General features: G+C 70.7%; 49 protein-coding genes and 1 tRNA gene (2 of these 50 only partly in view). 25 read left to right on the forward strand and 25 right to left on the reverse strand.

Features of this window, described 5'->3' with window-relative positions; translation table 11 throughout:
• Positions 1-512: the 5' portion of a cob(I)yrinic acid a,c-diamide adenosyltransferase gene (locus ACFVV1_RS03440; RefSeq protein ID WP_389983696.1), read on the reverse strand. It extends 61 nt beyond the left edge of the window; only the first 512 of its 573 coding nucleotides appear in the window; it begins with the start codon at positions 510-512; the stop codon falls past the left edge of the window.
• A 290-nt stretch (positions 513-802) separates the two neighbouring features.
• Here ACFVV1_RS03440 and ACFVV1_RS03445 point away from each other — a divergent pair, with 290 nt between their 5' ends.
• From ACFVV1_RS03445 to ACFVV1_RS03455, 3 genes are all read left to right on the forward strand, one after another.
• Positions 803-1,651 carry a 3-hydroxyacyl-CoA dehydrogenase family protein gene (locus ACFVV1_RS03445; protein ID WP_389983698.1) on the forward strand — a complete coding sequence of 283 codons (849 nt, stop codon included), beginning with the start codon at positions 803-805 and terminating at the stop codon, positions 1,649-1,651.
• A 234-nt stretch (positions 1,652-1,885) separates the two neighbouring features.
• The gene (locus ACFVV1_RS03450) at positions 1,886-2,209 is read left to right on the forward strand and encodes an STAS domain-containing protein (RefSeq protein WP_389983700.1); all 324 of its coding nucleotides are present in this window, start codon (positions 1,886-1,888) and stop codon (positions 2,207-2,209) included.
• A gap of 231 nt (positions 2,210-2,440) precedes the next feature.
• A complete protein-coding gene (locus tag ACFVV1_RS03455) occupies positions 2,441-4,969 on the forward strand; it encodes an ATP-binding protein (protein WP_389983702.1) in 2,529 nt (842 codons plus the stop codon).
• A 142-nt stretch (positions 4,970-5,111) separates the two neighbouring features.
• Here the strand turns inward: ACFVV1_RS03455 and nucS are convergent, their stop codons facing one another.
• Complete coding sequence (gene nucS, locus ACFVV1_RS03460) at positions 5,112-5,783, reverse strand: endonuclease NucS (RefSeq protein WP_389983705.1); 672 nt, start codon at positions 5,781-5,783, stop codon at positions 5,112-5,114.
• A 261-nt stretch (positions 5,784-6,044) separates the two neighbouring features.
• Between nucS and ACFVV1_RS03465 the strand changes: the two genes are divergently transcribed.
• Positions 6,045-6,437 carry an SCO5389 family protein gene (locus ACFVV1_RS03465; protein WP_030971516.1) on the forward strand — a complete coding sequence of 131 codons (393 nt, stop codon included), beginning with the start codon at positions 6,045-6,047 and terminating at the stop codon, positions 6,435-6,437.
• A gap of 280 nt (positions 6,438-6,717) precedes the next feature.
• Here ACFVV1_RS03465 and ACFVV1_RS03470 read toward each other — a convergent pair whose 3' ends face one another.
• On the reverse strand, positions 6,718-7,761 hold the full coding sequence (locus ACFVV1_RS03470; protein ID WP_389983708.1) for an LLM class flavin-dependent oxidoreductase: 1,044 nt from the start codon (positions 7,759-7,761) through the stop codon (positions 6,718-6,720).
• Positions 7,762-7,971: 210 nt separating this feature from the next.
• Here ACFVV1_RS03470 and ACFVV1_RS03475 point away from each other — a divergent pair, with 210 nt between their 5' ends.
• Positions 7,972-8,301 carry an ATP/GTP-binding protein gene (locus ACFVV1_RS03475; RefSeq protein ID WP_389983710.1) on the forward strand — a complete coding sequence of 110 codons (330 nt, stop codon included), beginning with the start codon at positions 7,972-7,974 and terminating at the stop codon, positions 8,299-8,301.
• A 29-nt stretch (positions 8,302-8,330) separates the two neighbouring features.
• Here ACFVV1_RS03475 and ACFVV1_RS03480 read toward each other — a convergent pair whose 3' ends face one another.
• From ACFVV1_RS03480 to mce, 7 genes are all read right to left on the reverse strand, one after another.
• Positions 8,331-9,209: an ABC transporter permease subunit gene (locus tag ACFVV1_RS03480; RefSeq protein WP_389983713.1), complete on the reverse strand. Its 879-nt coding sequence runs from the start codon at positions 9,207-9,209 to the stop codon at positions 8,331-8,333.
• Positions 9,206-10,369, reverse strand: coding sequence for an ABC transporter ATP-binding protein (locus ACFVV1_RS03485; RefSeq protein ID WP_389983716.1), 1,164 nt, complete (start codon positions 10,367-10,369; stop codon positions 9,206-9,208). The genes ACFVV1_RS03480 and ACFVV1_RS03485 overlap by 4 nt, the downstream gene beginning before the upstream one ends.
• A gap of 204 nt (positions 10,370-10,573) precedes the next feature.
• Entirely contained in the window at positions 10,574-11,353 is a 780-nt protein-coding gene (locus ACFVV1_RS03490) for an ABC transporter permease subunit (protein ID WP_389983719.1), read from the reverse strand.
• 5 nt (positions 11,354-11,358) lie between these two features.
• Positions 11,359-12,351 (reverse strand): ATP-binding cassette domain-containing protein, encoded by a 993-nt coding sequence (locus ACFVV1_RS03495; protein WP_389983722.1) that lies wholly within the window; start codon positions 12,349-12,351, stop codon positions 11,359-11,361.
• A 97-nt stretch (positions 12,352-12,448) separates the two neighbouring features.
• Positions 12,449-13,387 carry a cellulose-binding protein gene (locus ACFVV1_RS03500; RefSeq protein ID WP_389983725.1) on the reverse strand — a complete coding sequence of 313 codons (939 nt, stop codon included), beginning with the start codon at positions 13,385-13,387 and terminating at the stop codon, positions 12,449-12,451.
• Between the two features lie 185 nt (positions 13,388-13,572).
• The gene (scy, locus tag ACFVV1_RS03505; RefSeq protein ID WP_389983728.1) at positions 13,573-17,430 is read right to left on the reverse strand and encodes a polarized growth protein Scy; all 3,858 of its coding nucleotides are present in this window, start codon (positions 17,428-17,430) and stop codon (positions 13,573-13,575) included.
• Between the two features lie 164 nt (positions 17,431-17,594).
• Positions 17,595-18,023 carry a methylmalonyl-CoA epimerase gene (gene mce, locus ACFVV1_RS03510; protein WP_266748626.1) on the reverse strand — a complete coding sequence of 143 codons (429 nt, stop codon included), beginning with the start codon at positions 18,021-18,023 and terminating at the stop codon, positions 17,595-17,597.
• A gap of 135 nt (positions 18,024-18,158) precedes the next feature.
• On the opposite strand from mce, the gene ACFVV1_RS03515 reads away from it, so the two are divergent.
• The 4 genes from ACFVV1_RS03515 (at position 18,159) to ACFVV1_RS03530 (ending at position 25,619) form a co-directional block, all read left to right on the forward strand.
• Positions 18,159-19,358, forward strand: coding sequence for an acetyl-CoA C-acetyltransferase (locus ACFVV1_RS03515; RefSeq protein WP_389983731.1), 1,200 nt, complete (start codon positions 18,159-18,161; stop codon positions 19,356-19,358).
• 125 nt (positions 19,359-19,483) lie between these two features.
• A complete protein-coding gene (meaB, locus tag ACFVV1_RS03520; RefSeq protein WP_389983734.1) occupies positions 19,484-20,440 on the forward strand; it encodes a methylmalonyl Co-A mutase-associated GTPase MeaB in 957 nt (318 codons plus the stop codon).
• A gap of 371 nt (positions 20,441-20,811) precedes the next feature.
• Positions 20,812-23,289, forward strand: coding sequence for a PQQ-binding-like beta-propeller repeat protein (locus ACFVV1_RS03525; protein ID WP_389983736.1), 2,478 nt, complete (start codon positions 20,812-20,814; stop codon positions 23,287-23,289).
• 29 nt (positions 23,290-23,318) lie between these two features.
• On the forward strand, positions 23,319-25,619 hold the full coding sequence (locus ACFVV1_RS03530; RefSeq protein ID WP_389983739.1) for a protein kinase: 2,301 nt from the start codon (positions 23,319-23,321) through the stop codon (positions 25,617-25,619).
• 161 nt (positions 25,620-25,780) lie between these two features.
• Here ACFVV1_RS03530 and ACFVV1_RS03535 read toward each other — a convergent pair whose 3' ends face one another.
• The 4 genes from ACFVV1_RS03535 to ACFVV1_RS03550 form a co-directional block, all read right to left on the reverse strand.
• Positions 25,781-26,257 carry a MarR family winged helix-turn-helix transcriptional regulator gene (locus ACFVV1_RS03535; protein WP_389983741.1) on the reverse strand — a complete coding sequence of 159 codons (477 nt, stop codon included), beginning with the start codon at positions 26,255-26,257 and terminating at the stop codon, positions 25,781-25,783.
• 125 nt (positions 26,258-26,382) lie between these two features.
• A complete protein-coding gene (locus ACFVV1_RS03540; RefSeq protein WP_389983744.1) occupies positions 26,383-27,147 on the reverse strand; it encodes an AIM24 family protein in 765 nt (254 codons plus the stop codon).
• Complete coding sequence (locus tag ACFVV1_RS03545) at positions 27,144-27,794, reverse strand: AIM24 family protein (RefSeq protein ID WP_389983747.1); 651 nt, start codon at positions 27,792-27,794, stop codon at positions 27,144-27,146. The genes ACFVV1_RS03540 and ACFVV1_RS03545 overlap by 4 nt, the downstream gene beginning before the upstream one ends.
• Positions 27,794-28,426, reverse strand: a complete 633-nt coding sequence (locus ACFVV1_RS03550; RefSeq protein WP_389983956.1) for an AIM24 family protein — start codon at positions 28,424-28,426, stop codon at positions 27,794-27,796. Before ACFVV1_RS03550 ends, ACFVV1_RS03545 begins: the two co-directional genes overlap by 1 nt.
• A 267-nt stretch (positions 28,427-28,693) precedes the next feature.
• Between ACFVV1_RS03550 and ACFVV1_RS03555 the strand changes: the two genes are divergently transcribed.
• Together ACFVV1_RS03555 and ACFVV1_RS03560 are read left to right on the forward strand one after the other, a co-directional pair.
• Entirely contained in the window at positions 28,694-29,044 is a 351-nt protein-coding gene (locus ACFVV1_RS03555) for a DUF3817 domain-containing protein (RefSeq protein ID WP_389983750.1), read from the forward strand.
• On the forward strand, positions 29,041-29,334 hold the full coding sequence (locus ACFVV1_RS03560) for an MTH1187 family thiamine-binding protein (protein ID WP_030971479.1): 294 nt from the start codon (positions 29,041-29,043) through the stop codon (positions 29,332-29,334). Before ACFVV1_RS03555 ends, ACFVV1_RS03560 begins: the two co-directional genes overlap by 4 nt.
• A 65-nt stretch (positions 29,335-29,399) precedes the next feature.
• Here ACFVV1_RS03560 and ACFVV1_RS03565 read toward each other — a convergent pair whose 3' ends face one another.
• On the reverse strand, positions 29,400-30,383 hold the full coding sequence (locus tag ACFVV1_RS03565) for a DUF5937 family protein (protein WP_389983753.1): 984 nt from the start codon (positions 30,381-30,383) through the stop codon (positions 29,400-29,402).
• 73 nt (positions 30,384-30,456) lie between these two features.
• Between ACFVV1_RS03565 and ACFVV1_RS03570 the strand changes: the two genes are divergently transcribed.
• Together ACFVV1_RS03570 and ACFVV1_RS03575 are read left to right on the forward strand one after the other, a co-directional pair.
• Entirely contained in the window at positions 30,457-31,938 is a 1,482-nt protein-coding gene (locus ACFVV1_RS03570; protein ID WP_389983756.1) for an MFS transporter, read from the forward strand.
• Positions 31,939-31,948: 10 nt separating this feature from the next.
• On the forward strand, positions 31,949-32,458 hold the full coding sequence (locus ACFVV1_RS03575) for a MarR family winged helix-turn-helix transcriptional regulator (RefSeq protein ID WP_389983759.1): 510 nt from the start codon (positions 31,949-31,951) through the stop codon (positions 32,456-32,458).
• Between the two features lie 169 nt (positions 32,459-32,627).
• Here the strand turns inward: ACFVV1_RS03575 and ACFVV1_RS03580 are convergent, their stop codons facing one another.
• Positions 32,628-33,566, reverse strand: a complete 939-nt coding sequence (locus ACFVV1_RS03580) for a zinc-binding dehydrogenase (protein WP_389983762.1) — start codon at positions 33,564-33,566, stop codon at positions 32,628-32,630.
• A 144-nt stretch (positions 33,567-33,710) separates the two neighbouring features.
• Between ACFVV1_RS03580 and ACFVV1_RS03585 the strand changes: the two genes are divergently transcribed.
• The 3 genes from ACFVV1_RS03585 (at position 33,711) to ACFVV1_RS03595 (ending at position 36,734) form a co-directional block, all read left to right on the forward strand.
• Positions 33,711-34,322, forward strand: coding sequence for a TetR family transcriptional regulator (locus ACFVV1_RS03585; RefSeq protein WP_389983765.1), 612 nt, complete (start codon positions 33,711-33,713; stop codon positions 34,320-34,322).
• A gap of 65 nt (positions 34,323-34,387) precedes the next feature.
• Positions 34,388-34,720: a DUF3817 domain-containing protein gene (locus tag ACFVV1_RS03590; protein ID WP_389983768.1), complete on the forward strand. Its 333-nt coding sequence runs from the start codon at positions 34,388-34,390 to the stop codon at positions 34,718-34,720.
• Between the two features lie 313 nt (positions 34,721-35,033).
• Positions 35,034-36,734, forward strand: coding sequence for a methylmalonyl-CoA mutase (locus ACFVV1_RS03595; RefSeq protein WP_389983770.1), 1,701 nt, complete (start codon positions 35,034-35,036; stop codon positions 36,732-36,734).
• A 55-nt stretch (positions 36,735-36,789) separates the two neighbouring features.
• Here ACFVV1_RS03595 and ACFVV1_RS03600 read toward each other — a convergent pair whose 3' ends face one another.
• Entirely contained in the window at positions 36,790-37,419 is a 630-nt protein-coding gene (locus ACFVV1_RS03600; protein WP_389983773.1) for a TetR/AcrR family transcriptional regulator, read from the reverse strand.
• A gap of 318 nt (positions 37,420-37,737) precedes the next feature.
• Between ACFVV1_RS03600 and ACFVV1_RS03605 the strand changes: the two genes are divergently transcribed.
• The 4 genes from ACFVV1_RS03605 (at position 37,738) to ACFVV1_RS03620 (ending at position 41,911) form a co-directional block, all read left to right on the forward strand.
• The gene (locus ACFVV1_RS03605) at positions 37,738-38,718 is read left to right on the forward strand and encodes a tetratricopeptide repeat protein (protein ID WP_389983776.1); all 981 of its coding nucleotides are present in this window, start codon (positions 37,738-37,740) and stop codon (positions 38,716-38,718) included.
• A 598-nt stretch (positions 38,719-39,316) separates the two neighbouring features.
• Positions 39,317-39,955 carry a DUF6230 family protein gene (locus ACFVV1_RS03610; RefSeq protein ID WP_389983778.1) on the forward strand — a complete coding sequence of 213 codons (639 nt, stop codon included), beginning with the start codon at positions 39,317-39,319 and terminating at the stop codon, positions 39,953-39,955.
• 98 nt (positions 39,956-40,053) lie between these two features.
• The gene (locus ACFVV1_RS03615) at positions 40,054-40,638 is read left to right on the forward strand and encodes a DUF6114 domain-containing protein (protein WP_389983781.1); all 585 of its coding nucleotides are present in this window, start codon (positions 40,054-40,056) and stop codon (positions 40,636-40,638) included.
• Complete coding sequence (locus ACFVV1_RS03620; RefSeq protein WP_389983784.1) at positions 40,628-41,911, forward strand: hypothetical protein; 1,284 nt, start codon at positions 40,628-40,630, stop codon at positions 41,909-41,911. Before ACFVV1_RS03615 ends, ACFVV1_RS03620 begins: the two co-directional genes overlap by 11 nt.
• Before the next feature lie 92 nt (positions 41,912-42,003).
• On the opposite strand, the gene pyk is transcribed toward ACFVV1_RS03620, so the two are convergent.
• The 3 genes from pyk to pta form a co-directional block, all read right to left on the reverse strand.
• Positions 42,004-43,434 carry a pyruvate kinase gene (pyk, locus tag ACFVV1_RS03625; protein ID WP_389983788.1) on the reverse strand — a complete coding sequence of 477 codons (1,431 nt, stop codon included), beginning with the start codon at positions 43,432-43,434 and terminating at the stop codon, positions 42,004-42,006.
• Positions 43,435-43,508: 74 nt separating this feature from the next.
• Positions 43,509-44,813, reverse strand: coding sequence for an acetate kinase (locus ACFVV1_RS03630; RefSeq protein ID WP_389983791.1), 1,305 nt, complete (start codon positions 44,811-44,813; stop codon positions 43,509-43,511).
• A gap of 4 nt (positions 44,814-44,817) precedes the next feature.
• Positions 44,818-46,890 carry a phosphate acetyltransferase gene (gene pta / locus ACFVV1_RS03635; protein WP_389983793.1) on the reverse strand — a complete coding sequence of 691 codons (2,073 nt, stop codon included), beginning with the start codon at positions 46,888-46,890 and terminating at the stop codon, positions 44,818-44,820.
• A gap of 342 nt (positions 46,891-47,232) precedes the next feature.
• Here pta and ACFVV1_RS03640 point away from each other — a divergent pair, with 342 nt between their 5' ends.
• Positions 47,233-48,258, forward strand: coding sequence for an ATP-dependent 6-phosphofructokinase (locus ACFVV1_RS03640; RefSeq protein WP_389983796.1), 1,026 nt, complete (start codon positions 47,233-47,235; stop codon positions 48,256-48,258).
• 390 nt (positions 48,259-48,648) lie between these two features.
• Here the strand turns inward: ACFVV1_RS03640 and ACFVV1_RS03645 are convergent, their stop codons facing one another.
• The 3 genes from ACFVV1_RS03645 to ACFVV1_RS03655 all read right to left on the reverse strand — a co-directional run bounded on the left by ACFVV1_RS03645 (position 48,649) and on the right by ACFVV1_RS03655 (position 51,891).
• Positions 48,649-49,287, reverse strand: coding sequence for a helix-turn-helix domain-containing protein (locus ACFVV1_RS03645; RefSeq protein ID WP_389983959.1), 639 nt, complete (start codon positions 49,285-49,287; stop codon positions 48,649-48,651).
• 190 nt (positions 49,288-49,477) lie between these two features.
• Positions 49,478-50,152, reverse strand: coding sequence for a response regulator (locus tag ACFVV1_RS03650; protein ID WP_389983799.1), 675 nt, complete (start codon positions 50,150-50,152; stop codon positions 49,478-49,480).
• Positions 50,149-51,891, reverse strand: coding sequence for an ATP-binding protein (locus ACFVV1_RS03655; protein WP_389983802.1), 1,743 nt, complete (start codon positions 51,889-51,891; stop codon positions 50,149-50,151). The genes ACFVV1_RS03650 and ACFVV1_RS03655 overlap by 4 nt, the downstream gene beginning before the upstream one ends.
• A gap of 130 nt (positions 51,892-52,021) precedes the next feature.
• Here ACFVV1_RS03655 and ACFVV1_RS03660 point away from each other — a divergent pair, with 130 nt between their 5' ends.
• From ACFVV1_RS03660 to trxA, 3 genes are all read left to right on the forward strand, one after another.
• A complete protein-coding gene (locus ACFVV1_RS03660) occupies positions 52,022-53,392 on the forward strand; it encodes a cation:dicarboxylate symporter family transporter (RefSeq protein ID WP_389983805.1) in 1,371 nt (456 codons plus the stop codon).
• Between the two features lie 107 nt (positions 53,393-53,499).
• Positions 53,500-53,904, forward strand: a complete 405-nt coding sequence (locus ACFVV1_RS03665; protein ID WP_389983808.1) for a MerR family transcriptional regulator — start codon at positions 53,500-53,502, stop codon at positions 53,902-53,904.
• Positions 53,905-53,907: 3 nt separating this feature from the next.
• Positions 53,908-54,249, forward strand: coding sequence for a thioredoxin (gene trxA / locus ACFVV1_RS03670; RefSeq protein WP_389983810.1), 342 nt, complete (start codon positions 53,908-53,910; stop codon positions 54,247-54,249).
• Between the two features lie 629 nt (positions 54,250-54,878).
• On the opposite strand, the gene ACFVV1_RS03675 is transcribed toward trxA, so the two are convergent.
• A tRNA-Met gene (locus ACFVV1_RS03675) sits at positions 54,879-54,952 on the reverse strand.
• A 437-nt stretch (positions 54,953-55,389) separates the two neighbouring features.
• Here ACFVV1_RS03675 and ACFVV1_RS03680 point away from each other — a divergent pair.
• Positions 55,390-55,566, forward strand: coding sequence for a hypothetical protein (locus ACFVV1_RS03680; protein WP_389983813.1), 177 nt, complete (start codon positions 55,390-55,392; stop codon positions 55,564-55,566).
• Between the two features lie 204 nt (positions 55,567-55,770).
• Here the strand turns inward: ACFVV1_RS03680 and ACFVV1_RS03685 are convergent, their stop codons facing one another.
• Positions 55,771-56,247 carry the 3' portion of a methyltransferase domain-containing protein gene (locus ACFVV1_RS03685; protein WP_389983816.1) on the reverse strand. Its footprint extends 381 nt past the window's final position, so the window shows 477 of its 858 coding nt (coding positions 382-858); its start codon lies beyond the right edge, outside the window; it ends in the stop codon at positions 55,771-55,773.

Consider the following 56,247-nt stretch of genomic DNA (forward strand, 5'->3'; position numbering starts at 1 on the left):
AGGATGAACAGCAGGTCGGAGAGCCGGTTGAGATACGTCGCCGTCAGCGCGTTCATCACCTCGCCGTGCACCTCCAGCGCCGCCCACGTGGACCGCTCCGCCCGCCGGACCACGGTGCACGCCTGGTGCAGCAGCGCCGCCCCCGGCGTACCGCCCGGCAGGATGAAGCTGCGCAGCTTCTCCAGCTGTTCGAGGAAGTGGTCGCAGTCCGCCTCCAGCTTGTCGACGTAACTCTGCTCGACCCGCAGCGGCGGGTGCTTCGGGTTCTCGACGACCGGCGTCGACAGATCCGCGCCCACGTCGAACAGGTCGTTCTGCACACGGACGAGAACCTTCACGACGTCCTCGGAGAGCTGCCCGAGCGCGATCGCGGTACCGATGACGGCATTGGCCTCATTGGTGTCGGCGTACGCGGAGATCCGTAGATCGGTCTTGGCGGTCCGGCTCATGTCGCCGAGGGCGGTGGTGCCCTGATCGCCGGTGCGGGTGTAGATACGTGTCAGATTGACCATGCTGCCAGCCTAGTGACGCGACGGGGCAAAGCCTGCCGGGAGGGGCACTGGTCACGCACCGGCCCGGCGGAGGACGCCCGCGGTGCGAGAAGGTCCTCAACTGCGCCCGGAGCGCCGCCGAATGACGTGTCCCGGTGTGATGTCCGTCATGTGAGACGTGACGCGCATCTCTTCACGGCCCCAGGGCCCCTCGCGGGTACTAATCTCCGCCGGAGAGCATGTGAACAAGCGTGAGGACCGGCCGTGCAGGGACCAGCTGCAGAGGCGAACAGAAACCGAGAGGTGTACACGTGGCCAGGAAGCTCGCCGTCATCGGAGCCGGACTCATGGGATCCGGCATCGCGCAGGTCTCCGCCCAGGCGGGTTGGGACGTCGTGCTGCGTGATGTCACCGACGAGGCCCTGACCCGTGGACGCGACGGCATCAAGGCCTCGTACGACAAGTTCGTCTCCAAGGGGAAGCTGGCGGCGGCCGACGCCGATGCCGCGCTCGCCCGCATCACCACCACCACCGACCTCGACGCGGTCGCCGACGCGGATGTCGTCGTCGAGGCCGTCTTCGAGAAGCTGGAGGTCAAGCACGAGATCTTCCGGGCCCTCGACAAGATCGTCCGGGACGACGCCGTGCTCGCCTCCAACACCTCCGCCATCCCGATCACGAAGATCGCGGCCGTGACGGAGCGCCCCGAGCGGGTCGTCGGTGTGCACTTCTTCTCGCCGGTCCCCATGATGCAGCTCTGCGAACTCGTACGCGGCTACAAGACCAGCGACGAAACCCTCGCTGCCGCACGGGAGTTCGCCGAGTCCGTCGGCAAGACCTGCATCGTCGTGAACCGCGATGTGGCCGGCTTCGTCACCACCCGGCTGATCTCGGCGCTCGTCGTCGAGGCCGCCAAGCTGTACGAGTCGGGCGTCGCCTCGGCCGAGGACATCGACACCGCCTGCAAGCTGGGCTTCGGCCACGCCATGGGGCCCCTGGCCACGGCGGACCTGACCGGCGTCGACATCCTGCTCCACGCGACGAGCAACATCTACACCGAGTCGCAGGACGAGAAGTTCGCCGCGCCGGAGCTGATGCGCCGGATGGTGGATGCAGGTGACATCGGCCGCAAGAGCGGGCAGGGCTTCTACACGTACTGATCGTTTTCGGTCCTCCGGTTGCCTGATCTGCCGTCGGTCAGGCCCGGAGACCGGGGGGAGTTACCCGGAATCAGCGGATCCGCGCGGATCCGCGCCGGGCCTCGGTCACTCCACGGAGTGAATTCGGTATCGGTTCGCTTACAGACGGCAACTTCCCTGTCGCTGCCGCAGTCAGTTGGGGAAAGACAGAACAGACAGACGAACCTTGCTACGGAGTATTCCCGGGGAGCGCATATGCACATCAGGGGCGACCACGCCGAGCTGGTCGTCGGAGGCCGCCTCGACGTCCGAAGCGCGGCGGACGCCCGTACGGTCCTGCACTCGGCCCTCGACGACGGGGTCGGCGACCTGGTGCTCGACCTGACCGAGCTGGATTCCTGGGACGCCACCGGACTCGGCGTCATCATGGGCGCGCACCGCCGGGCCGGACGGGCCGGACGACGGCTGGTGCTCCGCGGTGTGCCGCCGCAGATGCAGCGCCTGCTGGTGGCGACCCGGCTGCACCGCATCCTGGCCATCGAAGGCGGGATCGCCGCGGACGCCCTGCCCCGCGTATAGGGGCCGGTCCGGCCCGGCCGCGCGGCGTGACCGGCGGTGCACATTCCGTACGAGAACGCCCGCTTCGGACGGCGTGGCCCCCCGACTGTGCGGGGACACCGTGCGACGGTTTAGGGTTCGGCCGTCCGCCGATTGACGGAACCCACCGGGCGGACACCGGACCAGAAGCGACAGCAGGGCGTGCGAGGCCGGGAGGGGCAATCGTGCGCGACGCGTCTGGGGGCTTTGGCGATGGACCCGACACACCGGGGGCCGGAAGAGTACGGCCGGGACAACGACGGCTTCGGTGAGGCGGACGGCCGGCGCCGGCCGTCCCGCGATGCATCCCCGAGCTCTCAGCTCCGTTCGGGCAGGGGAGGCCCCATTGCGCCGGATTTCGGCCAGCAAACGCCGCAGCAGGCGCGCATCGTCCGGCTCGTATCGGGCGACTACCTCCTCACCGTCAACCCGGTCGACGGCAGCGAGGTCGAGCTGTGCCCGCCGGGGGAGCAGCCCGACCCGCCGGCCCGGCGCACCGCGGCCGAGCGCACCGACCGCGAACGTGCCACCGCACCGCCCGTGCCGCCGGGGCCGCCCGCCCCGCAACTGCCCCTCCTGGAGCGCGCGGAAGAACGCGAACGGCTGGTGCGCCTGCTGGCCCGCGGCCGCTCGGTGCGGCTCACCGGACCGGCCGGATCCGGCCGTACGGCACTGCTGGACGCCGTGGCCGCCGACTGTGCGGACCTCGCGCCGGACGGGGTCGTACGGCTCTGCGGCCACAAGCGGACCGCCACCGACCTGCTGTACGGGCTCTTCGAGGCCGTGTACGAGGCGCCGCTGCACCGGCCCGACCGCGCCGGTCTCCTCGACAGGGTCCGGACCATCGGCGCCGTCGTCGTGCTCGACGACCTTGAATTCGGCGGGGCCGCCCTGGAGGAGCTGCTCGACGCCACGCCCGAGTGCGCCTTCCTGTTCGCGACGACTCCGGATGTCGCCGCACCCACCGCGGACTCGCACCTCGAAGAGGTCTTGCTCGCGGGCCTCGGACGCGGCTCCACGCTCGAGTTGCTGGAGCATGTCGTCGAGCGACCGCTCACCGACGAGGAGGCGAACTGGGCGGGAGACCTCTGGTTCGAGTCGGAGGGGCTGCCGCGCCGCTTCGTCCAGGCGGGAGCCCTGCTGCGCCAGCGCGACATGCTGCGCACCGACCCCGAGGCGTACGACGGCCTCGACTTCCGGTCCGTCGACGCACCCTTCGGGCACGACGAGGACATCGACGGCGTCCACATACCGCTGCCCAGCCTCGGCGAGGGCGCGGCGCCCGCCGCGCTGCTCGCCTCGCGGCTGAGCGGGCCCGCCCGCGACACCCTGCGCTTCGCGGTCGCACTCGGCGGCGAGGTGCCGCACCAGGCGCATCTGCCGGCGCTCGTGGGGGACACCCACGCCGACGCCGCGCTCGGTGAGCTGGCCGGCTGCGGACTGCTCTCCCCGGCCGGCCCCCGCTACCGGCTGGCCGCCGGAGTCGCCGCCCAGCTGGCGGCCGCCGGATACGGCGAGGACACCACCGACCGGGCCCGGACGGCGGCCCAGCACTACGCCTGGTGGGCCGGTCACCCCTCGGTCACCTCCACACGGGTGACCGCCGAGGCCGACGCCGTCGTCGCGGCCATGGCACAGCTTGTCCCCGGCGACGGGGCGGGGCAGACCAGCGCGGCCGTGCTGCTGGCCCGCAGCGCCTCTCCCGCCTTCGCTGCCGGACTGCACTGGGGCGCCTGGGAGAGGGCGCTGCGGCTCGGTCAGGAGGCGGCCAGGATCGCCGGAGAGGTCGCCGAAGAGGCGTATTTCCACCATGAGTTGGGTGTTCTCGCGCTCTGCGCCGGCAATCCGGACCGGGCCAGGGCGGAGCTGGAGACCTCGATCAGCATGCGCGGGGCGCTCGCCGACAAGTCCGGTGCGGTGGTCGGGCGGCGCGCGCTCGCTCTGGTCGCGGACCGTTCCGGTGGCCCGCTGCCGGACGTCCTCGCGCCGGTGGGCGATGAGGTGCCGGTCCCGTGGCCGGAAGAGCCGGTGCGGCCGCCCGTCGGTCCGACGACAGGCGTGACGCAGACGCTGTCGCGGCCGTACGAGGAGGCCACCGCGGTGATAGCCCGGCAGAGCGCCCCCTCGGCCACCGGAGGTGCGCGGGGAGGCCGCCTGGCGGTGCTGGGCAAGGCCCGTCGCAATTCCGTCGCGGCGGGCGCGGGCGTGCTCCTGGCCGGTGTGCTCGGCACGGTGGTGGTGCTGGGGCTGACCTCCGGCGGCGATGCGAAGGGGAATCCGGGGGTCACGAGCGAGGAGTCGGTGGGCCGGGACGACAGCGGGAACGAGGTCCCGGGCGACGGGCCGACGGATGATTCGGCCCCCGCGGGCCCGGCGGCCGGCGGCGGCGTGGAGACGCCGGGCCCGTCGGGCAGCGAGGTCACGCCGAGCGGGAGCGGTACGCCGTCCGGTGGCTCGGCGGAGCCGGGCGACACCCCGTCGTCGGCCGAGCCGTCCAGCGACAAGCCGTCGTCGCACGGGCCGACCGGGCCGAGCAAGTCGCCCAGCCCGACGAAGCCCACGCCGACGAAGCCGAGCAGCCCGCCCCCGAGCCCGTCGGACACCGTCTCCCCGAGCCCGACGGACCCGGCGACCGAGCCCGAGCCGACCGAACCCGACACGTCCGACTCGGCGAGCGGGCCCTCCTTGACGTCGTCGTCACCGGCGGCAGCGAGTGCGGACAGCAGTCCTGCGGTGGTCTGAACCGCCCCCGCAGACGTCGAACGCCGGACGTGACGTACACGTCCGGCGTTCGACGAAGTTCAGGGACGAGGCTCGGAGAAGAAGTTCGCAGACGAAGCTCGAAGGACAGCTTCGAGGGCGTTCCGAGAAGGCGCGGAGAAGGTCAGAACAGCCGCAGCTTGTCGTCCTCGATGCCGCGCAGCGCGTCGTAGTCGAGGATCACACAGCCGATTCCGCGGTCCGTCGCCAGCACCCGCGCCTGCGGCTTGATCTCCTGCGCCGCGAAGATGCCCTTCACGGGGGCGAGATGGGGATCGCGGTTGAGCAGCTCCAGATAGCGGGTCAGCTGCTCCACGCCGTCGATGTCGCCGCGCCGCTTCAGTTCCACGGCCACGGTCTGCCCGTCGGCGTCGCGGCACAGGATGTCGACGGGTCCGATCGCGGTGAAGTACTCACGGCGGATCAGGGTGTAGCCCTCGCCGAGTGTCTCGATCCGGTCGGCGAGCAGTTCCTGCAGATGCGCTTCGACGCCGTCCTTGATGAGGCCCGGGTCGACACCCAGCTCATGGGACGAGTCATGGAGGATTTCCTCCATCGTGATGATCAGTTTCTCGCCCGCTTTGTTCACCACGGTCCAGATGCCCGCGGTGTCGTCCGTGCCCTCCTTGAGGGTGCAGGGCGGTGACATCCAGTTGAGGGGTTTGTACGCCCTGTCGTCGGCGTGGATCGACACGCTCCCGTCCGCCTTCACCAGGATCAGACGGGGAGCGGAGGGCAGGTGGGCCGTGAGCCGGCCGGCGTAGTCCACGGAGCAGCGGGCGATGACGAGACGCATGGTCGGCAACGCTACTCGACGACGGGTGCTCCACGCGATTCTCCCCCCTTCCGCCCGCGATCACCGGGCCGAGGGCTTCCGGCCTTGCCCCTCTTTGCTCCTCTTCGTTATTGGCCGGTTGTGTTCCCAATCTCCTGGTGCGGCCAGGACTGCGCCCTTACGGTGTAAGCAGGAGGTCGCCGTGTGTGCACGCTGCGTCGCCGTCCTCCTTCCCTGCCCGTAAGGCCCCGGCCCGTCGTCGGGGTCGCGAGAGGAGAACCCATGTCGCTCGACGTCTCACCGGCGCTGTTGGAACAGGCCGAGCGAGGCGAGGTCGACGAAGCCGACTTCGTCGACTGCGTCCGGACCTCCCTGCCCTACGCATGGGAGATGATCAGCTCTCTGGTGGCTCAGCTGAAGGTCGACGGCGGAGAGTTCGCCGACAACCAGACGCCCCCGCCGGACGAGCAGGCACGTGGTCAGCTGCTGCGCGCGCTCGCGAGTGATGCGATACGCGGCGCTCTGCAGCGGCACTTCGGGGTGCGTCTGGCATTCCAGAACTGCCACCGCGTCGCGGTGTTCCCGCTGGATGCCTCGGTCGACGAGCGGCTGGCCCGATTCACCTCGGTGAGGGGCCAGTTGCTCAATCAGTCGCCCGAACTACGGGACTGCTAGGGCCTGTCCGGTGGATCAGGGCCGGACAGGGCGCGGCGTCCGGTGCGGTGCATCGCAAGGCGCCGGAGCGTCCTGAAATGGGGCCTCCCCTGCTCGAACGGAGTTGAGAGCCTGGGGAAGGAGCTATTCGGATGTTTCGGCAACGCCGCGAGGTGCCGTGCCAGGCGTCGTGCCCCCGGCCCTGATCCGCCGGACAGGCCCTAACGCTTCTGCTGCCGCTCCGGGCCGCGGGAGATGCAACTGGCTCCGGGGCGGCAGTACCCTTGCCTCTTACGACGTGTCATGTGAGCAGTGGCAGTACTTCGGTGCCCAGCCGCGTTACGTTCTCCTCCGTGGCCGCCAGATCTCCCGAACCCTCCACCAGGAGTGCGAAGCGGGTGATGCCTGTCCGCTCGGCGGTGGCGGCGAGCCGGTCGGCCGCGAGCCGGGGCGGGCCCACCGGATGAAGGCCGCACAGCAGCTCCGTATAGGCGACCGGGTCGCGCATCACCCGGTGCCGGCCGTCGACCGTCACATGGGCGTCCAGGCCCTGTCGCAGCCAGCCGGGCATCGTCTTCACGAGCGTCTCCACGGCGTCCTCGGTACCGTCGGCGATCTGGGCCACCCCTGCGGACACATGTCCGGGTTCCCGGACGCTCTCGGGCGAGCGTCCGGCGGCGAGCGCGGCGGAGCGCCACAGGGCGACCATCTCGGCCTTCTCCTCGTCCCCGCAGTGCATCCCGAGCAGCATCGGCAGACCGTTCTCCGCGGCGAGCCGCACCGTCTTCGGCGAGGTGCACGCGACGACCACCTCGGGGCCGCCAGGGGTCTCGCCGCCGTTCTGGCCGAGCAGTTCGTCGGCCCGGGGGACCACCGCCACCTCGCGGAAGCCGTAGCGCTCCCCGTTGCCCGCGACCCGGGGTTCGGTCAGCCAGCGGAGCAACAGCTCCAAGGACTCCGGGAAGCCCTTCTCGTACGCCTCCAGGCCGCCGCCGAACACCTCCAGATCCACCCAGGGGCCGCCCCGGCCGACGCCGAGCGTGAATCTGCCGCCACTGGTGAGGTGGAGCAGCGCGGCCTGTTCGCCGAGCGCGACCGGATGCTGGGTCGGCAGCACGCTCACCGCCGTACCCACCCGGATTCTCCGGGTGCGGCCGAGCAGCAGCGCGGCCAGCGTGACGGCGGACGGGCAGACCCCGTACGGCACGAAATGATGTTCCGCCAGCCAGACCGAGTCGAGGCCGGATTCCTCCGCGACCTCGGTGGACCGGATCGCGCGGTGCAGCGCTTCACCGGGCCCCTGTCCCGGAAACTGGGCTGCCAGTACGAACGTTCCCACGCGCATCGCCAATTGCCTCCTTGCGGCCGACGCGGGCTCTCCCCTACCCGCAACAACGTCTGACACGTGCCAAAGGCACGGTCCACCGGCAGGTTGTTGCGATTTTCCGGTAACTCACCCCGCCCGGGGCGCCGCCCTGTGCGGTGCCGGACGCGGGGCTCGGCCGAATGGCCCTAGGCTGGACGGAACTGCCCAGCCTGCCCCGTGAGGTGTCACGTGTCCCCGCGCCGCAACCGCCCCCGAGGCGGCGAGAGTCCCCACGACAGCACAGCGGAGCCGGGGGCCCGGTACGGCGGCGGGGGGCGCAGCGAGGAGTGGCGGGGCGAGGAGTGGACGGTACGCCCGGTCAGCGGCGCGAGCGCGGCCGGCAAGAGCTACCGCTGCCCCGGCTGCGACCAGGAGATCCCGTCCGGCGTCCCGCACCTGGTGGCCTGGTCCGAATACGGCGGGATCGACGACCGCAGGCACTGGCACAAGGCCTGCTGGAACGCGAAGGACCGCCGCACCACACAGGTGCAGCGGTCCAGGAACGCGCCTCGGTACTGAGCTCGGCGAGCGGCCGGGCCGGCGAGCGGTCAGACGTCGCGGTTCTCCAGCGTGACGTACGCGCCGAGCATGGCCAGGGAGGTCACCCCGAGCATGATCCACAGAGGACCCCAGCCGGACGGCCCCGATCCGCCGACCGAGGTGCCGTAGAAGGCACTGAGCTGGCTGGGGATCGAGTACTCGAAGAGCGCCTGCTGCAGGCGGGCCAGCGACTTCGTGAACATGAACAGGGCCAGCACGAGCGGCAGCAGCACCACCCCGATCATGATCGTGATCGCACCCGCGGAGTGCCGGATGAGCGCACCGATCGCCAGCGAGAGCAGCCCCAGCGTCGCGATGTAGAGGCCGACGCCGACCGTGGCGCGCAGCCATTCGTCCCCGGTGGGCGCGCTGCCGTCCAGCATGGCCGACTGCACCGCGGCGACCGCCGTGGTCACCACGGTCGTGATCGTGAAGGTGAGCAGGAAGAAGACGATCGCCTTGGCGGTGAGCACCCGGGCACGGCTGGGGCAGGCCGTGAGCGTCGTACGGATCAGGCCCGTGCCGTACTCGGAGGCGATGGTCATCACGCCGAGCGTGATCACACAGATCGAGCCCAGGAGTACGCCGAAGAAGCCGAAGCTCAGCTTCGGGACGGTGTCGATCTGGGCCTTGGTCACGTTGAGCAGGACCGCTGTCGTCACGCCGAAACCGAGGATCAGCACGATCAGGACGCCGAGCGTCCACATCGTGGAGCGCACCGAACGGATCTTGGTCCACTCGGAGGCGAGCGCGTCACCGAGGGTGGCGGCGTGCAGCGGGATCGGTGAGGCGTAGAGCCCGGCCGAGGCGTCCTGCCAGTTCTGCTGCGGGGCATCGGCGGGGGCGGGGGGCTGCTGGTACGGCGCCTGCGGCGGCGGTGTCGTCATCGGGCGTCCTCGCTGGTCTCGCTCTTGGTCAGGTCTGCGGGGGCTGCGGCGGGCGCCGCCGGGGCGGGTGCGACCGGAGCGGCAGGGGCAGCCGGGGCTTCCGCGTACGGGTTCTGTCCGGGCGGCGGCGGGGCGTACCAGCCCTGCTGCGGCATCTCCGGCACCGGCTGCGGCCCGTAGCCGGGCTGCTGGCCGTACCCGTACCCGCCGGGCACCGGCTGCTGCAGCCCCACCTTCTGGTCCGCCGTCGAGCGGTAGTCCACGGCGCCCTGCGTCATCCGCATGTACGCCTCCTCCAGCGAGGCCTGGTGCGGCGAGAGCTCCCACAGCCGGACGTCCGACTCGTGGGCCAGATCGCTGATCCGCGGCAGCTGCAGACCGGTGACCCGCAGGGCCCCGTCCGGCTCAGGCATGACCTGGCCGCCCGCCTCGGTGAGTGCGGCGGTCAGCTTCTCCCGCTGCTCCCGCACACCGTCCGCGACCCGCACCCGGGCGAAGTCGGCCGAGTTGGCGGAGATGAACTCCTTGACGCTCATGTCGGCGAGCAGCTGCCCGCGGCCGATCACGATCAGATGGTCGGCGGTGAGTGCCATCTCACTCATCAGATGGCTGGAGACGAAGACCGTACGGCCCTCCGACGCCAGCGTCTTCATCAGATTGCGGACCCAGAGGATGCCTTCGGGGTCGAGGCCGTTGACCGGCTCGTCGAAGAGCAGCACCTTCGGGTCGCCGAGCAGCGCCGCCGCGATGCCGAGCCGCTGGCCCATGCCGAGCGAGAAGCCCTTGGACCGCTTGCGTGCGACGTCGTGCAGACCGACGACGCCGAGCACCTCGTCGACCCGGGCGGCCGGGATCCCGGCGAGCTGGGCGAGCGAGAGGAGGTGGTTACGGGCGCTGCGGCCGCCGTGCACCGCTTTCGCGTCCAGCAGCGCGCCCACCTGACGCGGGGCGTTCGGCAGGCTGCGGAAGGGGTGGCCGCCGATCGTGACATGACCGGAAGTCGGACGGTCCAGGCCCAGCATCATGCGCATGGTGGTGGACTTGCCCGACCCGTTGGGACCGAGGAATCCGGTGACGGCGCCCGGCCGCACCTGGAAGGAAAGGTTGTGCACGGCCGTCTTCGCACCGTAGCGCTTGGTCAGGCCGACTGCCTCGATCATGCTCCAGCCCCATCGACTTCTGTCTGTCGTCGGGGCCCGGGCCATCAGGCCGCACACCCCCGTAAGAGTTAGGAGGATATCCAGGCCTTGACGGTTCCGGCCAAGTCGTCGCGCGAGCGCATCCCCTGCGTCGGAGCGGACGGAGCGCTTCCGGGGCGGGACACGCACTCCCGGAGCACTGCGGTCACCCGTCCCGCCCACCGGTCACGCGTCGCGCTTCTTCAGTACGAGATAGCCGCCGACCAGCGCGGCCACCACCCAGGCGAGCAGAATGCCGAGCCCGCCCCACGGCCCGTACGGAGCGGGATTGCTGTTCATGGCGTCCGGAACCACCTGCATGATCTTGGACCCGGCCTGGTCGGGGAAGTAACGGGCGACCTTCTTCGCGCCCGGGACCACCGACAGGATCTGGGAGACCAGGAAGAAGAACGGCATCAGGATGCCGAGCGACAGCATGGAACTGCGCAGCATCGTCGCCACCCCCATGGAGAAGATCCCGATGAGGCCCATGTAGATGCCGCCGCCGACGACCGCGCGCAGGACGTTCTCGGCGCCGATGTCCGTGCGGTGATCGCCGAGGAGGGCCTGCCCGAGGAAGAACGAGACGAAGCTGGTGACGATGCCGACCACCAGGGCCAGCACACCGGCCACCGCGATCTTGCTGAAGAGGAACGAACCACGCTGCGGTACGGCCGCCAGCGAGGTGCGGATCATGCCCGAGCTGTACTCCGTACCGACCACGAGCACACCGAAGACGACCATGGCCAGCTGTCCGAGGACCATGCCGGAGAAGCTGATGAGCGTCGGGTCGAAGGTGGCCTGCTCCGTCACGGGCAGGTCGCTGAACTGGGCGTTCATCAGGGCACAGAGCGCCGCGCTCATCGCGACGGTGACGACGAACGCGGAGATCAAAGTCCAGACGGTCGACGAGACCGTACGGATCTTGGTCCACTCGGAGGTCAGGACCGCGGGTACCGATGCCATCGTCGTCACGCCCCCTTCCCGGTTCCGGAGGGTGTCTGCCGGCTGTACGGATCGTCCCAGTGCGGGCCCACGGGAGGCGGCGCCTCGGCGAGCTCGGAGTGTGCGTGGTACTCCACCGAATCCGCCGTCATCTGCATGAACGCTTCCTCCAGGGAGGCCCGCTGGGAACTCAGCTCGTGCAGCACGATCTGATGCCGGGCGGCGAGCTCGCCCAGCGCCTCGGTGGTGGCGCCGTCGATCTCCAGCGTGCCCTTCCCCGTCTCGACCACGACGAGCCCCTCCTGGTGCAGCACATCGCGCAGCCGCTCCTGCTGCGGGGAGCGCAGCCGTACGTAACTGCGGGAGTTCTGGTGGATGAAATCGGCCATCGAGGTGTCGGCGAGCAGCTTGCCCTGACCGATCACGATCAAGTGGTCCGCGGTGAGTGCCATTTCGCTCATCAGATGCGAGGAGACGAAGATCGTCCGGCCTTCCGCGGCGAGTGCCTTCATCATATTGCGGATCCAGTGAATGCCTTCGGGGTCGAGGCCGTTGACCGGCTCGTCGAAGAGCAGCACCTGCGGGTCGCCGAGCAGCGCGGCCGCGATGCCGAGCCGCTGGCCCATGCCGAGCGAGAAACCCTTCGACTTCTTCTTCGCCACCGCGGTCAGGCCGACGGTGTCCAGGACCTCCGCGACCCGGCTCTCCGGGATGCGATTGCTCTGGGCGAGGCAGAGCAGGTTGTTGTGCGCGCTGCGTCCGCCGTGCATCGACTTGGCGTCCAGCAGCGCACCGATGTATTTGAGGGGTTCCTTCAGGTCGCGGTAGTGCTTGCCGTCGATGCGCACCGAACCGCTGGTCGGGTTGTCGAGGTCGAGCATCATCCGCATCGTCGTGGACTTGCCCGCCCCGTTGGGCCCCAGAAAGCCGGTCACCATTCCGGGTCTGACGCGGCACGAGAGCCGGTCGACGGCAACCTTGTTGCCAAAGCGCTTGGTGAGGCCATCAAGCTCGATCATGCGTTCACGCTAGAACGGCCGCGCGCCCGGCGCCACCACAAGGGCGGAGCCGGGCGCGCGAGGGGTACACGGGCCGTACGACTGCGGTACTCCGGGGTCAGCGGGTCTGCTGGGCCGGAACGCCGCGGGTGACGGGCTCGTCGTCGGCGGGGGTGCCGGCGGCGGCCACCGCGGCACCGGTCAGCGTCGCCAGCATCTCGCGGACGTTGGTCAGCTGGGCGTTGATCGAGTCGCGGCGGTTGGTGAGCGCCGCCAGCTCGCGCTCCGACTCGCTGCGGATCCGGTCGGCCTTCGCGTTCGCGTCGGCCACGATGTCCTCGGACTGGCGCTGTGCCGTCTCCACCGTCTGACGGGCCCGGCGCTCGGCGTCCGTACGGAGCTTCTCGGCCTCCAGGCGGAGCTGCTCGGCACGGTGCTCGATCTCGGCGAGGCGCTTCTCGGCCTTGGCCTGACGGGACGCGAGGTCGCGCTCCGACTGGTCGCGGCGCTTGGCCAGGTTGGTCTCGAAGTCCGCGGCGGCCTGGGCGGCCTTGGCGCGGGTCTCCTCGAAGAGGGCGTCCGCCTCCTCACGCTTCTGCGCGGCGTCCTTCTGGGCGTCGGCACGCAGCGTGCCGGCCTCGCCCTTGGCCTTCTCGACGATCCGGACGCCCTCGTCCTCGGCCTTCGCCTTGCGCTCGGAGGCGAACGACTCGGCGTCGTTGCGCACCTGCTGGGCGGCCGACTCGGCGAGCTCACGGTGCTGCTCGGCGGCGCGACGGGCCTCCTCACGCAGGTCCTTCGCCTCCTCCTCGGCCAGGCGGAGAATCTTCTCCACACGGGCGCCGAGACCGGCGTACGACGGCTCCGCGTCGTTCACCTGGGCCTGGGCGTTCTGCGTTTCGAGGTGGAGCTCCTCGATGCGCTTTTCCAGAGACGTGATGCGGCCGAGAGCACTGTCACGGTCGGCGACGAGCTTGGTAATGCGGTCATCCACCTGACCGCGGTCGTATCCACGTCGCACGAGCTCGAAGCCGAAGGGGGAGGAAGGGTCGCTCATGGGGTTCCTGTCGAATGAGACCGGTGAGGTGTTAGAGGGAATCCTAGGGGTGCGGACGGCGTGTCATCGAGCGGATGCCCTTTTGATCTGGAGAATGACACCTCTTTCGAGTGGCTGACCCACCGTAACTCTTGCCACTCGGAGGGTTGAACGCTCCTGACGAAGCACGGGAGCTGACGGGGCGCCTACCCATCGGACGACTTGCCACTCGACCGAGTGCCCGCCGAGGCCCCGGCCTTGACGCCGCCGCTGGAAGTGCCACCCTTGCCGCCGACGGCCGGTGTCTCGAACGACTCCAGTGCCTCCAACACGTCCTGGACACGGGAGATCTCGGTGTTGATGTCCTGGCGCCGGCGCACCAGCAGATCGAGTTCGCGCTTGCCCTCGTCCACCGTGCGCTTCGCCTCGGTCTCGGCGTCGGCCCGCAGCTTCTCGGCCTCGCGGATCAGCGTGGCCTTCTTCTGCTCGGCCTCCTTCAGCAGTGACTCGGCCCGCTTCACCGCCGCGATCCGGACCTTGCTCGCCTCCGAATTCGCGTCCGCCAGCAGCTCCTTGGCCTTGGCCGCCGCATCGTCGCGCTGTTCGGTCGCCGCCTTCATCAGGTTGTCGACGCGCTCGCCCGCCGTCCTCATCTGCTCGGACGTCTCCCGCCGGGCCCGGTCGTGCAGCTCCTCGATCTCGCTCTCGATCCGGGTCCTGAGCTCCTCGGCCCGCTCCCGGATGGCGGTGGCGTCCCGGCGCGCGCCGACCAGCAACTCGTCCGCATCCGTACGGGCGCGCTCCACCAGGGAGTTGCCCTCGACAGTCGCCTCCGAGGTGATCCGCACGGCCTCCTTGCGGGCCGCGCCGACCATCGTGTCGGCCTGCTCCTCGGCCTCGGTGGCGGCGCGCAGCGCCTCCTCCTGCGCCTTGTCCATCAACTGGTCCGCCTGCTCGGCGGCATCGGCCCGGCGCTTCGCCGCGGCCTCCCGCGCCTCGTCCAGCAGCCGGTCCGCCTCCTCGCGGGCCTGAGCACGCATCAGCTCGGCCGCCGCCTCCGCCTCGGCGCGCACCCGCTCCGACTCCTCGCGGGTACGGGCCGCGTGCTCCTGCGCCGAACCGACGGTGGCCGCCGCCTCCGCACGCAGCCGCTCCGCCGCGTCGGCGGCCTCGTCCGTCGCCCGGGCCGCCTGCTGCGTCGCCCCGTCGACCAGCCCGTTCGCCCGCTGCGTCGCCTCCTCGACGAGCCGGGTGGCCTGCTGCGTCGACTCCGTACGGACCCGCTCGGCCTCGCTCGTCGCCTCGCCGACCAGCCGGTCGGCCTGGGCCGCGGCGTCGGAACGCATCCGGTTGGCGTCCTCGCGGGCCTCGGCCCGGCTGCGCGCCGCGTCCTGCTCGGCCGAGGCCAGCGCGTCGGAGGCCTCGGTACGCATCCGCTGGCTGTACTCCGCGGTGTCCGCCCGCAGCCGCTCCGACTCGGCGATCGCGTCCGAGACGGTCCGCTCGGCCATCGCCTTCGCGGCCTCGGACTCCTCCTGCGCCTCCCGGCGGATCCGGGCCGCGTCCTCGCCCGCCCGCTCCCGCTCGGCGTGCGCGTCGGCGCGGAGCCGGTCCGCCTCCTCCTGCGCCTCGGACTTCGTCCGCTCCGCGACATGCTCGGCGGTGGAGCGCAGCCCGGCGATCTCCGCCTCGGCCTGCTCCTGCAGCCCGCTGACCGAATCCCGTACCTGCTGGGCGGTCTGCTCGGCAGTGGAGACCAGCTCCGTCGCCCGGCTGTCCGCCTCCTCGACCAGGCGGTGCGCCTCGGCCTGCGCCTCCTCGACCCGCTTGCGGGCGGAGGCGAGCAGTTCCTCGCTCTGCTCGCGGGCCCGCTCGCGCTCCTGGTTCGCCTCGGCACGCGCCGCGTCGAGGGTCTCCTCGGCCTCCCGGCGGCGCCGGTTCGCCTCCTCCTGCGCGGCGGCCAGCGCCTCGGCGGCCTCCGTACCCACCCGCTCCGCGGCGGCAGCGGCCTCGGCACGTACCCGGTCGGCGCTCTCCTGTGCCTCGGACTTGAGCCGCTCCGCCTCGGCGGCCGCCTCACCGCGCAGCCGTACGGCGGCGGACTCGCCCTCCGCGCGCGACCGCGACGCATCCGCCGCGGCCTCGTCGCGCAGCCGCTCCGCCTCGGTCTCCGCCTGCTCCCGCAGCGCCCGCAGCCGCTCGGCGGCCTCCGCGCGCAGCCGCTCGGACTCCTCGTTCGTCTCGCGCCGGATGCGTTCCGCCTCGGCGCGCGCGTCCGTGAGCTCCTGCTCGGCGGTGGTGACCCTGGTCTCGGCCTCGGTGTGCAGCCGGGTCAGCTTCTCGGCCGCCTCCGCCTGCCGGGCCGCGACCGCGCGCTCGGTCTCCTCGCGCAGCCCCGCCGCCGCCTGCTCGGCCTCGGCGGTGGTGGACCGGGCCTGCTCCTCGGACTCCGTACGCAGCTGCTCGGCCTCGGCACGGGCCCGCTCCAGGGCCTCCTCGGCCTGCTTGCGCAGCGCGCCGGCCCGCTCGGCCGCGTCGGTACGGACCCGCTCGCTCTCCGCGCCCGCGGTGCCGCGCAGCTCCTCGGCGTCCGTCTTCGCCTTGGCCAGCAGTTCCTCGGCGGTCCTGGCGCCCTCCTCGATCTGCTGGACGGCCTCGCGGCGGGCCTCGCCGCGGATCCGCTCGCCCTCGGCGACCGCCTCGGAGCGCAGCTGCTCGGCCTCGCCGCGCAGCCTGCGCGCCTCCTCCTGCAGCTCGACCGTCTTGGCCCGGTACTCCTCGGTGTCGTCCTTGGCCGCGCCCTTGAGCTGATCGGCCTGCTCGGCGGCCTCGCCGCGCAGCCGGTCCGCCTCGGCCGCCGCCTCGCGGCGGATCCGGTCGGCCTCCTCGCCCGCCGCCCTGGTGGTGGACTTCGCGTCCTCGGACGCCTTGGTCAGCACCTCCTCGGCGGCCCTGGCGGCCTTGGCGAGCTGGGCCGCGGCGTCCTCGGCGGCCGCCGTGCGGGCCTGCTCGGACGCCTCGGACTTCAGCCGGTCCGCTTCGGCACGGGCATCGGCGAGCGCCTGCTCGGCCTCCGTCTTGAGGGTCTCGGTGTCCTTGGTGGCCTCGCCGACCAGCCGGGCGATCTCCGACTTGGCCGTACGGGTGCGCTGCTCGTTCTGCGACTCGGCGGCGGCCAGCCGCTTGACGGCGGCCTCCTTCGCCTCCGCGGTGACCTTCTCGGCCTCCAGCCGGGCCTCGCGCAGCCGGGTCTCGGCCTCCTGCATGCGCTGCTCGGCGGCCCGGTTCAGCTCGGCGGTCCGCTGCCGGGTCTGCTCGGTCGCCGCCGTCGTCGACGTCCGCAGCTGCTCGGCGTGGCTGGTGGCCTCCTGCGCCTGGCTGGAGGCGGCGTTCAGCAGCCGCTCGGCGTCCTTGCGGGCACGCAGCAGGATCGCCTCGGCGTCGGCACGGGCCGACTCCGCCTCGGAACCGAGCCGCTGCCGGGTCTCCTCCGCCAGCCGCCCCGCCTCGGCGCGCGCCGCCGCCAGGGACTGCTCGGCCTCGGTACGGGACTCCTCCAGCAGCCGGCGGGCCTGGGACTCCGTCCTGGCCCGGAGCTGCTCGGCCCAGGCGACGTTCTCGTTGACGTGGGACTCGACGGTCTGGCGGCGTTCGGCCAGCTCCTGGTCGAGCTGCTGGCGTCGCTGCACGGCCTCGTTGTGCAGCTCGGCCTGGAGCCGCGCCTGGTGCTCGGCGTGCTCCTGCAGGATGCGCTGCGTCTGCGCACGGGCGTCACGGAGCTCCCGCTCGGCGTCCGTCCGCAGCTGCTCGGCCTGGATCTGGGCATTACGGAGCAGCTGGTCGGCCTGGTAGCCGATGTCCGCGCTGTCGTAGGCGGGACGGGTCGCGAGATTGCGCCGAGCCTCGTGCAGCTTGGCGCGCAAGACCTCGACCTGGTAACCGAGGTCCTCGGCGTGCTGGACGGCCTTCTCCCGGTCGGTCTTCAGCCGGTCCATCTCGGCTTCGAACCGCGAGAGATGGTCGTCTTCAGCTCGGTGGCTCTCCTGGCGTTCGTAGCCCCGCACTGCGCGGTCCCATCCGTCCCCTGGTCGCAACTCTCCAACGAGTACCGTTCACCGGTGAACGGTCCCCCGGGGAATGGTGACAGATCAACGGCTGGGGACGCGGCGCGGCCCCGACCCGGCCCCGGCCCGGAACTGCCCACTCTACCGGGCCGGGTATCCGGAGGTCAGTGCTCCGCTGCGGACGTGACCAGTTCGGTCAGGACACCGTGGCAGTCCTTCGGATGGAGGAAGGTGATCCGGGACCCCATGGACCCGGTCCGGGGCTCCTCGTACAGCACCCTGACCCCCTTCTCCCGGATGTCCGCCGCGTCGGCGTCGACGTCCGCGGTGCCGAAGGCGATGTGGTGGACGCCCTCACCGTTCTTCGCGAGCCACTTGCCCACGGCCGAGTCCTCCCGGGTCGGCTCCAGGAGCTGGAGGTAGGAAGCACCGCCGTCGGACGTATCGTTGATCTTGAGCATGGCCTCACGTACGCCCTGCTCCTCGTTGATCTCGGAGTGGAACACCTCGAACCCGTAGGTCGAGCGGTAGAACTCGACGGTCCTGTCCAGGTCGAAACAGGCGATCCCGATGTGGTCGATTCGCGTCAGCATGCAACCAGTGCAGCGCTCCACCGATGGTTACGCAACGTGCGCGCGATCACACCCGCTGCGGGATGACGGGCGAGGTACCGCTCAGTACATTCGTGTAAACCCTCGTTCACTCCTCATCCCAAGGGGCCGTGCCTCATGTCAGGAACGACCGGTACCACCTCAGTGATCGTCGCGGGCGCGCGTACGCCCATGGGCCGGCTCCTCGGCTCGCTGAAGAGCTTCTCCGGGGCCGATCTCGGCGGCTTCGCCATCAAGGCCGCGCTGGACCGGGCCGGCATCGGCGGCGACCAGGTCGACTACGTGATCATGGGCCAGGTGCTGCAGGCCGGTGCGGGCCAGATCCCGGCCCGCCAGGCCGCGGTCAAGGCGGGCATCCCGATGAACGTCCCCGCGCTCACCGTCAACAAGGTGTGTCTGTCCGGGCTGGACGCGATCGCGCTCGCCGACCAGCTGATCCGTGCCGGTGAGTTCGACGTCGTCGTCGCCGGGGGCCAGGAGTCCATGACGAACGCCCCGCATCTGCTCCCGAAGTCCCGGGAGGGCTACAAGTACGGCGCGATCGAGCTGCTCGACTCGATGGCGTACGACGGTCTGACCGACGCCTACGAAAACATCCCGATGGGTGAATCCACCGAGAAGCACAACACCCGGCTCGGGCTGAACCGCGCCGACCAGGACGAGATCGGCGCCCTCTCGCACCAGCGCGCCGCCGCCGCCCAGAAGAACGGCATCTTCGAAGCCGAGATCACCCCGGTCGAGATCCCGCAGCGCAAGGGCGACCCGGTCCTCTTCTCCAAGGACGAGGGCATCCGCCCGGAGACGACCACGGAGTCCCTCGGCAAGCTGCGCCCGGCCTTCACCAAGGACGGCACGATCACCGCGGGCACCTCCTCGCAGATCTCCGACGGCGCCGCCGCGGTCGTCGTCATGAGCAAGGCCAAGGCCGAGGAGCTGGGCCTGGACTGGATCGCCGAGATCGGCGCCCACGGCAATGTGGCGGGCCCGGACAACTCCCTCCAGTCCCAGCCGTCCAACGCCATCAAGCACGCCCTGAAGAAGGACGGCCTGGAGGTCGCGGACCTCGACCTCATCGAGATCAACGAGGCGTTCGCGGCGGTCGCCGTCCAGTCGATGAAGGACCTCGGCGTCACCCCGGACAAGGTGAACGTCAACGGCGGCGCCATCGCGCTGGGTCACCCGATCGGCATGTCCGGCGCCCGCGTGGTGCTGCACCTCGCGCTGGAGCTGAAGCGGCGCGGCGGCGGCACCGGGGCGGCGGCGCTGTGCGGCGGCGGCGGTCAGGGCGACGCGCTGATCATCCGTGTGCCCAAGTAGGACCCGCAGGTTCCCGAGAGTCAGGACCCGAGGTTCCCGAGCAGGAACGGCCCGGCCGTGCCGTACGTAGTACGTAATACACGGCGTAGTACACGGAGAGCACGCAGCGAGTGAACGGAGCGGTGATGGTGGACGTCCCCACCCTGGTCGAGCAGGCCCGTGCGGGCCGGCCGAGGGCCGTGGCCCGGCTCATCTCCCTGGTGGAGGGGGCGTCGCCGCAGCTGCGCGAGGTGATGGCGGCCCTGGCGCCGCTGACGGGCAACGCGTACGTCGTCGGCCTGACCGGTTCGCCCGGAGTCGGCAAGTCGACATCCACGTCGGCGCTGGTCTCGGCGTACCGGCGGGCGGGCAAGCGGGTCGGCGTCCTGGCCGTCGACCCGTCCTCGCCGTTCTCCGGCGGCGCGCTCCTCGGCGACCGGGTCCGGATGTCGGAGCACGCCTCCGACCCGGGCGTCTACATCCGCTCCATGGCCACCCGCGGCCATCTGGGCGGCCTCGCCTGGTCGGCCCCGCAGGCGATCCGGGTGCTGGACGCGGCGGGCTGCGAAGTGATCCTGGTGGAGACGGTCGGCGTCGGCCAGTCGGAGGTGGAGATCGCCTCCCAGGCAGACACCTCCGTCGTCCTGCTGGCGCCCGGCATGGGCGACGGCATCCAGGCGGCGAAGGCCGGAATCCTGGAGATCGGCGATGTGTACGTCGTCAACAAGGCCGACCGTGACGGCGCGGACGCCACCGCGCGCGAGCTCAACCACATGCTGGGCCTCGGCGAGTCCCGCGGTCCGGGCGACTGGCGTCCGCCGATCGTGAAGACGGTCGCCGCCCGGGGCGAGGGCATCGACGAGGTCGTCGAGGCGCTGGAGAAGCACCGGGCGTGGATGGAGGAGCACGGCGTGCTCGCCGAGCGCCGCACGGCCCGTGCGGCCCACGAGGTCGAGACGATCGCCGTCACACGGCTGCGCGAGCGCATCGGCGATCTGCACGGCGACCGGCACATCGACGCGCTCGCCGAACGCATCGTGGCGGGGAACCTCGACCCGTACGCGGCGGCGGACGAACTGGTGGCGGGGCTCACCGAAGGCTGATCGCCGATTCGGTGCGGACGGGTCCGAAGGCGGCGTGCGGGCCGCTTCCGGGGCGTCCGCGGCTGGTGCGGTCCGGCCCGGCGCCTGGTCGGGCCGGTGGGCCGCTCCGGGTTCCTCGGGGTGACCAAGTCCCGGCGTCTTGTGCCCTGTTGGAGACCGGTCGGGCACGGCTCTTCCGGTGGGTGCCGGCCCCTGGAGCCGCCGTCCGGCGCCCCCGTCCTTGATGGCTGAGAGTGTGTCAGCCGGGGCCCCGGCGTGCGCTTTCCGTGCTGTTCGGCGCTGCGGTTGATGACGTGTCCGTGGCAGGATTGCGGCCGGACGCGTGTACAGGGCGTCCGGCGTTCCATGCGTGACGACGGGGGGAATGGCGCATGCTCGGGCCGTTGCGGGACGACTCGCCCAGGCGGATCGGGCCCTACGGGATACGGGCCCGGCTCGGCGCGGGCGGCATGGGGGAGGTCTTTCTCGGCGCCCGGGACGGCGGCGGCGACCCGGTCGCCGTCAAGACGGTACGCCGCGACGTGGCCCAGGACCCCGGCTTCCGCAGCCGCTTCCGCCGCGAGATCGCCGTCGCCCGGGCCGTCACCGGCCCCCACGTCGCGCCGCTGCTCGACGGGGACGCCGACGCCGAAGTGCCCTGGCTCGCCACCGGATACGTGGCCGGACCGACCCTGTCCGCCGCCGTCCGCGGGGCGGGAGCGATGACCGAGGCCGAGGTGCGGATGCTCGGCGCCGGACTCGCCCGCGCGCTGGCGGCCGTCCACGCGGCCGGAATCGTCCACCGCGACGTCAAGCCCGGCAACGTGCTGCTCGCGTCGGACGGCCCGCGCCTCATCGACTTCGGAATCGCCCGCGACGCCGGCGCGACCCCGCTCACCACCACCAGCCGCATGGTCGGCAGCCCCGCCTTCATGTCCCCGGAGCACGTGGCGGGCAGCGGACGCGTCGTCCCGGCGTCCGACGTCTTCTGCCTCGCCTCTGTGCTCTGCTTCGCCGCCACCGGGCGCGATCCCTTCGGTGACGGGCCGGTCGCCGCCGTGCTCTACCGGGTCAAGTACGTCGAGGCCGACCTCGGCGACGTGCCCGAGGCGCTGCGTGCCGTCCTGGCGGACTGCCTGGTCACCGACCCGGCCGCTCGCCCCACCGCCGCGGAACTCGCGCAGCGGCTCGCCCCCGACGCGGCCGCACGGTGGCCGGAGCCGGTGGTGCGGCACATCGCCGAGTACGAGCGGGAGCTGGCCCGGGTCATGGCGCTGGGCGGACCGCTGCTGCCGGGATACACGCCGACCGAGGTGGCCGCCGGAAGCCCTCCGGCTCCCCATCAACTTCCCACTCAGGGAACCGACTTCACCCCCGGCCTGCACATCGCACCCACCCAGGGTCCTGGACTTGCCCCGCCCCCGCGCCGCTCCCGGCGCGTCCTGGGCGCGGTCCTCGCCGCGCTGATCGTGCTGGGTGCGGCCACCGGGGGCATCCTGGCCTGGCGCAACAACCAGAAGACCCCCGACGAGGCGGCGCGCGGGGGCGGTTCACCCGCTGTCGGCATCGTGGCGGGCGTGGACGAGAACGGGGGCCCGGACGCCTCGGGAACGGTCCCGTACGGCCGCGATGTCCGTCCGGTGGGGTGGAAGAAGTCCTGGCAGGGGAAGTTCTCCGGGTCGCCGATCGGCTGCTCCGCGGGTCGCGACGTCGTGGTCTGCCGCAAGACGGACGGCACGTACGAGGCGCTGTCGGCGGCCGACGGCCACCGGATGTGGGTGCTCGACACGGGGGAGATCTCCCGTTCGGCGGGCTGGGGGCCCAGCAACCAGTTCTTCATGCCGGCCGCTGCCACCCGCCCCACCGTCTACGACGACACCGTGCTACTTGCCGCGGGCGACCGGCTGCAGTCGCTGGACGCCCGTACGGGGAAAGTCCGTTGGGAGACCCGGTCCGGCGGCGCGCACAACCTGGAAAGCGCGCCGCTGGTCGTCGGCGGTCTGGTCTTCGCCGCCACCACGTCGGTGCCCGACGGCGCGGCCCTCGCCGCGTACGACCTGAGGACCGGCGCCGAGAAGTGGCACAAGCCGCTGGCCCCGCAGGACATCTCCGACGCCCAGAAGGGCAACTTCTGGCCCGTCGCCACTGATGGCACGGTGGTGTACGCCATCGGTGAAGACGCGCCGAAGGCGTTCCGGCCCAAGGACGGCATGCTGCTGGGCACCGCGGGCAGCGAGGCCGTGCAGGGCGTCGGCGAGGGTACGAACTCCGGATGCGGGGATCTTCGGGTGCGGGGCGATGTCGCCTTCTGCACCGCCTACGCCTCCAACGGCAGCGCTTCCGCCTTCGGCTCCGACATGAGCGTGCTGCGGTTCTCGGCGGGGACGCTCAAGGCGCAGGGGCGGGTGCCGGTGGACCCCGGGCTCGTCGCCGAAGCGAGCCTCACCGCGCTCGACGACCGGGTGATCGCCATCCGCCGGGGCAGTGCATACGTGCCGGACGTGCCCGATGAGCTCGTCGTCGTCGGCCGCGACAACGGCCGGGCTCTCGGCAGGTTCCCGCTCGGCGGGAAGGTGGCGCAGGGCATGAGCAACCCGGTCTCCGACGCGTTGATCGTCGCCGACACCGTGCTCTGGGCGGACAGTACGACGCTGTACACCGTCCCGGTCCGCTCCGACGGCACTCTGGGCCCATTGGTCAGGACCCGGCTGCCGGGTGCCCCCGGCCCGAGCAGCACACCGGCCTACGACAAGGCCGACGGCATCCAGCTGGACAAGGAACTGACCGACCCGCAGGTGCTGCCGGTCGGCGGCGTCGTGCATGTCGTGTACGACGACGGCACCACGGTCTCCGTACCGCTGCCCGAATGAACCGACGAACCGCTTGAGGGGACCGCGCAGTGATCGAGCCGCTTCCACCCGGCAGGGCCCGGCTGATCGGCCCGTACCAGCTTCTCGGGCTGCTGGGCGCGGGCGGCATGGGCGAGGTGTATCTGGCCCGGCCCGCCGGTGCGGGGGACACCACCGCCGGGCTGGTCGCGCTGAAGACCGTGCGCCCGGATCTCGACCTCGACGACGGCTTCCGCATCCGCTTCCGCCGTGAGATCGACGCGGCGGGTGCCGTACGCAGTCCGCACACCGCATCCCTGGTCGGCGGCGACGCGAACGGCCGGCTGCCCTGGCTGGCGACCGAGTACGTCCCGGGCCCCTCGCTCGCCGAGGCGGTGACCCGCGGCGGGCCGCTGCCCGAGCCGGTGGTACGGCAGTTGGGTACCCGCCTTGCCCGGGCGCTCGCCGACATGCACGCCGTGCGCGTACTCCACCGTGACCTCAAGCCGGGCAATGTACTGCTCGGCGCCGAGGGGCCGAAGGTGATCGACTTCGGGATCGCCCAGGCCTTCGACGCCACCCAGCTCACCCGGACCGGTGTGGTCGTGGGCAGCCCCGGCTACATCTCGCCCGAGCACGTCAACGGCTCGCGGTCGCTCGTACCGGCGTCGGACGTCTTCTGTCTCGGTGCGGTGCTCGCCTTCGCGGCGACCGGTCGGGGCCCGTTCGACGACTCCGACATGGCCGCGGTGATCTTCCGGATCGCCCACGGCGAGGCCGAACTGTCGCACGTACCGGTGCTGTTGCGTGCCGTGATCGAGGCATGTCTGCGCAGCGACGCCGAGGCCAGGCCGACCCCTCGGCAACTGGTCGGCATGCTGCTGCCGGACGAGCGGCCGGGCACCGCACCCGCGGGCCCGTTCCTCTGGACGGACGCGATACGGCGGCAGCTCGCCGAGCACGCGGCCGGGGCGCGCGCCTGCGCGGCGGCCGCAGCGCAGGCGGCAGCCGCCCCACCGGTCCCGTTCCACGCCCCCGCCCCCGGCGGACCGGCCCTGGCACCGACACCTGTCGTGCCCGTGTCCGTGCCCGGCGACAGCAAGGGCAACAAGGGACTGTGGATCGGGCTGGCGGCAGCGGCCACGGTGGTGTGCGTGGTCCTGGGGACGGTGCTGCTGCCGGGGTTCTTCAAGGGCGACGGCGGGGGCGACAACGCGGGCGGCGGCGCGCGACCGACCGCCTCGGCCCCGGACTCCGTGCGGACCGGGGCAGGACCCGCCGTCGTGCCCGACGCCGACGCCGGCCGTACCGGGGATTTCGGGGCCGCCGCCGCGGACGTCTCCAGGAAACCGGCGGGCTGGAAGGCGTGGAAGGCCAAGATCGCGGACGGTCCGGTGGAGTGCGTACTCGCGGGTGCGTCCCTGGTCTGCGGCGGTCCGCAGCGCATCACCGTGCTGGACGCCGCGAACGGCAGGCGCAAGTGGCAGACCCCGCCGGGAAAGACGTCCGCCGGTCCCGCATCGGTGGCCGGGGTCCTCGGCACCACCGTGTACGCCTTCGAGGACGGCGCCCTGGTGGCGCTCGGCCTGGCCGACGGCGCCGAGAAGTGGCGGGAGCCGCTGGCCGACGGTGCCCGGGTGGCCGATTCCGTACAGTCGGACGGCGTCCTCTATTACGTCACGAGAACTCCGGGCACCGGGGCCGGCCGGATCGTCGCCCAGCGACTCACCGGCGGGCACGAACGCGCATGGGACAAGCCGTGGGACGACCCGGCCCCCGAGGCCGAACTGCTCCTCGCCGAGGGCCGGCTCGTCGCGGTCGGCGACGGCGTCACTATCCTGAAGAGCGCCGACGGCACCCGGCTGGGCGGCATCGGGGCCGGTGACGTCACCTGCCGTACGCCGGTCCTGAAGGGGAAGGCACTGCTCTGCGCGGGCTCGAACGGCCTGACGGTCATCGATGCGGCGGCCCCGCAGAACCGCCGCACGCTCGCCGACGGCGTGGACATCGCCTACCGGCCCGCCGTGTCACACGACGGCAAGGTGGTGCTGAGCAGCCGGCAACGGGTGTACGTGATCACGCTGGCCGACGGCGAACTGATCTGGGCGACGAATGACGCGTCCGAGGGACTGGAGACCGAGGGAGCGCCGATCGTGGTCGGCGACAAGGCCTTCGTCGTCGCCGGGTACGGAGTGGGGTCCTACCGACTGGCCGCGGCCCAGGAGGAGAACCTGGGCTCCAAGATGTACACAGGATGGCCCGGAGCCCCCGGTGATCCGCTTGATCCGGCGCACATCTCGCTCGTCGCGCAGGGCGACGCACTGTTCCTGAGCTTCAGCGACGGGACGGTCCTGTCGGGCAACGCGCCCTGAGCGTTTCCCGGGAGCGGCGAGGCGAGGTGCCGGGCCACGCGAGCCCGGCGTGATCCGGACGAGAGGCCCGAGGGCTCAGTCCTCGCCCCGCTCGTCGTCCCCGTGGTCGCCGTCGTCCGTACCGTCCGCCGTGACCTTCGAGGGCGCCGCCCCACCGCGGGTCACACCTTGCCGCGTCGTCCCCGCAGATGATCGGCGACCGGGGCCAGCGCCGCGTGCAGGTCCGCCAGCGCCTGAGGCGTCAACAGGTCCATGAAGTGCTTGCGCACCGAGGCCACGTGGTGCGGAGCCACCTTCCGCATCGTCTCCGCGCCCTCCTCGGTGAGGACCGCGTACAGACCGCGCCGGTCGGACTCGCAGTTCTCCCGGCGGACCAGGCCCGCGCTCTCCATGCGGGTGATCTGGTGCGAGAGCCTGCTCTTGGACTGCAGCGTCGCGGCGGCGAGATCGCTCATCCGCATGCGCTGGTCCTGCGACTCCGAGAGGTTGACCAGGATCTCGTAGTCGTTGTTGGTCAGGCCGAACGGCTGGAGATCCTTCTCCAGTTGGTGCATCAGCAGCCTGCTGACGTCCAGGTGGGTACGCCAGGCGCACTGCTCCGCGTCGTTCAGCCAGCGGGTGGCCGTCTCGGTCTCCATATGTGGATTCTACCTAAGAAGTTGAAAGCCGGACGAAGTGGGGGAGTGTGACGCCCGGCACCCGCCCGGAGGCGGACTCGGGTGCGGGGTGCGGACGTTCGACGTCACACTCCGCAGACTACCGTTCACAACCCGAAGCGGCGTTGGAGGTCCCCGAGCTGACCGGGCATGCGGGGTGCGGACCCGGGTTGACCGGCCCCGCCCGGGACCCCCGGCTGCTGCGGCACCGCCCCCGTCGGCTGCTCGGGCATCAGGATCTCGGTCGACTGGAGCAGCACCGTACCCGCGCCGACGAACTCGAACTGGTGCTCCTCGCCCGAGGTCCCGCCGATCCCGGTCAGTGACCGCAGCCCGCCCAGCACGCCCGTCATGTAGCCGTGGTCGTAGTGGTGGCACGGCGAGGGGCAGTCCGCCCAGCCCACCAGCGCCTGCGGATCGACCCGCAGCGGCGGCTCCATGAAGACCACCGGACCGTTGGACGCCGCCACGAACTTCCCCGTGCCGATCAGCGTCAGAAAGCCCGGCACGATGGACTGCTTGAGCGCCAGCGTCGGCTGGTACGCGAGGAGGTTGCCGGACCGGATCGTCAGATTCCCGTCCTGAAGGTCGTACGAGTTGACGTCGAAGGCCCGGTCCGCGAGCAGCAGCTTGCCGCTGCCCTCGGCCACCACCCAGTCGCTCGCGTGCAGCGGCGAGTGGAAACTCGTACGGATCAGCCGCTCGAAGCGGCCGTGACCGATGCCGTTGAACTCGATCCGCCCGTAATAGGCGATCATCTTGCCCTTCTGCAGGAACCACTGGCTCCCCTTGAGCTCCACGCAGAAGGTGTAGGAGTTGACGTTGTCGTCCGACGGCAGCGTCATCGGGTCGAAGACCACGGGCGTGCTCACAGCTTCTCCTCCGAGGCCTGGACGTACACCGCGCCGCTGCCGCTCAGCTCCAGCTGGAACGCCTCGCCGGAGCCGCGCCCCACCATGTCGCGCCAGCCGAGCGCGGTGGAGAGCTTGTTGCGGACGTCGCCGTGGTGCGCGACGTACGCCTGCGGGTCCACATGCACCTCGCGGCCCGGGGTGATCGGCAGCTCGATCACCCCGCCGTGTGCCATCACGGCGACCGCGCCATGCCCCTTGAGGGTGGTGGTGAACAGCCCCTGCCCGGTCACCTGACCGCGCACCATGCCCATCACCCCGCCCTGCGAACCCATGAACATCGTGCCCTGCTGGAGCGTCCCGTCGAAGGCGAGCAGCCGGTCGGCCTCCACGTACAGGGTGTCGCCGGCCAGGTTGATCACCTGGATGTGATGGCCGCCGTGGCCGAACATCACCGTGCCGTTGCCCTCGACCGTCATCAGCGGGGTCGCCTCATTGGCCACCCGGCGGCCGATCATCGACATCACACCGCCCTGGCCGCCCTGGATGTTCGGGGTGAACGACACCTCGCCCCGGTAGGCGAGCATCGCGCCGCGCTGGCTGTACATCTTCTGGCCGGGAAAGACCGTCGCCTCGACCATCTTCGAGTTGATCTCACGGAACGGCATCAGACATCGCCCCCGATGGTGTTCCGCTCGCTCGGCTGGACGTAGACGATTCCCTCGCCCTCGAAGCGGATCTGGAAGGACTCGCCCGAGCCCTCGCCCATCAGCGTCCGGAAGTTCACCCCGGCCTGGAAGTGCTGTTGCACGTTTCCCTGATGGGCGATGTAGGCGCCCGGGTCGACGAACAGCGGGTACGAGGCCGAGACCCGCAGCGCCACCGCCGAACCGTCCGACATGATCGCCACCTGTCCGGTGCCCTCGACGGTGGTGGTGAACAGTCCGTTGCCGCTCGCCCCGCCGCGCAGGCCGGTGAAGGTGGTGCCGGTGCGCAGCCCGGCGTCGGTGCAGAGCAGGTTGCTCGCCTCGACGTAGAGCTTGTCGCCGTGCAGCGAGACGAGACTGATCTCGCTCGCCCGGTCGGCGAAGTAGCAGGTGCCCTGCCCCTTCACCTCCATCACGGCCATCTGCTCGCCGGTCAGCCGACGGGTCACCATGCCGCGCAGGCCGTCACCACCGCCGGTCATCTTCTTGAACGTGATCCGGCCGTCGTACGCGACCATCGAACCGTTCTTCGCCTTCACGGCGTCGCCGGCCAGGTCGACGGCGAGCGTTCTGCTGCCTTGGAGTCGGAACATTGCCACGGAGCGACGTTAACCGCAGGGGCCCGGCAGGGACAGGGCCCAGGGGAGGAACCGGCCCCCTGAACGGTCCCTGATACGCATCCTGTACGGGACCCGGACGCAATCGGGACGTACCCGTACGGGGCACAAGGCCGGGGCGGCGGCACGTGACCGGCGACATACGGCCCCCGGCACCGACCGCCGCCCGAACCGATGCCACAATGGACCGCGCTTGTGCCTGTATTCACAAGCTGTCACGATCCTCCCACCGAAGGTGCCCTCGTGGACGTCAAGACCGCTACCGCCCTGCACCGGCTGCGCCTCATCTCGGTTCCCGAGGCGCTCTCCTTCCCGGCACTGATCATCTTTGGCTCGATCCTCAGCCGGGTCTCCGACATCGACTTCCTGATGATGCCGCTCGGCATCCTGCACGGCGTCCTCTTCGTCATCTACGCCGTGCTGCTCCTCGACGTCTGGTCCAAGACCAAGTGGCCGCTGAAGCGCGTCGCGTTCTTCTTCCTGCTCGCACTGCTGCCGTTCGGCGGGCTGTACGGCGACAAGGTGCTCAAGCGCTACGAGGCCGACGGCGTCATCGCCGCCCGCGCCCGCCGGGAGGGCGTGGTCAGCGCATGATCGTCGCGTTCTCGGTCAGTCCGCTGGGCGTCGGTGAGGACGTCGGGGAGTACGTCGCCGACGCCGTCCGGGTCGTCCGTGAGTCCGGGCTGCCCAACCGCACGGACGCCATGTTCACCTCCATCGAGGGCGAGTGGGACGAGGTCATGGACGTCGTCAAGCGGGCCGTCGCCGCCGTCGAGGCCCGCGCCGGGCGTGTCTCCCTCGTACTGAAGGCCGACATCCGCCCCGGTGTCACCGACGGCCTGACCTCCAAGGTCGAGACGGTCGAGCGGTATCTCGCGGACTGACGCCCGTACCACCCGAAGAGCCCCCTTGCCGGACGGCAGGAGGGCTCTTCGTCATCCCGGTGTACTCAGGTCGGCACCGCCAGCGCGATGCCGAGCGGCGTCCGCTCGTACAGCACCTGGTGTCCGTATCGCCGCGACGTCAGCAGCCCCGCCGCCCGCAGCACCGACAGATGCTCCGACACGGAGGACGGCGCCAGGCCCAGCCGGTGCGCGAGCGCGCTCGTCCCGGCCGGTTCGTCGAGCGCGCACAGCACATCGGCCCGCGCCCGCCCCAGCAGCCGGGCGAGCGTCTTCGGCGTGCGGTCCGCGGGCTCCGTCCACAGAGCGCCGATCCCGCGCGCCGGGTAGATCACCGCGGGCTGCCAGGGCGGCTCGTACCCGCTGACCACATCCGGCCAGGCGAAGACGCTCGGCATCAGGACGAGGCCCTGACCGCCGAGCACCCGGGAGTGCCGGCCCTTGATCCCGACCAGCGTGAGCGTCGAATCCGCCCAGCTCAGCTGCGGGCTCAGCTCACCGAGCAGCCGCGAGAAGCCGACCGCGGCGAGCCGGCGCGAGTGGTACGCGATGTCCGCCTCCAGCAGGGCGCGCAGCCGCGGCCAGTCCGGTTCGACCAGCACCCGCCACGCCTGCTCCAGCAACGCGGCCAGCTCCTGCTGCGCCCGTGCGGGATCGGCGAGCATCGCCCGCCCGGCGGGGGAGTCCCGGATACCCGGCATGCACGCGAGCGTCAGCGCCAGGTCCTTGCGGACCAGCCGGGGGTCGGTGGCACGGACCCCGGCGATCTCCTCCTCGAAGGAGGCGTAGGGCCCCAGCGGTGGCGGGGACAGGAAGTCCGGACTGTGTCCGCTCTCCGGCATCAGCGACCACAGCTGCCGCAGGTCGAGCCCCGTGGCGGCGCTCCGGATGCGCCTCAGCCACGGTTCGTGGTAGCCGTGCCGACCGGGGCGCAGGAGGGTACGTACCGCCTGCTGCGTCTCCCAGATCGGAGAGATGGCGAACCTGCAGCGGAGCAGATCGCTCTCGTCGAAATGCAGATGGAACGACATCGGCTGCCTCGTCAGGATTCGGTCCGGGCCGAAAGTCTACGGAACGAGGGTCTTGCTCCTTCAAGCTGCGCCCATGCCGAGCAACAGCCCCGACCTGGTGGGCAGCCCCCACAATGCGGCGGACACCCCGAACGGCCCGACGGGCCCGTCTCCCGACGAACCGTCAGCCGCACGCCGCCGAGCGGACACCCACCCCGCCGGACCGGAGCCGTCGCCGGCCCCCTCCCCGGAGCGCGCCGACCCCATTGACCCGAACCCGTCGCCCGCGCTCCGGGACCCGGCCGCCGCGGACCCCGGCACGTCCCGCGGCTACCGCGCCGTCTTCGCCGTACGGGAGTTCCGGGCCGTATTCACCGCCCATCTGCTTTCCCTCATGGGCCTGATGGTCAGCGAGCTGGCGCTCACCGTCCTCGTCTACGACCTCACCGACTCGCCGCTGCTCAGCGCCCTCACCTTCGCGCTCGGCCTGCTGCCGTACCTGATCGGCGGCACGCTCCTCGCCGGGGTCGCCGACCGCTACCCCGCCCGCCGGGTCCTGGTCACCTGCGATCTGCTCTGCGCGGGCTGCGTCGCCGTCATGGTGCTGCCCGGCACTCCCGTGGGCGGGCTCCTCGCCCTGCGCTGCGCCGTCGCGCTCGTGTCGCCCGTCTTCACCGGCACACGGATGGCCGCGCTCACCGACATTCTCGGCGAGGGCGATCTCTATGTACTGGGCCGCTCGCTGCTGCGGATCATCTCGCAGAGCGCGATGCTGATCGGCTTCGGCGTGGGGGGTGTGCTGCTCACCGTGGTCTCCGCGCGCGAAGCGATCGCGATCACCGTCGTGACCTTCCTCTGCTCGGCGGCCCTGCTCCGCTTCGGCACCCGGAACCGGCCCGCCCGGACCGGCGACAGCGGCGACGGGGGAAATCTGCTCAAGGACTCACTCGCGGGAGCGCGCACAGTCTTCGCCGACCGCAGGATCCGCGCGCTGACGCTGCTCTTCTGGGTGCCGCCCATGTTCGCCGTGGCACCGGAGGCGCTCGCCGCACCGTACGCCGACGAGATCGGAGCCGGCCCGGCCGCGCTGGGGCTGCTGATGTGCTCGATGCCGATCGGCAACATCGTCGCGGAGCTGTACGTGGGCGGCGTGCTCACGCCGCGCGCCCGCTCCCGGATCGTGCTGCCGGCCGCCGTCGCCGGGCTCCTGCCGCTCCTGCTGTACGGGCTCCGCCCCAGCCTTCCCCTGACCATGGCCGCGCTCGCACTGGCCGGGGTGGGGGCGGCATACGTCATCGGCCTCGACCAGTGGTTCGTCGAAGCCGTGCCCGAGGAGCTGCGGGGCCGGGCGATGACCCTGCAGACCGCGGGGCTGATGACGGTCCAGGGCATCGGCATGGCCCTTGCCGGGCTGGCCGCCGAATTCCTTCCCGTCCATCAGGTGGTCGCCGGATCCGCCGTGATCGGTACGGTGTGCATGCTCCTGCTCGTCCGCGAGGTCAGCCGCACGGCATCCGCACCCCGGATTCGGACCGAAGTTCGAGACAGTACTGACCAGCATATGACCAGTGGGTAAGGTCGGTGCCGTGCCGAAGCCGCTCAGACTCCCCTTCGATCCCATCGCCCGCGCCGACGAACTCTGGCAGCAGCGCTGGGGTCCGGTGCCCTCGATGGGGGCGATCACCTCGATCATGCGCGCCCAGCAGATCCTGCTCGCCGAGGTCGACGCGGTCGTCAAACCGTACGGACTGACCTTCGCCCGCTACGAGGCACTGGTGCTGCTCACCTTCTCCAAGGCCGGCGAGCTGCCGATGTCCAAGATCGGCGAGCGGCTCATGGTCCACCCGACCTCCGTCACCAACACCGTGGACCGGCTGGTCCGCTCCGGACTGGTCGCCAAGCGCCCCAATCCGAACGACGGCCGCGGAACCCTCGCCTCCATCACCGACAAGGGCCGTGAGGTCGTCGAGGCGGCGACCAAGGACCTGGTCGACATGGAGTTCGGGCTCGGGGTGTACGACGCCGAGGAGTGCGCGGAGATCTTCGCCATGCTGCGGCCGCTGCGGATCGCGGCCCATGATTTCGAAGAGGCCTGACAGCCCTTCCGGCCGCCGGACCCGGTGCGCGGCCCCCGGCGGCCGCGCCGGAGGGCTGCCGTGCTGCGCCCGGCCGGTCCTCCGGCGCGTACGCCCGCGGCCGCCGCGTTCCGAGCGGGTCCTCCTGCTTGTGCGCCCCCCGCTCGTGCACGGCGCACTCGTATGCGGTCTACTCGTACACGGCGACGAGCCGCCCGATGACCTCGCCCCGCTCCAGCCGGCCGATCCCGTCGCCGATCGCGTCGAAGCCGATGCGGGTGATGCGAGAGGTCACCTTGCCTTCGGCGATGAGTCCGACCACCGCCTCGCAGTCCTCGATGGTCCCGGCCTGGGAGCCGATGAGGACGACCTGGTTGAGGGTCAGCTGCTGCAGGTTGATGGTGCCTTCCGCGACTCCGAGGCCCACCTGCACCACGCGCCCGTCCCGCCGGACCGTGTCGACCGCACCCGCGGTCGTGGTTCCGAAGCCGGCGAAGTCCACGACGACGTCCAGCTTCTCGTCGGCGAGTTCCGTGATGTCCTTCACGACCTTCTTCGCCCCGAGCTCGCGGGCGAAGGCGTGCACCTTCTCGTTCTTCTCGGCGACATAGACTTCGGCACCGACCGCGAGGGCCACCTGCGCCCCCAACGAGCCGAGCCCCCCGAAGCCGATGACGCCGACCTTGGTCCCAGCCGTCACGCCGCCCTGTACGACCACGGCGTGGTACGAGGTCAGCCCCGCATCGGTCGCCGCGGCCGCCTGGTCCCAGGCGATGGCGTCGGGCAGCCGGATCACCAGTTCCTCGCGGACCGCGACCCTGCTCTGGAAGCCGCCGTTCGACGAGGTGCCGGGTCCTTCGATCGCGGCGGGCACGGCGACCCTGTCCCCGGCACGGAAGCGCGATACACCCGAACCGACCACGGACACCACGCCCGCGATCTCATGCCCCAGGGTGATCGGCCGGAACGGCAGCAGCGAGGTGAGGGTGCCGTCCAGGAAGCCGACGTCGCTGTGGCAGAGCCCGGCGGCCTTCACGTCGATGACGATCTCACCGGCCCCCGCCTCCGGCTCGGGGATCTCGTGCAGCGAGAGGGGTTGCCCGACCTCGGTGAACTGCCATGCCTTCATGATCGATTCCTTCTGGTTCAGTTGCTGTGACGTCATGCGTGCGTCGGCGGCGGCGCGCACGGGCGTCACCTGCGACGTTATTTACGGTACCCGGTCCCGAAAATAATCGGAACGTGTGCGTCCGAATGGAGAGGAGCAGCCGGTATGGGAGACACGAGGCGGCCGCGAGGGCGGCCGCCCGCCTCGTCGCGGGAGAAGATCGAGGTGGAGGCCATCGAGCTCTTCCTCCGCCACGGCTACGCCGGGACCAGCATCGCGATGATCACCGAGGCCTGCGGTGTCGGCAGAACGACCTTCTTCCGCTACTTCGACTCCAAGTCGCAGATCATCTGGTCCGCCTTCGACGACCACACCCGGAGGCTTCGCGAGCTGCTCGCCCGTGCGGAGCCGGATGCCCCCGCCCTGACGGTGATCCGTGCCTGCGTCGTCGAGGCGCTGCGCGACTCCGTCGACGAGCGGGGCATCTGGCTGAAGCGGTTCACCATTCTGGACACCTCGGCGGAGCTGCGCTCCGAGGAGTCGGCCCAGTGGCTGAGCTGGGCGCGTGCCGTCGCCGGGTATGTGGCGCACCGCACCGGCGCCGATCCGGACGGCATCGTCCCTGCCGGCATCGGCGGAGCGGTCCAGGCGGCCTTCCTCGCCACACTCCGCAGCTGGCAAGGGACCGAGGATCCACCGGACCGGCTGCTGCACCGGATGGACATGGGTCTTGCCCCGCTCTGCGACGTGCTCCAGGAGTGGCTGGACCGGAGCTGAGTCCGGGCTCGCCCGAGTCCGGCCCGCTGCAAGATCGCCCCGGGCGTCCGGATACGCTCGATTCCATGAAACGCAGTGTGCTGACCCGGTACCGGGTGATGGCCTACGTCACCGCCGTCATGTTGCTGGTGCTCTGCACCTGCATGGTCTTCAAGTACGGCTTCGACATGGGCAAGGATCTGACGCTCGTCGTCTCCCAGATCCATGGCGTGCTCTACATCATCTACCTGATCTTCGCCTTCGACCTCGGCTCCAAGGCGAAGTGGCCGCTGGGCAAGCTGCTCTGGGTGCTGATCTCCGGCACCATCCCGACGGCCGCGTTCTTCGTCGAGCGCAAGGTCGTCCGCGAGGTCGAGCCGGTGGTCGCCGACGGTTCTCCCGTCACCGTCAAGGCCTGAGAGGCTGTCGGGTGACCTCTGATCGGGCGGCCACGCCCTGGCACGCACGCTTCCCGCGTTGCCGAAATGCCCTAGTAGCTCCTTCCCCGAGCTCTCAGCTTCGTTCGAGCAGGGGAGACCCCATCCGAGGACATCCCGGCGCCTTGGAATCGCACGCACCAGACCGCGTCCGCTTCCCGACCGGAGGTCACCCGACAGCCTCTGAGCCGTCCGGCCGGGCCCGGCCCGCGCCGCACCACCCGAACCGCCCCGTGCAAAGCACCGGGCGGTTTGCCATCGACATTTACTAGGACGTCCTAGTAAATTCGATTGTATGGACGCTGACGCGATCGAGGAGGGCCGCCGCCGCTGGCAGGCCCGTTACGACAAGGCCCGCAAGCGTGACGCGGACTTCACGACACTCTCCGGAGACCCCGTGGAGCCCGTGTACGGCCCCCGCCCCGGGGACACGTACGAGGGATTCGAGCGGATCGGCTGGCCGGGCGAGTACCCCTTCACCCGGGGGCTCCACCCGACCGGCTACCGCGGCCGGACCTGGACCATCCGCCAGTTCGCCGGCTTCGGCAACGCCGAGCAGACCAACGAGCGCTACAAGATGATCCTCGCCGCGGGCGGCGGCGGGCTCAGCGTCGCCTTCGACATGCCGACGCTGATGGGCCGCGACTCCGACGACCCCCGCGCGCTCGGCGAGGTCGGGCACTGCGGTGTGGCCATCGACTCCGCCGCCGACATGGAGGTCCTCTTCAAGGACATCCCGCTCGGCGACGTCACGACGTCCATGACGATCAGCGGACCCGCCGTCCCCGTCTTCTGCATGTACCTGGTCGCCGCCGAGCGCCAGGGCGTCGACCCGGGCGTGCTCAACGGCACGCTCCAGACCGACATCTTCAAGGAGTACATCGCGCAGAAGGAGTGGCTCTTCCAGCCCGAGCCCCATCTGCGCCTCATCGGCGACCTGATGGAGCACTGCGCCCGCGACATCCCCGCGTACAAGCCGCTCTCCGTCTCCGGCTACCACATCCGCGAGGCCGGGGCGACGGCCGCGCAGGAGCTCGCGTACACGCTCGCCGACGGCTTCGGTTACGTGGAGCTCGGGCTCTCCCGCGGGCTGGACGTCGACACCTTCGCGCCCGGTCTCTCCTTCTTCTTCGACGCGCACCTCGACTTCTTCGAGGAGATCGCCAAGTTCCGCGCGGCCCGCCGGATCTGGGCCCGCTGGATGAAGGAGACGTACGGCGCGAAGACCGACAAGGCGCAGTGGCTCCGCTTCCACACCCAGACCGCCGGTGTCTCGCTCACCGCCCAGCAGCCGTACAACAACGTCGTACGTACCGCGGTCGAGGCGCTCTCCGCCGTCCTCGGCGGCACCAACTCGCTGCACACCAACGCCCTCGACGAGACCCTCGCGCTCCCCTCCGAGCAGGCCGCCGAGATCGCGCTGCGCACCCAGCAGGTGCTGATGGAGGAGACCGGCGTCGCCAATGTGGCCGACCCGCTGGGCGGTTCCTGGTACGTGGAGCAGCTCACCGACCGGATCGAGGCCGACGCCGAGAAGATCTTCGACCAGATCAAGGAGCGCGGCACCCGGGCCCATCCGGACGGGCAGCACCCCGTCGGGCCCATCACCTCCGGCATCCTGCGCGGCATCGAGGACGGCTGGTTCACCGGCGAGATCGCCGAGTCCGCGTTCCAGTACCAGCAGTCGCTGGAGAAGGGCGACAAGCGCGTCGTCGGCGTCAACGTCCACCACGGCTCGGTCACCGGAGATCTGGAGATCCTGCGGGTCAGCCACGAGGTCGAGCGCGAGCAGGTCCGGGTGCTCGGCAGCCGCAAGGACGCCCGCGACGACGCCCGGGTGAAGTCGGCGCTGGACGCGATGCTGGCCGCCGCCCGTGACGGCTCCAACATGATCGGCCCGATGCTCGACGCGGTACGGGCCGAGGCGACGCTCGGTGAGATCTGCGGGGTCCTGCGCGACGAGTGGGGCACCTACACGGAGCCGCCCGGCTTCTGACGGGCGGTCGGTGGCCGCGTTCGGCGGCCGAGGAAGGCGGCAGCGGCCCGCCCCGTCACGCGGACGCCGCCGCCCCCAGCCCCGCCAGCAGCAGCACGGTGAAGCGCCGGGCCCAGTCCGCGTCGACGGGCTCGGCGCTCACCAGGGCCCGGTGCACGACCGCGCCGGCGATCACATCGAAGATCAGATCGGCGGTCGTCGCCGCCAGCGTCTCGTCCTGCTCGACGGGCAACTCTCCGCGTTCCTGGGCCCGTTGACGCCCCTGGAGCACCAGCCGCTTCTGCCGGTCCACGATCGAGTCGCGGATCCGGATCCGCAGCGCCTCGTCGCGCGTCGACTCCGCGACCACCGCCATCAACGCCGTTTGGGTCTCCGGCCGCTCCAGCAGCGCGGCGAACTGCAGCACCACCGCCTGGACATCGGCCGACAGGCTGCCCAGATCGGGCAGTTCCAGCTCGTCGAAGAGGACCGCGACGGCATCCACGACCAGTTCGTTCTTGCCCGCCCAGCGCCGGTACAGGGTCGTCTTGGCGACCCCCGCCCGCGTCGCCACATCACCCATCGTCAACTTCGACCAGCCGAGGTCCACCAGGGAGGCTCTGGTCGCCTCCAGGATCGCTTCATCGGCTGCGGCGCTGCGTGGGCGTCCCGTTCGCGGGGGTTCGGGGTGGCTGTGGCTCAGCATGCCGTGACCATACCCGTCAGTAAGTAGTGCCGACCGGCCCCGTCCGCCGTGAGACAGATCACCGAACACACTCGTGCGTGAGGGGTGCCGGGCAGTTACGCTACGGGTCGTAGCGTAAGGACGATGGTCATACCGTCGTGACGCCACGACCGAACGACAGCCACAGGCACCGGGTGGGGACCCGGCGCCGAATCGGGTCTTTCAGGGGCCCTCGGGTCGCGTCTGTCCGGGCATCCCCGCACGCCGGCGGGGACTACGGACGGGTGTGGTTCCCGCATCGCTTTCCGTATCGGTGCGCCAAGGGGGGAGGATGTACGTATGCAGCCTAGGAACATGTCCATGAGCGGCGTCGTCGACCTCGCCGCGGTGAAGGCGGCCGGCGAGGCCAAGGTGAAGGCGGAGCAGGCCCGTGCGGAGGCCGCCCGGCAGGGTGGTGGCGGTGCCGTACCGCCGTCCGCCCTGGTGATCGATGTCGATGAGGCAGGCTTCGAGAGCGATGTCCTGCAGCGCTCCACGGAAGTCCCGGTCGTCATCGACTTCTGGGCCGAGTGGTGCGAGCCGTGCAAGCAGCTGGGACCGCTCCTGGAGCGCCTGGCCCAGGATTACAACGGCCGCTTCGTGCTGGCCAAGGTCGATGTCGACGCCAACCAGATGCTGATGCAGCAGTTCGGCATCCAGGGCATCCCGGCGGTCTTCGCCGTCGTCGCCGGGCAGGCCCTCCCGCTCTTCCAGGGCGCGGCGCCCGAGGCCCAGATCCGGGAGACGCTGGACCAGCTGATCCAGGTCGCCGAGGAGCGGTTCGGTCTCACCGGGATCGTGGTCGACCAGGACGCGGCCGCCGCCGAGGAAGCCGGCCAGGCTCCGGCCGAGGCGCCCGCCGGGCCGTACGACGCCCTGCTCGAAGCAGCCGTACAGGCCCTGGACGCCAGTGACTTCCCCGGCGCCGTCCAGGCGTACAAGAGCGTCCTCGCCGACGACCCGGCCAACACCGAGGCCAAGCTCGGTCTCGCCCAGGCCGAACTGCTCGCCCGGGTCAAGGACCTGGACCCGCAGCGGGTCCGCCAGGACGCCGCGGAGAAGCCGGCCGATCTCGCCGCGCAGCTCGCGGCCGCCGATCTGGATCTCGTCGGCGGTCATGTCGAGGATGCCTTCGGGCGGCTCGTCGAGACGGTGCGCCGTAATTTCGGTGACGACCGGGACGCGGCGCGGGTGCGGCTGCTGGAGCTGTTCGAGGTGATCGGCCCCGATGATCCGCGGGTCGTCGCCGCGCGTACGGCGCTGGCGCGGGTCTTGTTCTGATGTGACAACACGGCCGTGGTACCCCCGGGGTGCCACGGCCGTTTTCGCGATCAGGGCGATAAGAGACGGCTTCGCTTTACCAAATCTTGATAAAGGTGTCGTCTGTTACTCGCAGTAAATCACCCCTTGCGATCTGTCCGCATAACGGCCCCGATTCTCCCTTTCGTCCTTCTGCTCGGCGCCACCCTGTGTGGCCGGGCGGTATCACCCGGTCGCGCGCCGGTTATCGGGCCGTTACTAGTGAGTAACGAACCCCTTGTGCGGCGGGCGTGAATGCACCACGATCGGCCACGCTCGGTCCAATGACGCCAGCCCGGCTGCCAGTCGGCGCGGCGGCCCCGTTGGGTCCCCACCGAGTGGGTCGGCGGAAGTGGCGCCGACTCCGGACAGGGGGGTTCCTGCCGTCCGGCAGGGCCTGTCCGAACAGGTTGCGCGATTGCGTGGCCAGTGGTTGTCGCTCGGGGGTGATCGCCGGTGATTCGGACGCGGTTCCTGCCTCCGTACGCGGGCGCTCTCTTTCCGAGGACGTAGCACTTCTCCCATCCCAGGACGGGCCCAGGCCCGGACCGGAGATGTACGTCCGAGAAGGAGGAAATTTATGAGTTCCCAGGTTCGTGGCGGTACCAGATGGAAGCGTTTCGCTCTGGTCATGGTGCCGAGCGTTGCCGCGACCGCCGCGGTCGGCGTGGCCCTCGCGCAGGGTGCGCTCGCCGCATCGTTCAGCGTGTCCGGCCAGTCGTTCAAGGTGTCGGCCGAGTACCTCGACGGCCACGGCTTCTCGCAGTACGGCGGCATAGACGCCGGCTACGCGGAGCTGAAGGGTGACAAGAAGACCATTCACCCGGTCGCGATCTCGTCGTTCCGGACGGCGAAGATCACCAAGATGTGCCAGTCCGTCGTGACGCCGGACATCCCGATCCTCGGCTCGGTCAGCCTTCAGCTGAAGGCCGGCGGCAACGGGACCCCGGTCAAGGCCAAGGACCTGTACATCGACATCGCCGACCTCAAGGCCGATGCCGAGTTCTCCAACATCGACATCGGTGTTGCGGCCAGGGACGCCTCCAAGGGTCCGGCGATCAAGGCCAACGAAAACGTCAACGAGAACGGTTTCGCCCAGCAGGCGGACCGTGCCCAGCTGCGGAACGTGCAGCAGACGGCGTGGGCCACCACGGCCGGAACCTTCAAGCTCAGCGGTCTGAGCATGAAGCTCTACAACGGCGTCAAGGAGTGCTACTAAGCACCCCGCCCGGACGGGCGGAGCAGCGGCCACGCCGCTCCGCCCGTCCGACTCCCTCTTCTTTTCACAGCACGACCGGTTCCAGGGAGCTGTTTTCCATGAGCGCCGAGACCACAGGCACCCGCGACTTCACCTACTGGAGGCTGCGGTTCCGTGACTGGCGGCAAACCCGGCCCTTCTGGGCGGGTCTTTTCACCGCGCTCGGTGGCGGTCCGATCGCATATTTTCCGTACGCGAATCTCAAGCTCGGCCATCTGACGCTGGTCATGGCAACCACCACCGGCTCGGGTTCACTGATCATCGGTGTACTGCTGGTCACGCTCGGCCTGACCATGTGGTTCCAGCAGATCATCCGGGTGTTCGCCGGCGTCGCCACGATCCTGCTCGCGCTGGTCTCCATCCCGGTGTCCAACCTCGGCGGTTTCTTCTTCGGGTTCCTGTTCGCCCTCATCGGCGGCTGTCTCGCGCTGTCCTGGGCCCCGGGTGAGCCCGCGGACGGGACGGAGCCGGGCAGGCACACGCCCGGCAAGCAGGCCGAAGAGCCGCAGGGCGGGGAAGCGGCCGGCGTCGAACTGCCGGAGCAGCGCGCCACGGCGGCGTACGACCCGGGTGCCGCTCCCTGGAGCGGCGACGTCCCGAGCGGAATTGTTGACGCCAACGGCGGGAGGAACAGTGCGGGGTGACGAGACGCAGCTGAACGCGACCGGAGAGGTTGTCCGGACGAGAACCGGACCGCGCCACGCGGCCCCCAGGAAGTCGTTGCTGACGAAGCTGCACATACCCGCGGGCAAGGCCTTCGCCCTCGCCGCGATGCCGACGGCCGTCTTCGTGGGCATGGGGCTCACCCCCAGGCTGGCACTGGCCGACGACAGCATGGACATCCCGTTCGCACCCGGTCCCTGCGTGACCCGCTCCGACGAGCCGAGCGAGTCGCCGTCACCGTCCGCGTCGGAGACCAAGTCGCCGTCCCCGTCCCCGTCCGCCTCCGAGTCCGGTGACAAGGGCGAGACAGCGACCCCGAAGCCCTCGGCCACCCCGTCGGCGAGCGAGACGGCGAGCGAGAGTGCGAGCGAGACCGCCAAGGCCGAGCCGAAGTCCGCCGACGCCCCCGCCGCCGCGCCGAGCGCCTCGCCCACCCCCACGGAGTCGAAGAACCCGCTCGACCCGCTGGGCGTCGGCGACGCGCTCAAGGACCTCTTCGACGGACCGGACAAGGAGACGGCGAGCCCGTCCCCGAGCGCCACCACGGCGTCCCCGAAGCCCTCGGAGAGCGAAGCGGCCAAGCCGGCCGAGAAGCTTGTGGAGAAGGCGACGGACGCCGTGAAGGAGACGGCCGACAAGACCGCCGTCGCCATCCGCGACGCCGCGGAGCAGGCCGGAAAGCCGGTCGAGGAGCTCGACGAGAGCGTCAAGGGTCTCGAAGCCAAGAAGGACGAGGACATTCCGGACGGCGCCAAGGAGCGCTTCCCGTGTCCGACCGCCGACCCCGAGGCGCTGGCCGCGGCCGACCTGGAGCAGGGCATTCCGCGGCTCCCGAACGAGCCGTGGATCCTGCAGAGTTCGATGCTGACCCTGAGCGGCCTCGACTACAAGGGCATCGTCGAGGTGAAGAAGGGCGACGGCACCACGAAGAAGGTGCTCAAGTTCACCGCGAGCTCGGTCGACATCAAGGACCTCCACCAGCTGACGGTCGGTCCGGCGGGCACGACGGGCCATGTCCAGGCACGCAAGGGCTCGACGTCCACCATCCGCAACGGCACGGTGACGATGTACACGGAGGAGCTGAAGGGCAATCTCTTCGGCCTCATCCCGGTCACGTTCAGCCCGCAGACACCGCCGCCGCTGAACGTACCCTTCGCCTTCTTCACCAAGGTCAAGGTGACTCAGGCCGGCCAGTTCGGCGGCACGCTCAAGGTCCCCGGGCTGCACAACTACTTCACCGGCGGCAACAGCTAGCAGCCGACACCGACCCGTTCGGGAGCCGCACAAGGACCGTGGGCCGCACTCCTTCCGGAGTGCGGCCCACGGTCTTACGGGTACCGGGCGCGTCAGTCCCGCGTGCCACCACCGACATGGTGCACCCGCACCATGTTCGTCGTGCCCGGGATGCCGGGGGGCGAGCCGGCCGTGATGACCATCGTGTCGCCCTCGTTGTAGCGGTCCAGCTTCAGGAGCTCGCCGTCGACCAGGTCGACCATCGCGTCCGTGTTGTCCACGTGCGGGACGACGTGGGCCTCGACGCCCCAGCTCAGGGCGAGTTGGTTGCGGGTGGACTCGTCCGTGGTGAAGGCCAGGATGGGCTGCGCCGCACGGTAGCGGGAGAGGCGGCGGGCCGTGTCTCCGGACTTGGTGAAGGCGACCAGTGCCTTGCCGTTCAGGAAGTCCGCGATCTCGCAGGCGGCACGGGCCACCGAACCGCCCTGGGTGCGGGGCTTCTTGCCCGGGACCAGCGGCTGGAGGCCCTTGGAGAGAAGCTCCTCCTCGGCGGCGACGACGATCTTCGACATCGTCTTGACCGTCTCGATCGGGTACGCGCCCACGCTGGACTCGGCGGACAGCATGACCGCGTCCGCGCCGTCCAGGATCGCGTTGGCGACGTCGGACGCCTCGGCGCGGGTCGGCCGCGAGTTGGTGATCATCGACTCCATCATCTGGGTCGCCACGATCACCGGCTTGGCGTTCCGCCGGCAGAGCTCCACCAGGCGCTTCTGCACCATCGGGACCTTCTCCAGGGGGTACTCCACGGCCAGGTCGCCACGGGCGACCATCACACCGTCGAACGCCATGACGATGCCGTCCATGTGCTCGACCGCCTGCGGCTTCTCCACCTTGGCGATGACGGGGACCCGGCGGCCCACCTCGTCCATCACCTTGTGGACGTCCTTGATGTCATTGGCGTCCCGTACGAAGGAGAGCGCCACCAGGTCGCAGCCCATCCGCAGGGCGAACCGCAGGTCCTCGACGTCCTTCTCGGACAGGGCCGGGACATTGACCGCCGCACCGGGCAGGTTGATGCCCTTGTGGTCGGAGATGACACCGCCCTCGATGACGATGGTCCTGACCCGGAGGCCGTCGATCGCGATGACCTTCAGCTCGACATTGCCGTCGTTGATCAGGATCGGGTCGCCCTTGGTGACATCGCCGGGCAGACCCTTGTAGGTCGTGCCGCAGATCGACTTGTCGCCGGGGACGTCCTCCGCGGTGATGGTGAACTCGTCCCCGCGGACCAGCTCGACGGGACCCTCGGCGAACTTCGCCAGACGGATCTTCGGGCCCTGGAGGTCGGCGAGCACGCCGACCGCACGACCGGTCTCGGCGGCGGCCCTGCGGACCCGGTCGTAACGACCCTGGTGCTCCTCGTGGCTGCCGTGACTGAAGTTGAAGCGGGCCACGCTCATGCCGGCCTCGATCAGAGCGACGAGCTGCTCATGGGAGTCGACGGCGGGACCGAGTGTGCAGACGATTTTGGAACGGCGCATGAGGCGGATCCTATCGGTTTGTTTCGCTGCGGAATATTCCGTCTGGTGGAAGGTACAAAGGGGCGCGGGGGTGCTCAGTTGTGGACCTGTCCGACGAGTGCGAAGGTCTGGACGGCGATCTCCAGTTCCTCGTCCGTCGGCACCACGGCGACCGCGACCCGTGCGTGGTCCGGCGAGATCAGCCGCGGTGCGCCGGACCGTACGGCGTTCAGATCCGCGTCCACCGCCAGGCCGAACTCCTCGAGACCGGCGATCGCAGCCTCCCGTACCGGCGCCGAGTTCTCCCCGACCCCCGCCGTGAACACCACGGCATCCACCCGCCCGAGGACCGCCGAATAGGCGCCGATGTACTTCTTCAGCCGGTGCACATAGATGTCGAACGCCAGCGCCGCACGCTCGTCGCCCTCGTCGATCCGGCGCCGGATCTCCCGCATGTCGTTGTCGCCGCACAGCCCGACCAGGCCGCTCCTCTTGTTCAGCAGCTCGTCGATCTCGTCCGTCGACATCCCCGCCACCCGCCGGAGGTGGAAGGTGACGGCCGGATCGATGTCGCCGGAACGCGTGCCCATCACCAGCCCCTCCAGCGGCGTCAGCCCCATCGAGGTCTCCACGCACCGGCCGCCCGCCACCGCCGACGCCGACGCGCCGTTGCCCAGGTGCAGCACGATGACATTGACCTCCTCCGGCGTACGTCCCAGCAGCTCGGCGGCCTTGCGGGAGACATACGCGTGCGAGGTGCCGTGGAAGCCGTAGCGCCGGATGCGGTGCGCGTCGGCGGTCTCCACATCGATCGCGTACCGCGCCGCGTACTCCGGCATCGTCGTGTGGAACGCCGTGTCGAAGACCGCCACCTGCGGGAGGTCGGGACGCAGGGCCTGTGCGGTACGGATGCCGACGATGTTCGCCGGATTGTGCAGCGGGGCCACCGGGACCAGGCGCTCGATCTCCTCCAGCACCTCGTCGTCGATCACCACGGGCTCGGTGAACCGCAGCCCGCCGTGCACCACCCGGTGACCGATCGCCACCAGCGCGGGGGAGTCCAGGCCCAGCCCGTCGGCCGCCAGCTCATCGGCCGCCGCCTTCAGCGCGGCCTCGTGGTCGGCGATCGGACCGGTCCGCACGCGCGACTCGGCGCCTCCCGCCCGTCGCCCACCACCACCCTCGACGGAGACCCTTCGGGCCGCCTCTTCTGATTCAACCAGCGGGGTGTGCACCAGCCGGGAGGTTTCCTCGCCGATCCGCTCGACCAGCCCGACCGCGAGCCGGGAGCGGTCGCTCATGTCCAGCAGCTGGTACTTCACCGACGAGGAGCCGGAGTTGAGGACCAGCACGTGGTACGCGCCCGCCGTGGAAGAGCCCTGTGTGGTCGGGGTGGTCATCCGTTCACTCCTCGCCCTGCGCCTGGATCGCCGTAATGGCCACGGTATTGACGATGTCCTGGACGAGCGCACCCCGGGACAGATCGTTGACGGGCTTCCGCAGCCCCTGGAGGACCGGTCCGACGGCCACCGCGCCCGCCGAGCGCTGCACGGCCTTGTAGGTGTTGTTGCCGGTGTTCAGGTCCGGGAAGATCAGCACCGTGGCCTGCCCCGCCACCTCGGAGCCGGGCAGCTTCGTCGCGGCGACGCTCGGCTCCACCGCGGCGTCGTACTGGATCGGGCCCTCGATCCTGAGGTCGGGCCTGCTCCTGCGGACCCGCTCCGTCGCCTCGCGCACCTTGTCGACATCGGCGCCCGATCCCGACGTGCCCGTCGAGTACGACAGCATCGCGATCCGCGGCTCGACACCGAACCGGGCGGCGGTGGCGGCCGACTGCACCGCGATGTCCGCGAGCTGCTCCGCGTCCGGGTCCGGGTTCACCGCGCAGTCGCCGTACACCAGGACCTTGTCGGCGAGGCACATGAAGAAGACGGACGACACGATCGAGGCGTCCGGCTTAGTTTTTATGATCTCGAACGCGGGGCGGATCGTCGCCGCGGTGGAGTGCACCGCCCCGGAGACCATGCCGTCGGCGAGCCCCTCCTGCACCATCAGCGTGCCGAAGTAGTTGACGTCCGCGATGACGTCGTACGCCAGCTCCACCGTGACCCCGCGGTGCGCGCGCAGCTGCGCGTACCGCTCGGCGAAGACCTGGCGCAGCTCGGCGGTCTGCGGGTCGATGAGCTGCGTCCCGGCGAGATCGATGCCGAGGTCCGCGGCCTTCTTGCGGATGACGTCGGCGTCGCCGAGGAGGGTCAGATCGCAGACGTCGCGGCGCAGCAGTACGTCGGCGGCGCGCAGCACCCGTTCCTCGGTGCCCTCCGGCAGGACGACGCGGCGCCGCACGGCTCGGGCCTGCTCCAGCAGCTCGTGCTCGAACATCATCGGGGTGACGCGGCTGCTACGGGCCACCGAGATCCGTTCCAGCAGCGCGCCGGTGTCCACGTGGCGCTCGAAGAGGCCCAGCGCGGTCTCCGCCTTGCGGGGCGTCCCTGCGTTCAACTTGCCTTCCAGGGCGAAGAGTTGCCCCGCGGTCGGGAAGGAGCCGCCGGCCACGGAGATGACCGGCGTACCCGGTGCGAGCCGCGCGGCCAGCTTGAGTATCTCCTCGCCGGGGCGCTCGTCCAGGGTCAGCAGCACACCGGCGATGGGCGGGGTCCCGGCGCTGTGCGCGGCCAGCGAGCCGACCACCAGATCCGCCCGGTCCCCGGGCGTGACCACCAGACAGCCCGGCGTCAGCGCCTTCAGCATGTTCGGCAGCATCGCACCGCCGAAGACGAAGTCCAGCGCGTCCCTGGCCAGCCCGGAGTCGTCGCCGAGCAGCACCGTGGCGTCGAGCGCCGCGGCGATCTGGGCGACGGTCGGCGCGGAGAGCGCCGCGTCGTCGGGCAGCACCGAACAGGGGACGGGCAGCCGGGCCGCCAGCCGCTCCGCGATGGCCTCGCGGTCCTCGGCCGCCACCCGGTTCACGATCATCGCGAGGACGTCGCAGCCCAGGCCCGCGTACGCCCGGTAGGCATTGCGGGTCTCGGCCCGCACGGACTCCGCGGTCTGGCCCTTCCCGCCGACCACCGCGATCACCGAGGCGCCGAACTCATTGGCGAGGCGGGCGTTGAGCGCCAGCTCGTCGGGGAGCTGGGTGGCGGCGAAGTCGGTGCCGAGTACCAGCACCACCTCGTACTTCTGGGCCACCTGATGGAAGCGTTCGACGAGCCGGGAGACCAGCTCGTCGGTGCCCTGCTCGGCCTGGAGCGCGGACGCCTCGTGGTAGTCCAGGCCGTAGGCCGACTCGGGGTCCTGGGGGAGGCGGTAGCGGGCCCGCAGCAGTTCGAACAGCCGGTCGGGTCCGTCGTGGACGAGCGGCCGGAACACCCCGACCCGGTCCACCTGACGCGTCAGGAGCTCCATGACTCCCAGATCGACGACCTGGCGGCCGTCTCCCCGGTCGATCCCGGTCACGTACACGCTGCGCGTCACGCGTGTTCTCCCGTCCAGATTGCGGTTTGGGATGGTATTGCCATGTTGACGATACCTGCGGGGGGCCGGGCGCCGCCCGCCGGGCGAAGGGCCCCGAGCCAGGGGGCGTACGGCCTGCCCCGGGCCTCGCGGATGCGCTCGCCGGAGGGCCTGCCGCAGGCCTCGCCGGACGCCCTCGCATCCGGCGGAACACCCGTGCGCAGATCCGCGGAGCGGCGGGGAGCGCGAGGTCCAGACCTGACGTGGGACAATCGACGTGGCTCACAGTACGGGGGATTCTCACGGGGGATTCTGTAGTCGTCCCCGAATCGAACGGCACCAGCGAGCAGGAGATACAGCACGATGCGCATCGGAGTTCTCACCGCAGGCGGCGACTGCCCGGGCCTGAACGCAGTGATCCGGTCGGTCGTGCACCGAGCCGTGGTGGGGCACGGAGACGAGGTCATCGGCTTCGAGGACGGGTTCAAGGGACTTCTCGACGGCCACTTCCGCCCCCTCGACCTCAACGCGGTCAGCGGCATCCTCGCCCGCGGCGGCACCATCCTCGGCTCGGCCCGGCTGGAGCGCGACCGGCTGCGCGAGGCCGCCGAGAACTGCGCCGAGCTCAGCCGCCGTTACGGCATGGACGCCCTCATTCCGATCGGCGGCGAAGGCACCCTCACGGCCGCGCGGATGCTGTCGGACGCCGGAATGCCCGTCGTCGGCGTTCCCAAGACGATCGACAACGACATCTCCGCCACCGACCGCACCTTCGGCTTCGACACGGCGGTGGGCGTCGCCACCGAGGCCATAGACCGTCTCAAGACCACCGCCGAATCGCACCAGCGGGTCATGGTCGTCGAGGTGATGGGCCGCCACGCCGGCTGGATCGCGCTGGAGTCCGGAATGGCGGGCGGCGCGCACGGCATCTGCCTCCCCGAGCGCCGTTTCCAGGTCGAGGACCTGGTCAAGATGGTCGAGGAGCGCTTCGCACGCGGCAAGAAGTTCGCGGTCATCTGCGTCGCCGAGGGCGCGCACCCGGCCGAGGGTTCCATGCCGTACGGCAAGGGCGAGATCGACCAGTACGGTCACGAGCGCTTCCAGGGCATCGGCAACCGGCTGGCCATCGAGCTGGAGACCCGGCTCGGCAAGGAGGCCCGGCCGGTCATTCTCGGCCACGTGCAGCGCGGCGGCACGCCGACCGCGTACGACCGGGTGCTCGCCACCCGCTTCGGCTGGCACGCGGTGGAGGCCGCGCACCGGGGCGACTTCGGCCGGATGACGGCTCTGCGCGGCAACGACATCAAGATGGTTCCGCTCGCCGACGCCATCACCCGGCTCAAGACGGTGCCCGCGGACCGGATGGACGAGGCGGAGTCGGTCTTCTAGCACCGGACGGGCGCGACGGCGTCACAAGAGGCGCAGGCAAGAGGCGCGGGCAAGAGACGCGGGCAAGAGGCGCGGGCAAGAGGCGGAAGCAAGAGGCGTCAGCAAGACAGGCGGCGGCAAGAGGCGCCCGCGAGGCGGGTGTCACGAGAGGCTTCACAAGAGCTGACCGGCGGCCCTGGCTGTCCCCCGTGGACGGTCAGGGCCGCTTGCCCTTCCCCTTGGCCCCGGAGCTCAGGTCCTTTTCCGGAAGGCCGGTGCCGGACCCGGCCGCGGTGCCGGAACGTCCTGGTGGCCGCCGTCTCCGTGCGGGTGTTCGCGGCCGTCGCGGTGGCCGTCGCCCTCCTCGTACGCGACGAACAGCCGGCGCCCGCTCCCGTCGCGCCGGGCGGCTCAGACGGTCGTCCCCCGTACCCCCGCCGCCTGCCAGAACCGTTCCACGATCTGCGCCAGGAACGCCCGCCCCGCATCCCCCGTCGACCCGGCCCGCTCCGTACCCGTGCTGCTCCAGCTCAGCGTCGACACCATCAGCGCCTGGTAGTCGGCGTGCAGCTGTTCCAGTACGTCCTGCAGGAAGCCGCGCTCCAGCGGCACCAGCTTCGCCACCGGCCGGACATGGGCCTGCCAGCGCGTCGTCACCACCGCGCGCAACAGGTCCGCCAGCTCCTCTTCCCGGCCGGACACCGTCACGAACCCGGCGGCGGTCAGCCCCAGCACCTCGCTGAGTGCCGCGGACTGGCGTTCGTTGCCGCGCCAGCGCCCCGCCTCCTCCATCCGCAGATACGCGGAGGTGGTCAGCCCCAGCAGACGCGCCAGCTCCTCCACCGCCAGCTCCCGGGCCACCCGGTGCTCGCGCAGGGTGCGCGCGGCGGTGAGCAGCTCGCCCGGCGAGCACCACAACACTCCGGCCAGCGCGGTGATTTCGTACTCGCTCGGGACAGCCAGCCCGCGTTCCCAGGCGACCACCGTCTCGGTGCTGATACGGAGTCCGTACTGCGCCCCGAGACCGTACGCGACATGCCCGGGAAGCATCCCCAGGGCCTCGCGCAGTCGGCGCGCGGCGGGGGCGTTGAAGGGCGGAGAGGGGTGCACGGCCCCACCGTAGGAGTCAACACGTGGGCTGACTACGGTGTGTTCCACCGATATCACCGCTCGTAGGAACGTCCTAGTGACGCAGGCCCGGTCCCGTGCGTCCCGGTCCCGCAGGCCCGGGGCCGTACGGTCAGCGCTCCTGGGCCACCCATCGGTAGTGCAGCTCCGGACGCCCGATCTGACCGTATTGCGGACTGCGCACGGCGCGCCCCACCGTCACCAGATGTTCCAGGTAGCGGCGCGCCGTGATCCGCGAGATGCCCAGCTCCGCCCCGGCGGCGCCCGCCGTGACCCCGTCCGGTGCGGCCCGCAGGACGCGGGTGACGGCCTCCAGCGTCGGACCGCTCAGCCCCTTCGGCAGCCGGGTCGGCTGCGGTGCGCGCAGGGCGCCGAGCGCCCGGTCCACCTCGTCCTGGCCGCTCGCCTCACCGGCCGCCGCACGGAACTCGGCGTAGCGGACGAGCCGGTCGCGCAGGGTGGCGAAGGTGAACGGCTTCAGCACGTACTGGACGACACCCAGCGACACCCCCTCCCGGACCACCGCCAGATCACGCGCCGACGTCACCGCGATGACATCGGCCGAGTGCCCGGCCGCGCGCAACGAGCGCAGCAGCTGCAGACCGTGCCCGTCCGGCAGATACAGATCCAGGAGCAGCAGATCGACGGGCGTACGGTCCAGCGCCCGCACCGCCTCCGCGCGCGAGTGCGCGACCGCGGCCACCGTGAATCCGGGGACGCGGCCCACATACAGCTGATGGGCGTCCGCGGCTACGGGATCGTCCTCGACGACCAGTACCTGGATCACGCGGTGGCCTCCTTCGTCGTGCGCGTCGTGCGGCCGCCGCTGACCAGGGGCAGCCGTACCGTGAACTCCGCACCGCCGTCCGGGCCGCGGTCCAGCGCGACCGTCCCGCCGTTGCGGTGCACCGCCTGCTGGACGAGGGCCAGCCCGATCCCCCGGCCCGCGCCGTGCGTCGACCAGCCCCGGTCGAACACCTCGGCGGCATCGTCCGGATCGATCCCGGCCCCGGTGTCGGCGACCCGCAGCAGCAGCTCGCCCTCGCCGGCGAGCGCGGTGACGGTGACCCGGGCACGGGCGGCCCGGCCCGGCGCGGTTCCCCGCTGGCCGGGCACGGCCGCATCAGCCCCCGACTCCGGCGCATCAGCCCCCGACTCCGGCGCACCAGCCCCCGCACCCGACGTGTCCGTCGCCGCCTCCGACGCCGCGTCCACCGCGTTGTCGATCAGGTTGCCGAGAATCGTCACCAGGTCCCGATGCGGCAGCGTCGCGGGCAGGGCGCCGTCGTCGATCAGACTGTCGTCCGCGAGCACCAGCTCCACACCCCGCTCGTTCGCCTGCGCCGCCTTGCCCAGCAGCAGCGCCGCCAGCACCGGTTCGGCGACCGCGCCCACCACCCGGTCGGTGAGGGTCTGGGCCAGCTCCAGCTCGGCGGTGGCGAAACCGACCGCCTCCTCGGCCCGGCCCAGTTCGATCAGCGAGACGACGGTGTGCAGCCGGTTCGCCGCCTCGTGCGCCTGCGAGCGCAACGCCTGGGTGAACCCCCGTTCGGAGTCCAACTCACCGGACAGCGCCTGGAGTTCCGTGTGATCGCGCAGTGTCACGACCGTGCCGCACTGCTCGCCGCCCACCACCGGACGGGTGTTGACCACGATCACCCGGTCCGCCGCCAGATGCAGCTCGTCGACCCGCTCCTCGGAGGCGAGCAGCGCACCGGTCAGCCGCGCCGGCAGATCCAGCTCGGCGACCCTGCGCCCGACCGCATCCGGTTCGAGACCGAGCAGCTCCCGGCCCGAGTCGTTGATCAGCGCGATCCTGCGCTGCCCGTCGAGCATCAACAGCCCCTCGCGCACCGCGTGCAGCGTGGCCTGGTGGTAGTCGTGCATCCGGCTCAGTTCGGCGGCGTTCATACCGTGCGTGTGCCGCCGCAGCCGGGCGTTGATCACATACGTACCGATGCCGCCGAGCGCCAGCGCCCCGCCCGCCGCCAGCCCCAGCGCCCCGAGCTGCGCCCGCACCTGCGAGGAGACCCGCTCGACCGTGATGCCCGCACTGACCAGACCGGTGATCCGGCCGCCGTCCCATACCGGGGTGACGACCCGGATCGAGGGCCCGAGCGTGCCGGTGTACGTCTCAGAGAACGTCTCACCGCGCAGCGCCTGCGCGGTGTGCCCGAGGAACTGCTCCCCGATCTGGCCGGCGTCCGGGTGCGTCCAGCGAATCCGGTCCGGGGACATGATCGTGACGAAGGCGATCCCGGTGTCCCTGCGGACCTTCTCCGCGTACGGCTGGAGCACGGCGGACGGGTCCGGGGTGCGGATCGCCTCCCGTACGGACGGCGAGTCGGCGATCGCCAGCGCCGCCGCCGTGACCTGCCGGGTCGCGGTCTCCTTCGCCTGCCCGCTGCCGGAGACGTAGGCGAAGAACGCGCACCCCGCCACCACCGCAGCGACCAGCACCACCTGCATGGCGAAGAGCTGGCCTGCCAGGCTGCGCGGACGGGTACGGGGGCGGGGGAGACGCATGGCACCAGTCTGCCTGGCCGAAAACATATGAACGAAATGCACGTAACCGTGACCGGCATCACAAGCGGGGGGATAGTCGCCGGGACCCCCAGGGACGGGGGAGCGACCAGGACGAACCGAGGAGACCCCCGTGGGAGTGGCAGCCGCCAAGCGGGACCGTACGCATTATCTGTATCTCGCCGTGATCGCGGCTGTGGGTCTCGGCATCCTCGTGGGCTTCGTGGCCCCGGGCGTCGCCGTCGAACTCAAGCCGATCGGTACCGGCTTCGTGAACCTCATCAAGATGATGATCTCGCCCATCATCTTCTGCACGATCGTGCTGGGCGTCGGATCGGTGCGCAAGGCCGCCAAGGTCGGCGCGGTCGGCGGCCTCGCCCTCGGCTACTTCCTGGTGATGTCGACCGTCGCGCTCGCCATCGGTCTGCTCGTCGGCAACATCCTGGAGCCCGGCCAGGGCCTCCACCTCACCGAAGCGGTGCGCGCCGCCGGCGAGAAGCAGGCGGCGGGCGCCAGCGAGTCCACCGTGGACTTCCTGCTCGGCATCATCCCGACGACGATGATCTCCGCCTTCACCCAGGGCGAGGTGCTGCAGACCCTGCTCATCGCCCTGCTCGCGGGCTTCGCGCTGCAGGCCATGGGCTCGGCGGGCGAGCCGGTCCTGCGCGGCATCGGCCACATCCAGCGCCTCGTCTTCCGCATCCTCGCCATGATCATGTGGGCGGCCCCGGTCGGCGCGTTCGGCGCGATGGCGGCAGTGGTCGGCGAGACCGGCGTCGACGCCCTGAAGTCGCTCGCGATCATCATGGTCGGCTTCTACGTCACCTGTGCGATCTTCGTCTTCGTGGTGCTCGGCACGATCCTGCGGCTGGTCGCCGGGGTCAACCTGATCTCTCTGCTGAAGTACCTGGGCCGCGAGTTCCTGCTGATCCTCTCCACCTCCTCGTCGGAGTCCGCCCTGCCGCGGCTCATCGCGAAGATGGAGCACCTCGGGGTCAGCAGGCCCGTCGTCGGCATCACCGTGCCGACCGGCTACTCCTTCAACCTCGACGGCACCGCGATCTACCTCACGATGTCCTCGCTCTTCATCGCCAACGCGATGGGCGACCCGCTGAGCGCGAGTGAGCAGATCTCGCTCCTCCTCTTCATGATCGTCGCCTCGAAGGGCGCGGCCGGAGTCACCGGCGCGGGCCTCGCCACCCTCGCGGGCGGCCTCCAGTCGCACCGCCCCGGCCTGGTCGACGGCGTCGGCCTGATCGTCGGCATCGACCGCTTCATGAGCGAGGCCCGCGCCATGACGAACTTCGCGGGCAACGCGGTGGCCACCGTCCTCGTCGGCACCTGGACCAAGGAGATCGACAAGGAGCGGGTCGACCAGGTCCTCTCCGGCGCGCTCCCGTGGAACGACCAGATGCTCAACCAGGACACCGACCACGGCGACGGCACGGGCACCGTTCCGCAGCCGCGGGACAGTGACCAGGAGCCCGCCGCGGCGAAGGCGTAGCCGCCCGGGACCCGGTATCAACGGCAGGGCCGTCGCGGAAGCATCCGCGACGGCCCTGCCGCGTTCTCCTTGCCTTGACGTCCGCGTAAAGGTCTACCGTCACGGACATGCGCATCGGGGAGCTGGCCGAACGGGCCGGAACGACCACACGGACTCTGCGGTACTACGAGTCGCGCGGACTGCTGCCCGTGCGACGGGCCGGCAACGGCTACCGCGCGTACGACGAGGACGATCTGCGGCTCGTCCAGCAGATCCGGACCCTCCAGGACTTCGGGTTCGAACTGGAGGAGACCCGGCCGTTCGTCGAGTGCCTGCGCGCCGGCCACCCGGCCGGTGACGCCTGCCCCGCCTCGCTCGCCGTCTACCGGCGCAAGCTCGGCGAGCTCGACGCGCTCATCGAGCAGCTCCAAGCCGTACGCGTCCACGTGGGCGCCCAGCTCGCGAAGGCCGAGCTGGAGGCCGATGCGGAGCTTCCGGGCGGTCCGGAACCACGTTGTGAACTGGGAGGATGACAGATGATTCAGGCAGAGGGCGTGGCCGAGGTCACGGACACCACTTTTGATACGGAGGTCCTCGCGGCCGACCTCCCCGTACTGGTCGAGTTCACCGCCGACTGGTGCGGCCCGTGCCGCCAACTCGCCCCCGTGCTCAGCGCCGTCGCCGCCGAGGAGTCCGGGCGCATCAAGATCGTCCAGATCGACGTCGACCGGAACCCGGGCATCGCGAGCCGGTACGCGGTCCTGTCGATGCCGACCCTGATGGTGTTCCGCTCCGGCGAACCCGTGAAGTCGATGGTGGGCGCCCGCCCCAAGCGCAGGCTGCTCCAGGAGCTGGAGGACGTGTTCGAGGCGGTGTGAGGCGGGGCGTACGTCCCCGAACCGGGGAAGCAACGCGCAACCGTAGCGGCCGCCTCGGGGGCCGCTACGGCCTGCGCCTACTCGAACCGTTCCAGGCGCTTGATGAAACCGTCGATCTCGGCGAGTCCGGGCGCGTCCGGTCCGCGATACTGGCCGGTGGCGTCCCGGAGCCCCGGCCCGCCTCGGCCTCGGGTTCGGGCTCCAGTTCGCACTCCGCTGCCTGGACCAGGACGGCATCAGCCTGGTGCGGCGCCACCCGACGAAGACTGGTTCGACCAACGGCCGCCGGCGGCCGGGCAGCGGTCTGCTGCTGTCCTGGAGGCCCTGGTGCTGCCGGGGCCGTTCCCACGAACGCGCACCCGCGCATCTCGTCGGCCAAGTACCGCACGGCTGCCTTCTGACTGATCACCCAGCCACCATGACGCACGCCACTGACATGGCACGCCATCACCTGCCGCAAGCGTGCGGCTCACAGCCCTCTGAACCCCCACCTCGAACGCTTCGTCCGACCGCGTCGGGCTTCGCAGGTGACCTCGCCCCCGCCGCGGCCGTTTCCCGGTCATGCCTCATCACAGGACGTTTCACGCGGCAGGGCCCGGATCCATATGGATCCGGGCCCTGTTCAGCAGTAGCGGGGACAGGATTTGAACCTGCGACCTCTGGGTTATGAGCCCAGCGAGCTACCGAGCTGCTCCACCCCGCGTCGATGAACCTAACCGTACGCCATCACAGCGACGTCGGAGACCACCTGCCGCCGGCGCTGCTTCTATGCGGCGAAGCCGACGTTGGTGCACGTGTACTACCCCCACTGCGAACTGAGGTCCGGGAGGACGTCGCTGGTCCATGCGTCGTCCAGGCCCTGATGGTCGCCGACCGCCCAGGCGCCGACGAATAGAGACGACGACCACGCTCAGGCAAATCCGCCGGCCACGCCCGCCGGCGGAGGTGGCGTGTGGCGCGGCCACCGCGCGCCCACGTGATCCGACGCGGCGGCCCGGAACACCTTCATCAATGCGCACCCCGGATACGTCCGGAACACGTCGTACTTCCAGCGGTATTGACTTCCGTTCCCCGCCCTCGAGGGCGGGGAACGGAAGTCAACTCACCGCTCTCATCGAGCAGGACGGCCCCGACGAGCGGGTGCCGCTGTGTCGGATCGAGTACCTCGGCGACAACGAGGAATGGGCCTTCGCGATCTACTCCCCGGCCACCGACACATACACCGACTCCCTCCTCCACACCGGAACCCCCACCGGCCACCCCACCGACGCCTTTGACACCGCCGCCCTCGTCCACCTCGCCGACTACATCAAGTAACCAGGCCAGGCCACCCCAACCAGCAAAGGACCTGCGACGCGCTGCACTGGTTTGACCGGCCCGTTCCACGGTGAACCGCTCCTCCCCGCAGGCGAAGGCCCGGCCTGTCCGGGGTGCCAGCTGGCGATGGGGTGCTGTGCCGGGCGGTTTGGTGACTGGCCTGCTGGCGACGGAAACCCGAGAGTCGGGGCGGGCCTGGCCGTGTCAGGGGGACTTCACGGCGTTGATCACGGTGTATCCCATCTTGTCACGGCACAGGGCGAGGATGCTCGGGTAGACGGTGTCGAGCTGCGCCATCGCGGCGGTGCCCACCAGCTCCGCGATCTGGGCGCGCCTTGCGGCGAACAGGCGCGGGATCAGCTCGTAGGTGGGCTTGAACTCTCGGGACATGTCGCGGATGCCGTGGATGGTGAAGCCGGCCTCGCCGAGCATGCGGGAGTAGTCCTCGGGTCCGGCGGGAAGGCGGGAGAGGGCGAACGCAGCCTGGAAGAGCTGGACTTCCTCGGGCGTGAAGGGCTCGGCTTCGTAGCAGTCCGCGAGAACGAAGCGGCCCCCGGGCCGCAGCACCCGCCGAACCTCGCGGATCGCGGCGGGGCGGTCGGAGAAGTGCGCGAACGACTCGATGGCCCACGCGGCGTCGAAGATCTCGGACTCCTGGGGCAGGGCCATGGCGTCCGCCTG

Origin of the sequence: Streptomyces sp. NPDC058092, from assembly GCF_042884935.1 — a bacterium.
Lineage (GTDB): Bacteria > Actinomycetota > Actinomycetes > Streptomycetales > Streptomycetaceae > Streptomyces.

Excerpts from the sequence above, each read along its gene's own strand:
- ACFVV1_RS03485 (WP_389983716.1), bottom strand. The coding sequence starts at position 10,369 with ATGATCGAGGCAGTCGGCCTGACCAAGCGCTACGGTGCGAAGACGGCC.
- ACFVV1_RS03545 (WP_389983747.1), bottom strand. The coding sequence starts at position 27,794 with ATGCCGTTCCGTGAGATCAACTCGAAGATGGTCGAGGCGACGGTCTTT.
- ACFVV1_RS03490 (WP_389983719.1), bottom strand. The coding sequence starts at position 11,353 with ATGGCATCGGTACCCGCGGTCCTGACCTCCGAGTGGACCAAGATCCGT.
- ACFVV1_RS03565 (WP_389983753.1), bottom strand. The coding sequence starts at position 30,383 with ATGTCGTTCCATCTGCATTTCGACGAGAGCGATCTGCTCCGCTGCAGG.
- ACFVV1_RS03480 (WP_389983713.1), bottom strand. The coding sequence starts at position 9,209 with ATGACGACACCGCCGCCGCAGGCGCCGTACCAGCAGCCCCCCGCCCCC.
- ACFVV1_RS03515 (WP_389983731.1), top strand. The coding sequence starts at position 18,159 with ATGTCAGGAACGACCGGTACCACCTCAGTGATCGTCGCGGGCGCGCGT.
- ACFVV1_RS03605 (WP_389983776.1), top strand. The coding sequence starts at position 37,738 with ATGCAGCCTAGGAACATGTCCATGAGCGGCGTCGTCGACCTCGCCGCG.
- ACFVV1_RS03600 (WP_389983773.1), bottom strand. The coding sequence starts at position 37,419 with ATGCTGAGCCACAGCCACCCCGAACCCCCGCGAACGGGACGCCCACGC.
- ACFVV1_RS03450 (WP_389983700.1), top strand. The coding sequence starts at position 1,886 with ATGCACATCAGGGGCGACCACGCCGAGCTGGTCGTCGGAGGCCGCCTC.
- ACFVV1_RS03665 (WP_389983808.1), top strand. The coding sequence starts at position 53,500 with ATGCGCATCGGGGAGCTGGCCGAACGGGCCGGAACGACCACACGGACT.
- ACFVV1_RS03570 (WP_389983756.1), top strand. The coding sequence starts at position 30,457 with ATGCCGAGCAACAGCCCCGACCTGGTGGGCAGCCCCCACAATGCGGCG.
- ACFVV1_RS03465 (WP_030971516.1), top strand. The coding sequence starts at position 6,045 with ATGTCGCTCGACGTCTCACCGGCGCTGTTGGAACAGGCCGAGCGAGGC.
- ACFVV1_RS03470 (WP_389983708.1), bottom strand. The coding sequence starts at position 7,761 with ATGCGCGTGGGAACGTTCGTACTGGCAGCCCAGTTTCCGGGACAGGGG.
- ACFVV1_RS03455 (WP_389983702.1), top strand. The coding sequence starts at position 2,441 with ATGGACCCGACACACCGGGGGCCGGAAGAGTACGGCCGGGACAACGAC.
- ACFVV1_RS03615 (WP_389983781.1), top strand. The coding sequence starts at position 40,054 with ATGAGCGCCGAGACCACAGGCACCCGCGACTTCACCTACTGGAGGCTG.
- nucS (WP_389983705.1), bottom strand. The coding sequence starts at position 5,783 with ATGCGTCTCGTCATCGCCCGCTGCTCCGTGGACTACGCCGGCCGGCTC.
- ACFVV1_RS03535 (WP_389983741.1), bottom strand. The coding sequence starts at position 26,257 with ATGGAGACCGAGACGGCCACCCGCTGGCTGAACGACGCGGAGCAGTGC.
- ACFVV1_RS03580 (WP_389983762.1), bottom strand. The coding sequence starts at position 33,566 with ATGAAGGCATGGCAGTTCACCGAGGTCGGGCAACCCCTCTCGCTGCAC.
- trxA (WP_389983810.1), top strand. The coding sequence starts at position 53,908 with ATGATTCAGGCAGAGGGCGTGGCCGAGGTCACGGACACCACTTTTGAT.
- ACFVV1_RS03590 (WP_389983768.1), top strand. The coding sequence starts at position 34,388 with ATGAAACGCAGTGTGCTGACCCGGTACCGGGTGATGGCCTACGTCACC.
- pyk (WP_389983788.1), bottom strand. The coding sequence starts at position 43,434 with ATGCGCCGTTCCAAAATCGTCTGCACACTCGGTCCCGCCGTCGACTCC.
- ACFVV1_RS03645 (WP_389983959.1), bottom strand. The coding sequence starts at position 49,287 with ATGCTTCCCGGGCATGTCGCGTACGGTCTCGGGGCGCAGTACGGACTC.
- ACFVV1_RS03495 (WP_389983722.1), bottom strand. The coding sequence starts at position 12,351 with ATGATCGAGCTTGATGGCCTCACCAAGCGCTTTGGCAACAAGGTTGCC.
- ACFVV1_RS03630 (WP_389983791.1), bottom strand. The coding sequence starts at position 44,813 with ATGACCACCCCGACCACACAGGGCTCTTCCACGGCGGGCGCGTACCAC.
- ACFVV1_RS03610 (WP_389983778.1), top strand. The coding sequence starts at position 39,317 with ATGAGTTCCCAGGTTCGTGGCGGTACCAGATGGAAGCGTTTCGCTCTG.
- ACFVV1_RS03525 (WP_389983736.1), top strand. The coding sequence starts at position 20,812 with ATGCTCGGGCCGTTGCGGGACGACTCGCCCAGGCGGATCGGGCCCTAC.
- ACFVV1_RS03655 (WP_389983802.1), bottom strand. The coding sequence starts at position 51,891 with ATGCGTCTCCCCCGCCCCCGTACCCGTCCGCGCAGCCTGGCAGGCCAG.
- ACFVV1_RS03640 (WP_389983796.1), top strand. The coding sequence starts at position 47,233 with ATGCGCATCGGAGTTCTCACCGCAGGCGGCGACTGCCCGGGCCTGAAC.
- ACFVV1_RS03500 (WP_389983725.1), bottom strand. The coding sequence starts at position 13,387 with ATGAGCGACCCTTCCTCCCCCTTCGGCTTCGAGCTCGTGCGACGTGGA.
- mce (WP_266748626.1), bottom strand. The coding sequence starts at position 18,023 with ATGCTGACGCGAATCGACCACATCGGGATCGCCTGTTTCGACCTGGAC.
- ACFVV1_RS03550 (WP_389983956.1), bottom strand. The coding sequence starts at position 28,426 with ATGTTCCGACTCCAAGGCAGCAGAACGCTCGCCGTCGACCTGGCCGGC.
- meaB (WP_389983734.1), top strand. The coding sequence starts at position 19,484 with ATGGTGGACGTCCCCACCCTGGTCGAGCAGGCCCGTGCGGGCCGGCCG.
- ACFVV1_RS03585 (WP_389983765.1), top strand. The coding sequence starts at position 33,711 with ATGGGAGACACGAGGCGGCCGCGAGGGCGGCCGCCCGCCTCGTCGCGG.
- ACFVV1_RS03560 (WP_030971479.1), top strand. The coding sequence starts at position 29,041 with ATGATCGTCGCGTTCTCGGTCAGTCCGCTGGGCGTCGGTGAGGACGTC.
- ACFVV1_RS03595 (WP_389983770.1), top strand. The coding sequence starts at position 35,034 with ATGGACGCTGACGCGATCGAGGAGGGCCGCCGCCGCTGGCAGGCCCGT.